The following is a 57,671-nucleotide window of genomic DNA, read 5'->3' as shown; positions in this document are numbered from 1 at the left end:
GACGCCAGCTGTTGCTGCCTTAATTTCCTTTTTGCTTAAACTCCAGATTATCAAAGGAGAACGCCGAGCACACCCCGGTCTGGTCCTCCATATAATCCATGGCTACCCGGTCGCCGGGCTGGGTCAGGGCCAGTTCATTGCTCAGTTCATAGGACACGGTAAAGATATGGTCCTTCTGCTCTTCCAGGATGATTTTGTAAGTGATGGTGTTTTCCATTGTCTCACTGGCAATCCTCAGGACGGTCCCCTTTATGGTGGAGGTGGCCTGGCCTGCGGAAATGTTGCTGTTCACCGTGCCCTGTACCTGGCGGTAGTTGCGCAGGGCGCTGTCAATGGTTTCACCGGTTCCCACATTGGTGTAGTTGGAAACAGATACAAATGCATACTGCTTGATCAGTCCGGCATTATCCTTAAGTGTCATGAAGTAAGTGGCCTGTCCGTCCAGATTGATGATCATGGGGAAGGAGGCACGGTAACCGAACTGCTGCACCTTTCCTTCGGCAGAGCTTTGGGCTGCTGTTTCCGTGGCGCCGCTCATCTGGTAAATGTTGGACTCCTTTGTCACCATGTCCACCAGGATAAAGCCGATGGCTGACTCATCAGAGCCAACGCTGGTCAGTCCTGTGAACAAATAGCAGCGGGCGCCGTTGTAGATGATGATGTCACCCTGGCTGGGGCGGAACTTATCCTGGTTGGAGAAGTTGAAGATTCCGTGGACATAGATACCCTGGTTCTGTATCTGGTCCATGACAAAGCTCTCCGGCTGTACGCGGTCCACCCATTCCGGCAGTGTGTCGATGGTGTAGTGGGTGGTCTCGCCCGTGGTGGCGTTGACGGTCAGCACTCCGGTTGCTTCCGGCAGGTTAAAGAGCCAGCGGTTTTTATAAGTGGAGATGACCCAGTAGGGTACCCCGTCATCGTCCAGCTCAAAGGAATAGTCTGTAAGTCCCTTGAACAGGCCGCCGCCAAACAGGCGGACATGGCGGTTCAGGTCATCCAGGATATATGCATTGGCCTGGTATTTGATCTTGTGGTCCGTCACAAGTTTAACATCGCTGACATCGCTGGCAGACACCACGATATAGCCGGCGGAGCCATCCATGTTCTTAAGCCACTTGAAGAAGCCGGAGTGTTCCAGGGGAACCACCCAGACCAGCTTGCCGTTCACCTTCTGGATGACCGGGACGCCCAGTACTACCTGGCTGCCCAGTCCCGGGTTTTCGCCTACCTTCTTATCCGCAAGCTCCCTGGCAAGGCTTTTGTCCACAATGGGAAGCTGGTCTAAGGCAAGGGGCTGTACCGTGTCGGTAAACTCCGATACGACAGGCGTCCCCAGCTGGTCCCTGTAAGCCTTGTAATTGAACAGGGGCATGGAGAGCACGGTGGCGGCAAAGTACAGGACCCAGAGAATGGCTAAAAGGGTAAAGCCTGCCTTATATCCGCCCACGCTCTTGTCAATGGATAACTGGGGACGGTTGTATTCATTGGTAGTGATGCGCACGCTTCCAAGGGCAACGAAAAAGTTCAGGATTACATAGCAGCTGATGATAAAGCACCAGGAAAATGCACCATCAGGATACATTGGATTCAGGTTCGGGGCCTGGAAGACAATCAACACCAGAAAAACCAGTGTCAGCACCAGGTTCAGCAAAAATTGTGTCTTTTTTCTCATGAATTTCCTCCATCATTTTAACGGCTTTTTAACAAATGTCTTATAGAAGATTATATAACAAGTAGAAATAAATACAAGGGGGAAAAGCTGGGCGGCCAGCCTTTTCGGTACCAATGGACCGGAATGGACAGGGGCAGGGAGGCGGAGAGGACGAAAAAATACTTTGCAAACCCCCATGTCAGTGATAAGATAATAGGGATTAAAAATGTATGGAACGAAGAAAAAACGTGATATTGGAACGTGGAATAAAAGCGCGGTATAAAGGTGTGATAATGATACGGTATAAAACCGCAATATAAAGATGTGATATAAAACCGCGGTATAACCGCGTAATATAAAGGAGTCTGTATGATAGCTGTCCGAACATCCCATAAATACAAGATGATTTTCAGTGACATTGACGGCACCCTGTTAAACAGCAGCCATCAGGTACCGGAGCCGACCCGTAAGAAGATCCTGGAACTGGAAAAGGAAGGCGTCCCCTTTGTCCTGGTCTCGGCCAGGATGCCCGAAGGAATGACCACAATCCAGGACATGATTGGCAACCGGGCGCCCATGGTGTGCTACAGCGGGGCATTAATCCGGGATGCGGACGGGAATACAATGTACAGCTGCCAGATGGATCTGGACCTGGCTGTCAGGATTAAGGACCTGATTGGGAAGGAATTTCCTGAAATCTGCTGCAATACCTATGGGGGCAGCAGATGGGTGGTGGATGATGACAGCAGTCCCTGGGTCAGGAAGGAAGAGGAGATTACAGGACTGAAGGCCATGAACGGGGACATAAGGGAAGTGTTCGCAGCGGACCGGGGCGTGCACAAGTTCCTCCTTATGGGGCAGGAGGAAGCAGTACAGGGGCTGGAGAAACGCCTGAAGGAACATTTCCCGGACCTGTCCATCGCATCTTCATCGCCGGTATATCTGGAAGTGATGGATGGAAGGGTAAGTAAGTCCAGGGGAGTGGGTTTCCTCTGCAGCCATTACGGCGTTGGACTGGACGAGGTGATTGCCTTTGGGGACGGATGCAATGACATGGACATGCTCAGGGCTGTTAAAAACAGCTACGCCATGGCCAATGCGCCTCTTGTGGTACGGCGCAGCGCGGCACATGTGACACTGGATAATGACCACCAGGGACTTTTGGCAGCGCTTGAGGAGGATTTCAGATGAAGCTCAGCAGCAATGCATTGAAATGGATTGCCATGGTTACCATGCTGATTGACCATACAGGGCTTGTGATACTGCAGTACTGGCTGGCGTATGGGGAAAGCGGGGGCGCGCTGGGCGGTTTCCTGTGGACAATCAATCCGGATACCCTTGGCAATGTGGCTTATGGCATGAGGATTCTGGGGCGTGTAGCATTTCCTATATATGGGTTCCTTCTGACAGAGGGATTCCTCCACACCCGGGACTGGAGGAAATACTGCCTGCGCATGATTGTATTTGCAGCTGTGTCGGAAATCCCCTTTTCCCTGGCAGTGTACAATGGGTGGATTGGAGGCAGCCGGAATATATATGTGGAACTGGCGGCAGGGCTTGTGATGCTTCATGGGTTTAAGAAGGCGGAAGCTTATTATGATGCCAGGAGGAATATTTATATGGCGCTGGTGCTGGCGGCCGCCTGCGGGTTTACCTGGCTTATGGATTCAGATTACGGCGCGGGCGGTATGCTGATGATAGCGGCATTCTACCTTCTGAGGAAGGACCGTACGGCCAGGGTGGCGGGAGGCTGCCTGGTGTCCTTTGCAGATACCCTGGGAGCAGGGATGGGGGCAGGCGCGCTGGCAGCGGTCCCCCTGCTCATGTACAGCGGGGAAAAGGGACGCCAGGGGAATAAATATACATTTTACTGGTTTTATCCCCTTCACCTGCTGGTATTGTTCTTAATCCGCCTGCTTGTCCTTAACATTCCAATGATGTGGGGGACGGTAGGGTAAAATCAGTGTAAGTGTTAGTATAAGCGTGCATTTTCCTGTAAACCAGGAGGATGCAGGATAGTGAGGTGGATATGGCTAAGACGAAGTATGACCAGATATATACGGAACTGCGGGGCAGGATTGAGAATGGGGTATATGCCTGTCAGGAAATGCTGCCCTCGGAGAATATGCTGGTCAGGGAATTTGAGTGTTCCAGGAATACCATACGAAGGGCAATCGGACAGATGGCATTGGAAGGATATGTGCAGAGCATCCACGGCAAGGGGGTCCAGATCATATACCAGCCCCAGGAACAGTCGGAGTTCCTTCTTAGCGGGATTGAGAGCCTGAAGGAGGCGGTGGCCAGGAATAAAAAGAGCTACAGAACCCATGTGGCCTGTTTTGCCGAACTTGCGGTGGATGAAAAAATCCAGAAAAGGACCACGTTTCCCATAGGCGCCCAAATTTATTATATCCAGAGGGTGCGCTACATTGACGGGGAGGCGCTGATCATTGACCATAACTATTTCCTGAAGGACGTGGTGAAAAACCTGACCCGGGAGATTGCGGAGGGTTCCATCTATGAGTACATGGAGCAGGAACTGGGGGAGAGTATCGTGACCACCAAGCGGAAGATGACCGTGGAACGCATGAACCAGATTGACGAGACGTATCTGGACATGAAGGGGTACAACTGTATGGCGGTGGTGAGCAGCATGACATACAACGCCCAGGGCGTCATGTTTGAGTTTACCCAGTCGCGGCACAGGCCGGACCGGTTTGTGTTCTATGATTTGGCGCATAGGGGGAAATAAAGTGCGCGCCCTGGGGGAATCCTTCAATATATCCGGGGCAGGATGAAAGCGATGGAAAAGGATAAGGCGGACAGGGATAATTATATATTGGCAGTTTGGCAGGAGAGAGTTTGGATAGATTAAAAAACTCTCTTTTTTGCTATTGACAAACTTGTTTAAACAAGATATAATCCAAATATAAGAAACTTGTTTAAACAAGATAATGGTATGGCGCAGGAAACACATTAAAAAGAAAAGACATTTCAGTCTGAGGAGGTATTTATGGCAGGGAAATTTACCGAGGATTCCAGGAAACTGCTTGCATATGTGGGGGGACGGGAGAACATTGCCGCTGTTTCCCACTGTGTCACACGGATGCGGTTTGTGCTGAACGACCCGTCAAAGGCGGATACCAGTGCCATTGAGGCGCTGCCCTCCGCCAAGGGGACATTTACCCAGGCAGGGCAGTTCCAGGTGATTATCGGAAACGAGGTCAGTACGTTTTACAATGATTTTGTGGCGGTTGCAGGGATAGAGGGCGTATCTAAGGAGGCGGTGAAGAGCGCGGCCAAGCAGAACCAGAACCTGCTTCAGAGGATAATGAGCAGTCTGGCGGAGATATTCGCCCCACTGATTCCGGCCATTATCGTGGGCGGCCTGATTCTGGGATTCCGCAATATCATCGGGGAGATTGCACTGTTTGACGGGGGTACCAGGACCCTGACCCAGATATCCGTGTTCTGGGCTGGCATGAACAGCTTCCTGTGGCTGATTGGAGAGGCCGTGTTCCATTTCCTCCCGGTATGCATTGTGTGGTCCATCACCAAGAAGATGGGGACCACACAGGCCCTGGGAATCGTGCTGGGAATCACCCTTGTCTCGCCCCAGCTCCTGAATGCGTACAGCGTGGCATCCACGGCAGCGGCAGAGATACCCAAGTGGGATTTCGGCTTAATGCAGGTGGATATGATTGGATACCAGGCCCAGGTGCTCCCTGCGGTCCTGGCCGGATTTACCCTGGTGTACCTGGAGCGGTTTTTCAGGAAAATATGTCCGGCAGTGATTTCCATGATAGTGGTCCCCTTCTGTTCCCTGCTCATATCCGTTATTGTCGCCCACGGAATCCTTGGCCCTATCGGATGGAAGATTGGCGGTGTGATATCCGACCTTGTCAACGCAGGGCTGACGTCCTCATTTAAGGGAGTGTTTGCAGGCGTATTCGGCTTTTTCTATGCGCCCCTTGTGATAACAGGACTCCACCATATGAGCAATGCCATTGACCTGCAGCTGATTGCCGACTTTGGCGGCACCACCCTGTGGCCCATGATTGCACTTTCCAACATTGCCCAGGGTTCAGCCGTCCTTGCCATGGTCTGCCTTCAGAAAAATGATGCCAAGGCAAAGGAAATATCGGTTCCGGCCTGCATCTCCTGTTATCTGGGCGTTACGGAGCCAGCCATGTTCGGTGTGAACTTAAAGTACGGATTCCCATTTATCTGTGGTATGACTGGCTCAGCCGTAGCGGCCGTGCTGTCCGTTGTATCCGGCGTAAAGGCCAATGCAATCGGCGTAGGCGGCATACCGGGAATCCTGTCCATTAACCCGCATTATATGGGCATATTTTCAATCGCAATGGCAATCGTGATTGTGATACCGTTTACTCTTACATTCATAATTGGTAAGAGGAAAGGGATTGGCGCTGTAAAAGAAGGGCTTGTCCAGGGGGCGGTGCCTGTCAGCCAGCCAGCTGAATGTGCAGACGGCCAGCCTGCTGCCTGTGCAACTATCCAGTCCGCTTCCTGTACCGCCAGCCAGCTTACCGCCTGCGTAAGCGGTCAGGTCATTCCCATGGAAGAAGTGCCGGACCAGGTATTTGCATCCAAGGCCCTGGGTGACGGCGTTGCCATTATCCCGGAGGATGAGGTATTGAGGGCACCGGCCCCAGGAACCGTGGCGGTCGTCATGGAGGGAAGTCTCCATGCCTGCGGCCTGATGCTTGACAATGGCATGGAAGTACTGCTGCATATAGGACTGGATACGGTGGAGATGAAAGGGGACGGGTTCGAGGCCCTGGTCAAGGCCGGTGACCGGGTGGATGCGGGCGATTGCCTTATCCGCTTTAGCCGGGACAAAATTAAGGCTGCCGGACATCCCGACATGGTCATCATGGTAGTGACCAACCCCGGTACCGCCTCGTCCATTGACTGGAAGTCCGGTATCCATGCCAGGGCGGGCAAAGACCCGGTGGCGCTTCTGGAATGTGTCTGACGGTCACTGGCCCGGCACAGCGGGAAGCAGTGGAACATAAAAGGAAAATGTACATGGACTGTATGTATGAAGGAGGAGCCATCCATGAGAGACTTTAAAAGCAGCACAATTTATCAGATATATACAAAATCCTTCCAGGATACCACGCACAGCGGGCAGGGGGATTTAAGGGGGGTAATCAGCCGCCTGGATTACCTGAAGGAGTTGGGAATTGACTATATATGGCTGACCCCGTTTTTCAAATCCCCCCAGAACGACAATGGCTATGATGTGGCCGACTACCTGTCCGTGGACCCCATGTTCGGCACCATGGAGGATGTGGAGGAACTGATTGGGGAAGCCGGAAGGCGGGATATGGGATGTATGTTTGACATGGTATTTAACCACACATCTACGGAGCATATGTGGTTCAAACGGGCTATGGAGGGTGATCCTGAGTATATGGATTACTACATTTTCCGGGACGGGGAGCCGGACGCCCCGCCCACCAACTGGCAGTCCAAGTTCGGCGGCAGTGCATGGGAATATGTGCCGCACCTGAAAAAGTGGTATCTGCACCTGTTTGATGTGACCCAGGCAGACTTAAACTGGGATAACCCCAGGGTACGCCGGGAACTTAAGGAGGTTATCCGGTTCTGGAAGGATAAAGGCGTCAGGGGATTCCGCTTTGATGTGGTGAACCTTATATCCAAGCCGGAGATATTCGGGGATGACAGTATAGGGGATGGGCGCGGTTTCTATACGGATGGCCCCCATGTCCATGAGTATCTTCAGGAGCTGACAAGGGATACCGGGATTGACGGCATGGTGACGGTTGGGGAAATGTCCTCCACCTCCCTGGACAACTGCATCCGCTACAGCCGTCCTGAGGACAGGGAACTGTCCATGTGCTTTAATTTCCATCACCTGAAGGTGGATTATAAAGACGGGGATAAGTGGAAGCTGATGCAGCCGGACCTGAGGGAACTGAAGCGGTTGTTCATGGAATGGCAGGAAGGCATGCAGGAGGGCGGAGGCTGGAACGCGGTTTTCTGGTGTAACCATGACCAGCCCAGGGCTGTTTCCAGGTTTGGGGATGATGGGAAGTACTGGAAGGAATCCGCTAAGATGCTTGCGACCGCCATCCATATGTTTCGGGGCACCCCCTATGTGTTCCAGGGTGAGGAACTGGGCATGACCAATGCTTACTATGATGACATTTCCCAGTACAGGGATGTGGAGAGCATTAACTACTATAAAATCCTTCAGGACCAGGGGAGCACCAGGGAGGAGGCCATCCATGTGCTTCAGGAACGCTCCAGGGACAATGGCAGGACGCCCATGCAGTGGGACGGTTCAGAACTGGCAGGCTTTTCGGATGTGGCCCCATGGATTGGCATTCCCCGTAACCACACGTATATCAATGTGGAATCGGAGCAGCAGGATGAAGATTCCATCCTCAGCCACTATAAACGTCTTATCGCCCTGCGCAAGGAGTACCCCGTGATTGCTGAAGGTGAGATAGAATTTGTGGACCGCAGCCATCCACAGATTCTGGCATACAGGCGTTTTGACGGCAGCAGCGAGCTGATGGCCTTCCATAACATGGCTGGTGAGGTGATAGGGCTGACGGAACCCTTTGACCGGACGGGATGGAGGCTTTTGGTTAGTAATTATAGGGATGAGGCAGATGTTAAAGATGGAACAGATGCTGCGGATGAGGCGGATATTACGGACGGGGGAGATGCTTTGGGGACGGGAAACAGGGAGCAGGAAGGCGGTTCTCAGGACAGCCGGATGATTACATGTCTCCGCCCTTATGAAAGCGTTGTTTATATGCGTGACAAATAAAAAATATTTTAAGCATCTTGTCTATATCTGTCATAAGCTTTCGAACCTTGAAATACACTTCTCTTTCACAAAGGAATCAGATGCTACGGTAGCAAAAGCATATTCAATTTCAAAGAAGACTGGTCTTGTAATGCGGTTAAGGAATTTCAGGATTTGTATCAGATAAGAATAGGTAAGCGCCAGACATGCCTATAGATATCGGATTATCGCCTGATTTATTATTAAATCAAACTATACTTTTTGATTATCTTTTTAGAAGTTATTATATGCCGGCATAGCCTGTATTTACAGGCTTTCCGGCACTTTTCATATCGGAAGATGTTCTTAAATATTCTCATATCCCCTCATGTTTCTGCGTTCAAAGGTAGTAGAAAGAGTAGTAAAACCTCTATTTACTACTAAGCAATCAGCCGTTCCATTTCTGCTAATGCACTGTCAGAAGTGGCATGAGCGTTATAGTTCAGTGTAGCGTCATGTTGATGTTGGAATGTCCAATGATATACTGTAATGCTTTCTCATGGCACTTGTTGTACTTCTTCACAAGCCCCCTGAACATAATTTCATAATTTGCTGCCACCTTTGGCAAGCCGTTTCGGTTAAGGAAAGGGAATTTCCCGTACCCGTCGATAACGGTAGGCTTTGCCCGCCCTCTGTTTTTCAGCACACGCTTGAACGCTTCATATACGGCTGCGCTCATGCGGATTTTTCCGAATACAATCGTCCTATATGGCTGTGTAAAAAGCAGCTTTAAGCGAACTGTTCCGCTTCATCATCTGCGAAATACTGGTCGCAAACGTGGAGCTGATGTTCTTCCTGTGGCAACAAATCGGAAAAAGTAACTTCGCGTAACTGCTGACGCTTTGTGTCCCTGTGGGCGTTCATAGCTTCCCGATTCAACGCCTGTTTGCAAAAGCCGTTAATACAAAAGCAACACGGCGATACCTCTTTGATACCGCCGTATACTTAAATAGGCTCGCCTTATTTTGTTTGGGTGCATGAAAACCCCGCCGCCTCAACAACGGTTTTTTTATTTCCCGTTGGGTGGCTGTGTCATACTTTCTGTTTCATAATAATCGGTTCTCGTCATACCATATAAATAATAATCGCAATAAGTATTTACCATTTTTCCGCTCCGAATATGCCCCTCTCGCCTAAATCCTGCTTTTTCCAGTGTTTTATATGACGCGATATTTAGAACATGAACATCAGACCATAGCCGTTGTAATTCTGTTTTTTCAAAACAAAAAATCACTACGTTTCTTAAAGCTTCTGCCATAAGACCATTTCCTTGATAAATTGGAGAAAGACGGAAAGCCACTTTTGCCATGCGGTCATTTTCAATGAGATATACCCACATTTCACCTATCACTTTATCGTCCTTTTTATGAACAATCCCCCAATGGAAACTCTTTGTAGGACGCTCCTTTTTTTGAAATAGCAATTCGGGATTTAAGTCACTTTTTCCGGGACGTTTCCCCCAATATTGATATAATGATCTGTCGCCTATCCATTCTTTCAAATCGGCAACATCATCATATTGCAAAGGACGTAATAAAAGCCTGTCCGTTTCAAGTTTCGGTTTATTCTGAACATAATCTTTCAGTTTCATAAAGCCCCCTTAAAAATTGAATACCTGCTCCCAATTAAAGCAGCCGGACGCTTCTGTGCTTCTCGGCCACTCGCTGCACCATGCAGGAATACCGGGTGTTTCTACTCTGTCAAAACTCGGTGTGTACGGCTTTAAATCTAACACGGGAGTATTGTCATTCGCGTCAATAAAAGTAACCCGAATAATTCCCTTGTTAAAATCAATGCTGATAATTTCTGATGTTGTCAAAGCAATAGGGTTAGGGCGGACTGGCGACCTTGTGGCAAAAACGCCCATTACTGTTGGTGCATTTTTATAGGGCTGTTCGGTTTGTAATATATTTCTGTCTGTCTGATTATCACAATCACTAAACCACCATACTACGTTGATATGGCTAAATCCGTTTAATGCCTGCAGTCCGGGAATATACTCCGGCTCTAATTCAATAAATGCTCCGCTGTCATCATTCTTTACCTTTCCAATAGGTTTTAATTGATAATCATTCATGTTGTACCTCCTCGTTTTCTGCTTTGATTTCAGTATAATACCTCACATCATGTGAGATACAAGAGGTAAAATAAAAATGCCCTGCATTTTTGCAGGACATTGCTAACTAAGTTCCAACGGTATTTGGATTTCAGTCAGGTACTTTGCCGGATTACTCTCATTCCACGATCCCCTATGCACAATTTGCCGCATAGGGTTTGACATTCGATATTTACTGTTTTTTTGCAGCCATTCAGCAAAAGCAATATACGCTCCTTTGATATTTGAAAAGTCACCATATACCATTGTGCAAGCCATAACGGGGACAGGCTCGATAATACGGAAACAGAATGGGGCAATATCTTTACATAGCTTACTTACCGGGACGCATAACTCAATATCCACATTTTGTTCCTTGTACTCTGTGTCGTGATAAACAGAAAAAGTATGACTGGATATTTCTATCTTCTGTTCTTTGGCAAAAGCAGAAAGTTCATTCCATAAATCACCCTCGGAGTAGTATGTAGGAACAATTCTTCGTAAAGAAAGCACTTGATACTCCGGGATTACTTTAATGGAAATGTTGTAATGAAGTTCTCCTTTGTTTTCTTTTATTTCGTTTTTAGCAATCGCGATTTTCCGTAGTTTTTCCTGCTCATTCTGTATGGTATCCATAATTTCTAATCGCTTTTGTTCAAGGGTTTCAAGTAGTAAACAATCATTCATTTCGAGTGCAAGCGCAATTTCAGCAATATTAAAACCGATGTCACGCAAATATAATATTCTATTTAGGCGGGGTATTTGAGTTACCGAGTACATTCGGTGCCCCGTCCATTTGCCGACTTCTTCCGGCTTTAACAGCCCTACTTCATCATAATACCGAAGCATACGAATAGATACTTGCGCTATCTTTGAAAACTCACCTATTTTAAACATCTTATCACCATCTGCATATAATTATACTTGAAGTTTCATACACTTCAAGCCGATTTTGCATTTCTGAAAGTTAATGATATGCTCTATTCTTATCAATGCTATGATATGTGTATTCATGTCTAAATAAGAAAGATGAACGGCAAAATGTAATAGGGTGAAAAATATGAAGCAGGACAAAGTGAAGTATAATTCCAACAAGCGGACATATTACGGCATACGGAACATGAGCGACAAGCTGTGCCGGGAACACGGCTTATCCGTTGTCGTTCCGGGTAAAGGCAGCAAGGGTAAAAGCTATGCAGAGTATCAAGCGGAAAAGACGGGGACGAGTTGGAAAGGGAAGATAAAGATTGCCGTTGACGCGCTCATTCCCCAAGTGGCAGGCTTTGAGAAATTATTGCGGCGGTTGGAAATTGTTACCTAAATTTGAATTTAAAAATATTCATAGTGCTATTAACCTAAATAGAGTTAGTATAAAGTTAGATAACCCTGAAATATCCGCACGGATTAATGAATTAAAAGATAATATGGTGAAAGTTTTTAATCTTCCATCTATTTCTCAATCAAAGTGGGAACGGCACGAGAATAATTTTATAATTAAAATTAGCAGCGTTTCGAAAAAATAATAAGACCGGGCGCTGCTTTCCGAGTCCTGTCACGCGGTAGAAAGGTGTTTTTGAGGGAAAAGGTATACCCCCTTGCCCCTACTGCATGAGATGAGGGCATAAAAAGCGGCGTTCCTGTTATCCCGTGTGGGAATAGGTAACGCCGCCTGTCTGGTGGCGTGTTGTGCTTCTCTATTTGATTGCTGATGTGCCATGCCATCATTTACATTTCCGCCAAAACATAGTACAATTGTGAAAGCAAAACCCCTCTGAAGCAGGGGGTGGTGTCCGAAGGAGGAGAATCCGGAATGAAGCATTACGATTATGTATTAGTTGGAAGCGGGCTTTACGCAGGCGTGTTTGCCTGGTATGCGAAAAAGAGCGGGAAGACATGCCTGGTGGTGGAAAAAAGGAACCACATAGGCGGTAATATATATTGTGAGGATGTGGAGGGAATCCATGTGCACAAGTACGGCGCCCACATTTTCCATACCAGTAATAAGAAGGTGTGGGGATTTGTCAACGGTCTGGCTGAGTTCAACCGCTATACCAACAGCCCTGTGGCAAACTTTAAGGGCGAGATGTACAACATGCCTTTTAATATGAATACATTCAGCAGGATGTGGGGAATCTCCACGCCGGATGAGGCAAAGGCCATCATTGAGAAGCAGAAGGCAGAGGTACAGGGAGAACCCCGCAACCTGGAGGAACAGGCCATCAGCCTGGTGGGACGGGAACTGTATGAGAAGCTGGTCAAGGGATATACGGAGAAACAGTGGGGCCGGGACTGTACGGAACTGCCTGCATTCATCATCCGGCGCATACCCGTGCGCTATACCTATGATAATAATTATTTTAATGACTTATACCAGGGCATTCCCATTGGCGGATACAATGCCATCATAGACAGGCTGTTTGAGGGCTGCGATATTGAGACTGGGGTGGATTACCTGGAGCACAGGGAGCATTACGACAGCCTGGGAGGTACCGTGGTCTATACCGGAACCATTGACGCCTACTATGGCTACTGTTTTGGCAAGCTGGAATACCGCAGCCTGCGCTTTGAGTCTGAGGTGCTTGACGAGGAGAACCACCAGGGCGTGGCAGTGGTCAATTATACGGACAGGGAGACGCCGTATACAAGGATGATTGAGCACAAGCATTTTGAATTCGGCACCCAGCCAAAGACCGTGGTCACAAGGGAATACCCGGTCAGCTGGCAGGAGGGCATGGAGCCTTATTATCCGGTCAACGACGGGAAGAACCAGGAGCTGTACCGCCGCTATGAAGAACTGGCCAGGGCGGAGGAACATGTATTGTTTGGCGGCCGTCTGGGAGAATATAAGTATTATGACATGGATAAGGTGATTGAATCAGCCATGAAACGGGCAGAGGAAATCTTTGGGTGAAAGCATTGGAAATGTTGGATGAGGCAGGTATGGACCACGGAATAACGGTACTGGCGGCTGCCTATAACGGCAGGGATTATATTGAAGAGCAGATGGATTCCATCCTGGCCCAGGGCCAGGGGGGAATCCTTCTTGTGGTATCAGACGACGGCTCCACGGACGATACAGGTGAGCTTCTGGACCAGTATGGGCTTAAACACAGGGATTGTGTGCTTGTACTCCACCGGCGCACCGGCTCGGGAGGGGCCGCGGCCCATTTCCTGGGACTCCTTCAAATGATGGCCTCCCTGGCCGCCGGACAGGGGAAGGCTGCCTGGGAGGGAAATTACGATTTGACGCCTGAGGAAGGCGGGAGGCTTATAAGGGCCGCATCCTCAGACTACTTCATGCTCAGCGACCAGGATGATGTGTGGCTGCCCTGCAAGGTGCAGATGCTTCTTGGGAAAATGCAGGAACTGGAAGGAAACCCGCCGGACAGCAGGCTTCCGGTGCTGGTCCATTCCGACCTTAAGGTGGTGGATGAACAGCTCAATGAGATTGCCCCCAGCTTTTTTGGTTATCAGAAGATATCGCCGGAGCGCACCAGGCTTTCACAGCTGCTGGTACAGAATAATGTCACCGGAGGCGCGGTCATGATGAACCGACCCATGCTTGGGTACCTGGAACAGCTGCCCGGTGTCTGCCTGATGCATGACGCCTGGCTGGCCCTTCTTGCCAGCTGTTTTGGAAGGATTGGATGGGTGGGGCAGCCATTGTATCTGTACCGCCAGCACAGGGACAACACCCTGGGGGCGGAAAAAGGGGACAGCCTCAAAGGCGCCGGGGAGCGCATCAGGGACGGCAGCAGGGCAAAGGAAAATTACAGGCTTATGTTTGGACAGGCCGGATGCCTGCTGGCCATGTTCCGCGATAAGCTGGATCCGGAGCAGAGGGAGATACTGGCTGCGTTCACGGAACTTCCGGGAAAGGGCAGGCTTGGCAGGATTGCGCTTATGATGCGTTACGGATTCACGAAAAATTCAGCCCTTCGGACCATTGGGCAGATGTTGTTTATGGGAGATTAAGATATGGATGATTATAGAATGGAAAATGTCAGGCCCACGGTCAGCATCTGCTGCATCACCTACAACCATGCACCCTATATAAGGAGCGCCCTGGACGGGTTCCTGATGCAGAAGACGGATTTCACATACGAAATCCTGATTCACGACGATGCGTCCACGGACGGGACGGCCGATATCATCCGGGAGTACACGGCCAGGTACCCGGATATCATAAAACCGATCCTCAGGGAGGAAAACCAGTATTCCAAGGGGATTTCCAATATCAGTATTTTCAATTTTCCAAGGGCCAGGGGGGAATACATCGCCATGTGCGAGGGGGATGATTACTGGACAGACCCTCATAAACTCCAGAAGCAGGTGGATTATCTCCGGGCCAACCCGGACTGTTCCCTGTGTTTTCACAGCAGCAGGATCATAAGTGTGGACGGTTCCAGGGCAGAGGGGATGATGCGGCCTTACAGGGAGAGCCGGAAGGTGGAGCCGGAGGCCATCGTGGACAAATCCACGGGATATCCCACGGCGTCCCTTGTGTTTCCCGCGCGAATCGTAAAAACCCTGCCCGACTACTACCTGCACTGCCCGGTGGGGGATATCCCCATGCAGCTGATGATGGCATGCGCCGGATACGCTTACTATATGGACGAGCCTATGTGCGTGTACCGGGTGGGCGTGGCAAGCTCCTGGACCAGCCTGATGAAACAGGGGGATTATGAAAATAAACAAAAGCGTTACTATGAGCAGATGAAGGAAATGTATGAGACATTTGACCGCTCCACCTTCGGGCGGTTCCATAATGAGGCCATGAGCGCTGCCAAGCGGATTTATTTCCTTACACAGGTCAACACGAAACACTATGACCAGGTCAGGAAGAAGGAGTACCGGAGATATTACAGGGAGCTGAGTCTCAGGACCAGGTTCTTCATCCGGTTTGAAATCATGGCTCCCGGCCTGTACCGGCTGCTCCAGAGGATGGTGCGGGGGAGCAATTAAGGCAGGTTGATTCAGGGGAATCCAGGGGAACGGAAAGGAAGTTAGGATTTGGCGGAGACAGAGATAAAGAATAAGGTCCTGAAAGGCCTGTTTTGGAAAATTTTAGAAAATGGCGGCGCCCAGGGAATCCAGTTTGTGATTGCCATCATCCTGGCCCGGCTTCTAAGCCCGGCGGAATATGGCCTGGTCAGTATCATCATGATATTCATCACCATTGCCAACGTGGTGGTGCAGAACGGTTTCAGCACGGCGCTGGTGCAGAAAAAGCATTCGGATGACGCGGATTTCTCGTCTGTGTTTTATTTCAGCCTTGTGATTGCGGGCGTGATGTATGCTGCGCTGTACGCGTCAGCGCCCTCCATCGCGGGATTTTACCACAACGATGTGCTGGTGCCCATTGTCAGGGGCCTGGCCGTGGTGCTGTTCCCTGGGGCCGTGATTTCAGTGCAGACCGCCTATGTGTCCAGGAAAATGGAGTTCAAGGGCCTGTTTAAGGCCACCATGGCGGCGGTGGTGATATCCGGCGCGGCCAGTATTTTCATGGCGTACAGGGGAATGGGCGTCTGGGCCATGGTGGGCCAGCAGATTGCCTATTATCTGGCGCTTATGACCACCCTGTTCCTGACGGTCAGCTGGAAACCGCGCCTGGTGTTTGCCATGGGCCGTATCCGTTCCATGTTCTCATTTGGATGGAAGCTGCTGCTGGCAGCCCTTTTAGACACCCTGTTCAACAACCTTTACGGCCTGATTATGGGGAAGATTTATAATGAGGAACTGCTGGGTGCCTATAACCGGGGCGACCAGTTCCCCAAGCTGATTGTCAATAACCTGGGGGCAGCCATACAGGCCGTGCTGCTGCCGGCATTTTCCTCCAGGCAGGGGGATATTGCCCAGGTCAGGAGCATGGTGCGCAGGGCCATCAGGACCAGTTCCTTCCTGGTGCTTCCCATGCTGTTCGGGCTGTTTGCAGTGGCGGATACCATGGTGCTGGCGCTGCTGGGGGAGAAATGGATGATCTGCGTGCCTTATCTTAGGATCATGTGTATTGCATACTCCTTCTGGCCCATCCACATCACCAACCTCCAGGCCATCAACGCGGTGGGGCGCAGCGATATCTTCCTGAAACTGGAGGTCATAAAGAAGACCATCGGTATCCTGGGACTTGTGATCGGGGCCCAGTTCGGCCCGTTCATCCTTGTATCCATCAAGGCTGTCATTGATTTCCTGTGTACCTTCATCAATGCGTGGCCCAACAAGAAGCTGCTGGGATACAGCATATCCAGCCAGTGGATGGATATCATGCCGTCCATGGCCCTTTCTGTGGGAATGTGCGCTGCTGTGTATGCCCTCCAGTTCGTATTGCCCGGCGGTCCATGGATGAAGCTGATCCTTCAGATTGGCGCAGGGGCGCTTATCTATGGGGGAGCGGCCGCCCTGTTCAGGGTGGAGAGCTTTACGTATCTGCTTGGGATGGTGAAGCGGAAGAAATAGTGTCTGGTCAGATCCGGTTTTATCTTTTATCCTGCATAATGCATCTTCTATTTTATTCCCGCTGAGTTGCAATGCCGCCGTTGCAGCGGGAATCTGTTCTTTACACTGGTAGTATTTCCCAAGGATGGTCTGCTTTTCCTCAGTCATCTGTAGTAGGATGGTGCAGATTGAAGACTGGCCGTGGGCCAGGACCATGGGTGCAATGATTTATTAATCAGTATATTGAAATAGTATGAAAAGATATAGCAAATTAGGGGCTATATCTTTTTTAAAAGCAATAATTATAGTATACTAAAAAAAGAATGTCGTTGGGAGGTGTTCATAATAGATGATATTAGCAGACAAAAGAGATTATAAACAAGGATATAGAAAACATTATGTTACATATAAGCGCCTACGAGATGATAATGATGATTTGAATAGTCGAAGATTATTACTGGTTTATAGCGTTGAATGTGGTCTGAAGTATTTACTATTAGATAAATGGCATGAGGAGAACCCCAAAAATATATTGGAAGGAAAAGACGAAAAGAAAAAAAACGTATTGAAAACTCATAATTTGGACAGAATATTGAAAGAATTAGGACAGCAGGGGGTATTTAAATTCCCACAATTATTGACAATACATAATGACAGTATAATAATTGAAAATTATCATCAGTTATATAGATATTGTATCAGAATCAAGGAAAAAGATAAAAGTGTAGAGTCGGTGTATGAGGAAGAATTAAGAAAAATTGCGAATTGGATTGAGGAAGGGATGTGAATTAATGTTATTGTATACCTGGAAAGATGTAGAGAGAAAACTTTTATTAAATAAAAAAGTGTGGGAAGATAAGATTTTAGAAATAGAAACGTATTCTTCTGAAATTATTATATATATAAAAAGCATGGATGTAATAAATGATGTGGACATGTTACTTTGTGAGTTGATGGATCATAAGTATGATCAACAAAATAAAAAAATAAACCTGGAATTTGAAGGCGAATATTTAGACGTTTTTTTTGAGCAGGGAGATATAGTGGAGCATAACGTATCCGGGACTCCTCTTTTTAAAAAGGTTTTATATCAGCAATCAGCTTATTATAATGAGATGTTAAGTGAAGATTTGCCAGGTGTTCCTGTAATTGCATTTCATTCATATAAAGGGGGCGTAGGCCGTACGCTTTCATTATTGGCATTCGTTAAGGCGTGGTCTTCTCTTAAAAATCTAAAAAATTCAAAGCGGCTGCTTATTATTGATTCGGATATAGAGGCGCCGGGGATTACATGGTTGACTACCAAGTCAGAGGAGCCTCTATTTAGTTATTTGGACTTACTGGAGGTGACACAGGGAAAAAATAATGTGGATGAGATTATTTCACTGATTGCTGATAAAGTGGCGGAATTGACTGTAAAGATTGAGACGGAACAAAGTTTAGTTGAGCATATCGTTTTACCGACCTACAGATATATTGAACAATTACTGGATATGTATTCTAGCCCTGAAAGTCTTGCACTTAGCTATAATAAAAAATATATTCTTGCGGAGGTTTTGTCTAAGTTAGGGGAAAAATTAAATGCAGATATGGTTTTAATTGATTTACGCGCAGGTTTAAGTGAATTTTCGGCACCGATATTGTTCGATCCGAGAGTAAAAAAGTATCTGGTAACATCAACTTCTTATCAGTCTGTAAAAGGGACGGAAATCTTGTTACAGCAATTAAACAAGGGGCTTCCTTTGTCGGAGAATACATTGTTGCCAGAGATATTATTGACTATGGTTCCGGAAGGATTGAAACCATCCGATATCATAAGCGACTTAATTGCTGCATATGAAAAGAGTGAAACGGATGAAAATATTTCTTTAACGGATAATTTGGTGACAGAGCTTCCCTTTGCAAGCGAACTTGTGCATTTGGAGTCGTTGCAACATATTATGAAAAATTTAGAGGGGAGGGAATTTTATAAAAGAATTTATTTGATAGTGCAAAATAACTATTTTTCAGATAAAGGAAAAAGTACAGAAGTAGATTTTAACAAACGGAAATCAGTAATAAAAAGTATTCATAGTTTAGCAAAGAACCAGATTACTGCTGAAGGAAATGCAGCATTTGACGTGTTGATGACAGAACCGATTCAGAATTTAATCAGGAAATATAGAAGCAATCTACCTAATACGGTAATTATGGGTGCAAAAGGGTCTGGTAAGACGTTTTTATATCGGGAAATATTGAGAAATAAGTATTGGGAAAATTTTATACTAAGTGTAGATCAAAAAGAGAAGGGGGAGACAGGAAAGAAAACGATAGCGGTTCCCCTACTGGCATCAGCAACGGCAACCGGATTTGGTGAAATCATGCAGGAAGCGGTGCAGAACTATAATCAGTATAACTTAAAAGGAAAAATCAACAGTTCTGTGTATATTGACAATCATGATTTAGTGTTAAATTATGACAGGGGGAATCATGATATTTTAGGCTGGAAAGAAATTTGGAAAGAAATTATTTTACAGTCTTTAAATCATGCATACCAATCGTTTGAAGAATTAGAAAGCGATTTAGAAGAACATAAAATTCAGGTAATATTCCTTATTGATGGATTAGAGGAAATATTTACACAGACAATTTCTTTTCAGACAGAGCAAAACGCGATAGTAGCATTGTGCAGGGATATGATGAATGAAATTAAAGTCAGGTACAAAAATTTTGGGCTGATGGTATTTCTCAGAAAGGACATGGCACGTGATTCAATAACGGTTAATTTTGAACAGTTTAATTCTCTTTATAACTCTGTTGAATTAAAATGGTCAAGTACGGAAGCGTTAAGGCTGGTAGTTTGGCTCGTGAGTCAAGCCGCACCTGAGTTTTATCAGGAGGAAGTTGCAATCGAGTTGGCATCAGGAGAAATAATTGAACGGAACCTTATAAAATTGTGGGGGAGAAAATTAGGTAAAGCCACATCCAATGAAGCCTATTCTTCGAGATGGATTTTGGCGGCATTGTCAGACTTTAATGGGCAGCTTCAGGCGAGAGATATCATCAGATTTTTAGAATATGCAACGAAAGAGGTGGGGAAACGTGTGTATGATGACAGGTATTTAATGCCTGTTGAAATAAAAAAGGCAGTGTCTGACTGCTCAAATGCTAAAATTTCTGAGGTCAAACAAGAAATAAAAGTTCTTGAGCCAATATTTGATAAGCTGGACAGCGCCGCAGAAGAAAAGAAAATTTTGCCTTTCTATAATGACACGTTCAATCTTACTCCTGCAGAAGAAAAAATTATGAAACAAGAAGGATATTTAAAGGTTGAGAATGATAAATATTATTTGCCGGAAATAATCAGACATGCGTTGAAATTCAGATATGAAAAGGGCGCAAGGCCCAAGGTATTGTCTTTATTATTAAAATAGTAGCATGAATTTATTGTTTAGATATTTAGAAACAAGATGTCCTTTACTTCGATAATTACTGACAATATATAGGGCAAAGCAATTGGGGTATGTAATTGAATTACATTATGCCTGTGTTGATTCTCCGGTGATAGCGAAAAAGAGAATTGCAGAATGAGTGAAAATAGCAGGCCACGGAATACCGGACAAAGATGTTGAGAAAAGATTTGGGGAGAGTTTGAGGAATCTTCATAAAATTATCGATTTGTGGGATTTAGCCGCATTATATGATAATACAGATGAGTTTCGTAGGTTTGCAAAGCCCTATAATCTGATACCGGTTCCTAGAAAACGGTGGAGTTAAAAACTGGATGTGATTGGAAAGAAAGACAAAGCAAAGGCCGTAGCACTCTTTAAATTAATTGGTGTGCTGCGGCCTTTTGAATTTATGATTACCTATGTATCTTTGTATCCGGGCCAGTCCACAATACGTACTGTCCTTATGTCCCTACTGCCCGCCGTTCATGGCCGCCACTGCAACCGGGTCCGTGGGATCCCAGTGCTGGTCGGCTGAGATAGGCTGCTCAATGGCAGGCCTGTCATATGGGCCGGGGATGGAGGAATTGTAAACCTCAACCGTGGTACCCAGTGCGCAGTGGTCAAAAATCCACTTGGAATCACCGGATGTGTAACGGATACAGCCTGCGGAACGTACCACGCCCAGGAAGTTATAAGTCTCGGGCTTCAGCGTGTTCACATTGGGGCTGTCGTAAATAATGGAGTGGAGCAGGAAGCTCAAACCTGAACCAAGGCGTGTTGCATACTGTGTATAAACGCCGCTGTTCATCAGCCTCCAGCGGTACTTCTCAGGTGTCTTGAACGTACCTAATGGGGTATCCTCGCCAGTGGAGCAGAGGAATGTCTTAAGCGGGATGATAAAGCCGTTTCCGCCGTCCTGTACATACACGGTGGTGGTGTTCATCTGCTTGTTGATGCGGATAAGGAAGGGACCGTTGGCGCCGATAAGCGGCTCTAAGTCGGTTACAACCTTGCCTGTCTCATCAAAATAATACTTGTAGCCGTCTATGTACTGCCATCCTGTAACCGGGACATTGTTCACAAAGTAGTAGCGGTCCCTGTCATTCCAGCCCCATCCGGTGAAGGGTACGCCGGTCCCGCTGCTGTACACAACAGCCCCGTCAATGGTCTGGATGCCGTCCGGGGCAGCTGCCTCCAGAGGTTTATCCATGTTGTAGGATGCGGCTTCGCCATTCTTACCCCAAAGGGATACGCGGAAGCTCTGCATTACCTTTCCTGTGCCCATGGTGCCTGCTGTCTGTCCGTTGCGCGCCCAGTTAAGTTCTGTGCCGTCGGTCAGGGTAGTCTGGTAATAAACGTCAAAGGTGTTGCCTACAAATCCCGTGAACCGGATCTGGATGGCTTCTACCAGGGCGCCGTCCTCCCATACCGTGGTATGGTCGCCGTTCATGGCCCACTCACTCCATCCGTGTGCGCTGGTGTAGGTCCTGTAAAGTACATTGCCCACGATGTTGTTCAGATAGATACAGAGGGAACGGAATCCTCCTTCGGAAACAACGGTTGTGTCACCAATGACCGGGTCGGTCCAGGTGGTATCGGGACGCAGTACCTGAAGCTGAAGATAAGGCGTGTTGGCAATGATGGCAGCCTGCATGGCTGCTTCCTCAGCTGCCGCCGCCTGTTCGGCCGCTGCCTGGGCTGCCGCCGCATCCGCATCCGCCTGGGCATTGGCTGCCGCATCGTTTCCGGGGAGAGTCTCCGTGGCAGCGCCCTGGGTGGGCTGTGTCTGGCTGCCGCCCGAAGCCTGGTTGTCACCGGAAGCCTGGTTGTCACCGGAAGCCTGGCTGTCACCGGAAGCCTGATTATCGCCAGAAGCCTGTCCGCCGCCAGGTGCAGTCTGTTCTGCCTTGGTGGTGCCGAATGCAGGCCCGTAATTGGAATCATCCTGTGCTGCCAATGCCGTACATGCCTGTCCGATGATGAAGACTCCGGCAAGCAGTGCAGCAGCAGTACGTTTCATGTACTTATGCATTGGAAAAATCCTCCTAAATTTTATAGATACCATACATGTCCTAATTTATCATATTTAAGGGAAAAATTCCAGATGTGATTTACTTTTTAGAAGTGATAATGTAAAATTGTAAACAAAATGACACTAGAAAGACCAAAGAACGTAAGAAACAGGTGGCATAATATGGAATGGAATGAAGAAACAGCCAATATCATATATGCGTCCAATGACGGGTATGCCGGACATCTGGCCGCATCCATGTATTCTCTACTGGATAATAACCGGAATATAAGGAATATGGATATTTATATACTATCTGCCCAGATGTGCCAGGAATATAAGGAAAGGCTTGCTGGCATGGCGGAGGCATTTCACAGGACCCTTCGTGTGGTGGAGCTGGGGGACTTAAAGCAGCGGTTTGACTTTGATATTGATACCAGGGGGTTTGATATCAGCGCCATGGGCAGGCTCTTTGCGCCCCAGGTGCTGCCCGGCACCGTGAAGAAGGCCCTGTACCTGGACTGCGACACCATTGTATGCAAGAGCATAAGGCCCCTTTATGAAACTGAATTAGGGGATGCGCTGGTGGGGATGGTAATGGAACCCACGGTGTATAAGGAGATGAAGGAATCCATCGGTATGGGCAAGGACGACCCGTATTACAATTCAGGGGTACTGCTCATGGCCCTTGACAGGTGGCGCCAGGAGGATGTGCTTCAGAAACTATTGGATTTCTACAAAAGCTGTCACGGCAGGCTCTTTGCATGCGACCAGGATACCATCAACGGCGCCCTGAAAGGAAGAATAAAGACACTTCCGGTGAAATACAATTATTTTACCAATTACCGCTATTTCCGGTATTCCACCCTGTGCTCCATGTGCGCGGCCTACCGGGAGATTGGGGAGGAGGCGTATCTGGAGGCCAGGCGTTCCCCTGCCATCATCCATTATCTGGGGGACGAGCGGCCATGGATTGCCGGGAACCATAATCATTTTAAGAAGCTGTATGAGTATTATCTTGCCAAGACGCCATGGAAGGACACGCCCAAGCAGACCGGGAAAGAACGGTATATGCACATGTGGTGGCTGTTCAACCGCCTGACCTGGCTCTGTCCGCCCTTCAGGCTGTGGGTCAGCCGCAGCATGGGGATGAAGCTGGTGGACAGCCGGAGGAAGCGGAGATAGATGGGGGACAGGCAGATGTCCAGAGGAAGCGGGGATAGATTGGGGACAGGCAGATGCCGGAGAATCTGGAAATAAAGTGGGAACAAGGATTGATATGGACAAAATATGCTGTATTATATTAAACTATAACGATGCCGCCACCGCCATGGCGCTTGCCAATGAGATAAGGGAGTATCCGTGCCTGGATTCCGTCGTGCTGGTGGACAACTGTTCCACGGACGATTCCTGGGAAAGGCTTAAGACACTGCGGCACACGGACAAGATCCATGTGTTGAGGACTGAGGAAAATGGCGGATACGGCATGGGCAACCAGGCCGGCATTAACTATGCGGTGGAATATCTGGAAGCGGATTATATCATCATCGCCAACCCGGATATCCACGTGACGCCCCGGTGCATAGAGCGGGTGAAGCATGCCCTGGATAACACGGAGGACGCGGTGATGGCTTCGGCCCGGGTGGTGGATCCGCAGGGGAAGGATCTGTTCTCCTACTGGACCCTGCTGCCTTTGTGGAAAGACCTGCTGGACACCGGGCTTATTACCAGACGGCTGTTTAAGGCCATGCTGAATACCCCGTCCTACCGCCTTCAGAACGCGGGGGATGAGGACAGCCGCCTGGTGGATGCAGTGCCCGGGTCTTTTTTTATGCTGAAGCCGGGGCTTTTGACACCACAGGATACAGAGGAGCTGTTTGACAGCCATATTTTCCTGTACTATGAGGAAAAGGTGCTGGGCCGGAAGTTTCAGGAGCTGGGGTTAAAGACTGTGCTGGTAACGGACGAATCCTATGTCCATGCGCATTCCGTCACCATTGACAAGAGCCTGAAGCGGATTGTTGATAAGCAGAGGCTGCTTCACCAGAGTAAGATGTACTATTATAAGGAATACCTGCACGCAGGACCTGCCCGGATGGCGGGAGCCGGATTGGTACTGGACATCATACTGGCAGAGGTATGGTTCCTCACGGTTGTGTGCGGGCTGCGGTGGTAAATGGATTGTGCATGGATGGAAAATGACGAACTGTGCTGCATGCATTGGCGCCACCCGGAAAGGAAATGTTTCATGAACCGACAGGAAGATAAAAGGGAGAAGATTCTGGTTACCAGGTCTTCAATGCCTTCGTACGAAGAATATATTGAGATGATTAAGCCCATATGGGACAGCGCATGGATGACCAATATGGGGGATTTCCACAAACAGCTGGAACAGGAGCTGAAGGAATACATGGGAACAGACCGGCTGGTGCTGTTCGTCAACGGACACATGGCCTTAGAGATGGCAATCCAGGCCCTGGAGCTGACCGGAGAAGTGATAACCACTCCGTTTACATTTGCATCCACCACCCATGCGATTGTGCGCAACGGGCTGACGCCTGTGTTCTGCGACATCAACCCGGCGGACTATACCATGGACCCGGACAAAATAGAGGCCCTGATCACAGAACGCACATCGGCCATCATCCCGGTCCATGTGTACGGCAATATCTGTGATGTGGAGCGGATTGGGGCCATTGCCAAAAAGCATGGCCTGAAGGTGATTTATGATGCGGCCCATACCTTTGGGGAGCGTTACAATGGGAAGGGCGTGGCTGAGTTCGGGGACGCCAGCATTTTCAGCTTCCATGCCACCAAGGTGTTTAACTCCATCGAGGGCGGCGCGGTGACGTTTGCTGAGGAATGGATGGACCACAGGCTTAACTGTCTGAAGAATTACGGGATTGTGGACCAGGACCATGTGGTCTGGGTGGGCGGCAATGCCAAGATGAACGAGTTCCAGGCCGCCATGGGCCTGTGCAACCTCCGCCATGTGGATGAGGAGATTGGGAAACGCAGGAAAGTGGTGGAGCGTTATATGGAACATCTGGACGGCATTCCAGGGCTTAAGCTTCCGCGCTGCCAAAAAGGGCTTACGCCGAATTATGCGTATTTCCCTGTTATATTTGACGGCTTTGGGGCTGACAGGAACCAGGTATACGACGCCCTGGCCGCAAATGACATTTATCCCAGGAAATATTTTTATCCCCTGACCAACGGGTTCCAGTGCTACGAAGGGCGGTTCTCGCCTGAGGATACGCCGGTGGCCGCGTATATGGCGGAGCGGGTGCTGACCCTGCCCCTGTATGCCGACCTTTCGATGGAGGATGTGGACCGGATATGCAGGATTCTGAAGGAATGCAACACTAGTCTGGGCAAATAACAGCGCGGTGCTGGAAGAAAATATGACGAGGAGCCGTGATTATGAATATTTTACTTACAAGTGCAGGCAGGAGAGGCTATCTTGCAGGATATTTTAAAGAGGCCCTTAAGACGGCGGGCTGCGGCGGGCTGGTCCATGCGGCTAACAGCGGTGAATGCCCTGCCTTTGCCAGCGCTGACCGTTCGGTGATTACGCCTCTTATCTACGATAAGGGATATATTCCCTTTTTGCTGGAATACTGTAAAAAGGAGGCAATCGGCCTGCTGATACCGCTGTTTGATATCGATGTGCCGGTGCTGGCGGCAAACAGGAGCCTGTTTGCTGAGATGGGGACCGTGGTTGTGACGGCTGAGCCGGAAGCAGCGGATATCTGCAATGATAAATGGAGGACATTTACAGTACTAAGGGAGGCGGGAATCCCTGTGCCTGCTTCCTGGCTGTCCATGGATGAGGCGCTTAAGGCCGTGGGGAATGGGAGCATTTCCTGGCCCGTGATGGTCAAGCCACGCTGGGGTATGGGTTCCCTGTCCGTATACCAAGCGGATGACCCGGAGGAGATGAGGGTGCTTGCAGGCAAATGCCGCAGGGGCATACAGGACTCCTATCTGAGATATGAATCCATGGCAGACCCTGATTCATGCGTCATATTCCAGCAGCGGATCAAGGGGCGGGAATATGGGCTGGATGTGATGAACGACCTGGACGGGAGATACCGTGCCACCGTTGTCAAGGAAAAGATGGCCATGCGTTCCGGCGAGACGGATTCGGCCGGGACCATTGACAATCAGGAACTTGCAGCACTTGGCAGGACGCTTGGCACACTGCTCTGCCACAGGGGGAACCTGGATGTGGATGTGCTGGAGGAAGACGGCTCATATTATGTTCTGGAAATGAACGCCCGCTTTGGGGGCGGATATCCCTTCAGCCATGCGGCAGGCGTGGACCTGCCCCTGGCCCTGGTTCTCTGGGCCATGGGCAGGGAGCCGGGGGATGAGGTGCTGTCCGCCAGGCCCGGCGTCAGGGCGCAGAAGGATATACGGCTTCTGGTATGGTGATATGGATGCCAAAGGCACGGATGGACCCACGGCACAGGCGTAATATAATCTGACAGAGGAATTGATATGGATAAGGTACTGCTGGTGATACCGGCTTACAATGAGGAAAAGAATATAGGGAAGGTAGTGGACCACCTGGTGAGGGATTTCCCTGAGCTGGATTACGTGGTGGTCAACGACGGTTCCAGGGATAGCACCGCCCGGATATGCAGGGAGAACGGCTACAACCTTTTGGACCTGCCGGTGAACCTTGGCCTTGCGGGCTGTTTCCAGGCAGGCATGAAATATGCCTACCAGAAAGGCTACCGCTATGCCATCCAGTTTGACGGGGATGGACAGCACAGGCCGGAGTTCATCGGATCCATGAAGGAGAAGATGGAGCAGGGATTTGATATTGTCATTGGATCCAGGTTCATTTCCGGGAAAAAGGGCTGGTCCATGCGCATGGTGGGCAGCCGTCTGATTGCGGCTGTAATCCGCCTGACCACCGGGGCCAGGATTACGGATCCCACGTCCGGTATGCGCCTGTTTGACCGGAAGATGATAGAGGAGTTTGCCCTGAACCTGAATTACGGCCCGGAGCCGGATACCGTGTCCTTCCTGATTAAACAGGGGGCCAGGGTGGCCGAGGTGCCGGTTACCATTGATGAAAGGCTGGAAGGGGAGAGCTATCTGAAGCCCCTGACCGCCGTAAGCTACATGACCCGTATGCTGCTGTCCATACTGCTGATACAGAATTTTAGAAAGCGTTGAGTATAGATGAAGAAACTGACAAGACATTTACTATATAAGGGAACGGATATTGACCGGCAGAACGTGGTCTGGAATATTGCAGGAAGCTTTGTCTATGCATTTGCCAGCATGGTTCTGTCTTTTCTGGTCATCCGCATGGTGGGGGATGAACAGGGAGGGATTTTCTCCTTTGGGTTCTCCACCCTGGGCCAGCAGATGTTCATTGTGGCGTATTTTGGGCTTAGGCCGTTTCAGATTACGGACAATAAAGGCGAGTTTACCTTTGGGGAATACCTGGAGTACCGTAACATTACCTGTATCCTGGCCCTGATTTTTGGGGCGCTGCTCCTGACCTTCCGGCATGGCGCCGGGCAGTACAGTGCATCCAAGTGCATGATTCTCATCCTGCTTGTCATATACAAGGTAATAGATGGGTATGCTGATGTATATGAGTCGGAATTCCAGCGTCAGGGAAGCCTTTACCTGACCGGGAAATCCAATTTTTTCAGGACTATTCTATCCGTGTCCGCATTTTTGGTGACACTGGCTGCATTTGAACATCTGCTGCTGGCCTGCGTTGTGGCGGTGGCGGCACAGATGCTTGGGGTGGCCCTGTTTAATCTGGATGTAATCCATGCGCTGGTACATGTGGACTGGAATAAGGGGGAGGGGAAGAACAGGGCGCTGTTTAGCAGCACCGTATTCCTGTTTGTTTCCACCTTCCTGGATTTTTACGTGTTTTCCGCTGCCAAGTATGCCATTGATGCGAAAATAAATGATGCTGCTTCCGGATACTTTAACTTGATTTTTATGCCCACCTCTGTTATTTATATGGTAGCCAACTTTATCATCCGCCCCTTTCTTACCAAGCTTACCAATATGTGGCTGGCCCGGGACTTTGACAGCTTTAAGAAGGAACTTTCCAGAATCGGCGTTGTCATCCTGGGACTTACGGTCCTGGCCGTGGGGGCCACGGCAGTGCTTGGCAGATGGGTGCTGTCGGTGATGGAATTCCTGTTAGGCGTCCGGTATGACGGTATGCTGGTGCAATATCACGGCGCGTTCATCGTGATTGTGCTGGGAGGCGGGTTCTATGCCCTGGCTAACCTGATGTACTACTCGCTGGTCATCATGCGTAAGCAGAAGGCTATTTTCATCGTATATCTGAGCGCGGCGGCAGCGGCAGTGTTATTGTCAGGGACGCTGGTTTCAAGCTTCGGTATAAACGGGGCGGCATCCTGCTATCTGCTGCTGATGGTTATGTTGGTGGTGGGATTCGGCCTGTTCATGACAGGTGTTTATCAGAATGAAAAAAAGGAGTATGCTGGTAATGGAGGAAGTGAAGAATAGGACATCAGAGAACACATACCGCCGCAGGGTGGATGTTATCATACCGACCTATAAACCGGGAAAGAAGTTTTCCAGGCTTTTAAAAATGCTGGAACGGCAGACATACCCCATAGGAAGGATCATCGTGATGAACACGGAGAAGGCTTACTGGAACGATAAGGGGTATGAGGGAATTGACAACCTTCAGGTCCATCACCTGCCCAAGGCTGAATTTGACCACGGGGCCACCAGGAACAGGGGCGCGCGTTACAGCAGGGCGGATATCATGATATTCATGACGGACGATGCGGTGCCTGCGGATGACCGGATGATTGAACATCTGGTGGCTGCATTTGATAAGCGCGGTCCACAGGGGGAATCAGTCATCATGGCATATGCACGCCAGCTGCCGGATAAGGACTGTCCCCTGGCAGAGCGGTATACCAGGTCCTTTAATTATCCGGAGGAGAGCTGCATCAAGACAAAGGATGACCTGGGGCGCATGGGCATCAAGACTTTTTTTGCATCCAATGTGTGCTGCGCCTATGACAGGGAGAAATTCTGGTTCCAGGGCGGATTCATCAACAAGACGATTTTTAATGAGGATATGATATTTGCCGGAAAGGCCGTGCTGCAGGATGATTACGCGGTGGCCTACGTGGCCGAGGCAAGGGTCATCCATTCCCACAATTACGGCTGCATGACCCAGTTCCACAGGAATTTTGACCTGGCCGTGTCCCAGACAGACCATCCTGAGGTATTTCAGGGAATCCACTCTGAAAGTGAGGGAATCCGCCTGGTGAAGCAGACCGCCCGCTATCTGGTGAAGCAGCGCCGCCCGTGGCTGGTGCCCGGGATGATTGTGAAGAGCGGTTTTAAGTACATGGGCTACCGACTGGGCAGGTGTTACCGCCTGCTGCCCTCCGGCCTTGCGGCCAAATGCAGTATGAATAAAGAATATTGGAAATAATCGGAAATATTTAGAAATAACCAAAGAAAGCAGGTGGGCCTATGATGCAACCTATATTCAGGGTCATATTGGTTATAGTCTCTTTGCTGACTATGTCTTTTATGATGAGGAAAATACGCCAGGCAAAGGTACAGATTGAAGCCGCCATGTTCTGGGTCATTGTGGCCCTGATCCTGGTTGTGTTCTCCCTGTTCCCCGGCGTGGCTGATGCATGCGCCAGGCTCCTTGGAATCTATTCCACGCCTAATTTCCTGTTCCTGTTCATGATTTTCCTTCTCATGGTCAAAGTCTTTGGCATGACCCTCCAGGTGTCCCAGATGGAGAGTAAGCAGAAGGAACTGGTGCAGAAAATCGCCCTGGCCCAGAAGGAAAGGGAGGAACTGGAGCTTAAGATGCAGGAACTTCTTGGGAGCGAAGGGGCCGGGGAGGATGAGGATGGCAGGTAGGAAAGGTGGAAATGGCATGCCGTGCGGGGGGGATGAGCCGGGCGGAAAGGGCGTGCCGGACAGAACGGATGTGCTGGGGAAGAAGGCTGTGCCGAGCAGGGCGGATAAGCTGGAAAGGAAGGCTGTGCCGGGCATGACGGATAAGCCGGATAAGAAAGCTGTGCCGGGCAGTGCGGATAAGCTGGAAACGAAGGCTGTGCCGGGCATGACGGATAAGCCGGATAAGAAAGCTGTGCCGGGCATGACGGATAAGCCGGATAAGAAAGCTGTGCCGGGCAGGACGGATAAGCTGGATAAGAAAGCTGTGCCGGGCAGGACGGATAAGCCGGAGAAGAAGGCTGTGCCGGGCAGGACGGACGTGCCAGGAAAGAAGGCTGTGCGGGACAGGAAGGACATCCCGGTCAGGAAGCATATGCCAGACAGGAAGCGGCTGGCACTGTGGACTGGGTGCGGCATTGTGCTCCTTATTCTGGCCTCCTGGCATTTCCTGGATGTGCGGGCCGGGGTCCTGGAGACAGGGGACCGGTGGCTGTACGGCTGGTACGCTGCTGTATGCGTCTGGGCCGGGCTGACCGCGTCTGGCCTTGGATATGTTATTTTTGTCCGGGATAAGTGGAAAATGGAACAGATATTCGCAGCCGCCTCCCTGAGCCTGGGAATCCTGTTCCTGTTCATCCTCCCGCCGCTGTCCGCGCCGGACGAGGTGAGCCATTATATCAGCGCATACCAGCTGTCCAGCCATATGATGGGGCGGACGGCTAATGCAGCGGACGGACATGTGCTGACGCGGGTGCAGGATGCATTTATCGAGGACTTATATGATGTGATGGAAGATGACGGAAGCGGTTACCGTGATAAAGCGGGCAGTGAGGGCGGCGAAGACAGCGGTGCCGCAGCCCATCAGGCAGTTGTTCTCGGACAGGAACTGACAGAGGGGACCTACAGGACCATAAGGGAGCGGGGGCTTGGAAGCACCGGAGAAGAGGGGACTGCGGTTTCCTATCAGCCGCCTGTGAGGACAACCCCCCTTGCATATGTTCCCCAGGCCCTGGGTATCACCCTGGCGCGGGTCATGGGCCTTGGCGGTTTGGGGCTTCTCTATCTGGGAAGGCTGTTCAACCTTATGTTCTTTACAGCCATGGGATACCTTACCATCCGCAGGATGCCATTTGGAAAAGAAGTGGCGGCAGGGGTGTTCCTGCTTCCCATGACCCTGCACCTGGCGTCATCCTTTTCCTATGATGTGATGATTATCTCCCTTAGCAGTTATTTTGCCGCGGTCTGCCTGCACCTGGCCTATAAGGCGGAAAAGGTCCATATATGGGATGTGATCCAACTGGCCCTTGTCATGGGGGTGATGGGCCCCTGCAAGATGGTGTATGGGGTCATAGCTGGCTTCTGCCTGCTGATTCCGGTCCGCAAGTTTGGCGGGTGGGGGAAATGGGCCGCGTCCGCCGCAGCCGTGCTGGGCGCCTTTGGCGCCGCCATGGTGCTGGTGAACCGGCAGACCGTGGCCATGTATACGGAGGCGTCAGAGGGCTATATCTCCTGGGCTGAAGAGACAGGATATACATTTGCACAGCTGCTTCACAGCCCGCTTCTGGTCCTTAAGATGTGTTACAACACCCTGATGTGGCAGGGGGAGAAACTGTATTCCGGTATGCTGGGGGAATCCCTGGGCAACATGGACGCTGTGCTTAATACCCCGTATGTGGTCATATTGGGGCTTACCGCCATCCTGCTGATGCTTGCATTCAGGAAACCCGGCGAGAGCATTGTGATGAAAATGGGAAGCCGCATATGGATATGGTTCCTTTGCTTCCTTTGCCTTGGCGCCCTGATGTTTTCCATGCTGTTAGCCTGGACTCCGGTGACCTCCAATGTGATTAACGGTGTACAGGGGAGATATCTGCTGCCGCTGCTGCCCATGTTTTTACTCACGCTTAAGAATGACAAGGTGGTGCGGACGGATTGCGGGGACAGGCCGCTGCTGTATCTCATGATGGTGATGGATATGTATGTTGTCATCCGGATTTTCAGTATCGTGTGCCTGCGTGTGTCTTAGTGTCAAGATGGGCTGGAAAGTGGACAAGGTATTGCCATACAGTGGATAAAGTGATAAAATTGCCAGATGGATGTGGAAAACCCTGTGCTTTTAATGATGGATACCCGCCGTATGCGGACATCAGGCGCTGATGACTGCAAAACAGGGGCAGCGGTGCACTAGGGATATAAGATAAAAGGAGTAGATGACAATGGGAAAGATTAAAGTGACACCCTGTGATATCAAAGGGTTATATGTGATTGAGCCGACTGTGTTTAGGGATGAGAGAGGCTATTTTGTGGAAACCTACAACCAGAATGATTTCAGGGAAGCCGGCCTTGATATGGTATTTGTCCAGGACAACCAGTCCATGTCGGTTAAGGGCGTGTTAAGGGGCCTGCATTTCCAGAAACAGTATCCCCAGGGCAAGCTGGTCCGCGCGGTACGCGGAACCGTGTTCGATGTGGCGGTGGACCTGCGTTCTGATTCTGAGACTTATGGAAAATGGTTCGGCGTGGTCCTGTCCGCTGAGAATAAGAAGCAGTTCTATATTCCGGAAGGATTTGCCCACGGTTTCCTGGTGCTCTCAGATGAGGCGGAGTTCGCATACAAATGCACGGACTTCTATCATCCCGGCGATGAAGGCGGCCTTAAGTGGGATGACCCTGAAGTCGGGGTTGACTGGCCGGTATCAGATGGCATGGAGCTGATTATCTCAGAGAAGGACAGGAAGTGGGGCGGCCTCAAGGATACATTCAACAAATATTAGCAAGGATTCTCCCATCCTCTAAGGTGGTGAGATGAATTGTCAAAAACAAACTTAACGGCAGTAGTGGGCGGAGAGTAATCGGTATCCCCCACTGCCATGAGGTCAACCACGCATCTACGTAGGATGCAGTCGCACTTCGACAATATACCGAGCGTGGATTGAAACAACTGATACAGCGTCTGGTACTGTGTTGAGCAGATTCCTGTGAATCGATAGCAGGTGCCATATTCACGGGAATTTAAACAACGCCCTGGACACGCTTGTGGAGAAAAGGAAATCATATATGAATTATGTACTGTCTCTTGGTAAGGAGATTATTGAGAAGAGAAAGCTGATATGGGATTTGGGCAAGGCTGATTTCCGGAAACGGTTCGTGGGCTCTTATTTTGGGATCGTGTGGATGTTTATCCAGCCGATTGTGACCATTGCCATCTATGCAATCATCTTTGGACCTGCGGGTTTCAGGACGCCCCCGCCAGTGCCCGGGGCTTCCTATGTGGCCTGGCTGGTAGCGGGCATCGTGCCCTGGTTCTTCTACAGCGAGGTGCTGAATACGGTTACCAACTGTCTGCAGGAATATAGTTATCTTGTAAAAAAAGTGGTGTTTAAGGTGGAAATCCTTCCAATCATCAAGCTGATGAGCTGCCTCATGGTCCATGGCTTCTTTGTCCTCATCATGCTGGGGCTGTACCTTGTGACGGGAGTTGCGGTGAGGCTTACCTGGCTTCAGGCATTGTACTATACCTTTGCGGCATCCATGCTGGCCCTGGGAATCGGATTTTTTACCTCTGCGGTCAATGTGTTCTTCAAGGACATGGCACAGATTGTCTCCATCTGTATCCAGTTTGGGATCTGGATGACGCCCATCATGTACCATGAATCCATGTTTACGGACCGTATCCCCTGGATAGGCACTGTTTTAAAGCTGAATCCCTTTTACTATATTGCGGCAGGTTACAGGGACAGTATGCTGACCGGGAACTGGTTCTGGGAAAGGCCCACCCTGACCCTGTATTATTGGGGAGTCACCATTGTTGTATTCCTGGCGGGCCTGAAAATGTTCAAGCGCTTAAGGCCCCATTTCTCTGATGTGCTGTAAAGGAGCTGTTTCGGAGTGTGCCTGAGGCGGATTGTGGAAAGAAGGCTGGCATTGATATGATACGCAAAGTGGAAATTGGCTGGCGCCGCGGTGATGAGGAAGGGAATATACCGGTGGAGGTGCTGTATTCCAGACGCAGCACCCTGGGGCTTGAAATCAAGGCAGACGGGCGTGTCTGCGCCAGGATGCCGGGAGGAATCCCAAACCAGGCAGTGATGGATTTCATAAAAGAACGCCAGGACTGGATTGTGCAGAAATGGTTCCTTATGGAAGAAAAACGGCGCGCCAGGGATGAGAGGCCACAGCCCGACTATGTGTCCCATCCGGAACTGGAAGCAGCTTACAGGAAAAAGGCCAGGACGCAGCTGGAAGCCAGGACGGCTTATTACGCAGGGCTGATGGGCGTGACCTATAACCGCATTGCCATCCGGGCAGCCAAGACCCGGTGGGGCAGCTGCAGCGCCCAGGGAAACCTGAATTTCCATTGGAAACTGATTCTCATGCCGCCTGAGGTACTGGATTATGTGGTGGTCCATGAACTGGCCCACAGGAAAGAGATGAACCACTCTGCCAGGTTCTGGGCAGAGGTGGAGCGGATCCTGCCGGATTATAAGAGGCGCAGGAAGTGGCTGAAGGATTACGGGACACAGGTGTGAGGCTGATGATACAGGTATCATGATTTGGGAATCTTGGAGTGGGAAACATGGTATGGGAAACATAGAGTGGAACATGGTATGGGAATCATGACAAGGAAAGCATAGAGTGAAAATCATGATATGGGAATCATAAAATCAGAATGACAGAATGAGAATGATGAAATATCAAGATAATCCCCAAAGCACTGGGAACAACATGGTGCCTGGGGATTTTTTATTGCCTGTGTGGCTGTTTTGGCCGTCATAAGGTGGCAGATTGTTTCATAGGAAGACTACGAAAACCCGCATGAAATGGGCGCTTTCTCAAATCCTACGAATAAAGCGGAATAATCTGTAACAGCATGGTTTTGTAAAGTTGGGCACCATTTGGGCACCACGAAATACAAAATCAGCAAGCCATTGTCCGGCCAGCTGACGTGCATGGTTTACAACACTTTCCCTAAAACCGCAAGAGGCGGGACGGCCTTTGCGGGCGGGGGCTGGCAGGGGGGACACACACGCGGATGGGGCCGCAGGAAGGGAGCGCCGCTAAAGGGAACGGCGTCACGCTTTAGGCCAGAAAAAAGCCTTGCAGAATGAGACTTTGCGGACGCCAAACCGGGAGGGCCTGATTTAGGCAGCCTGGCTAAATTCCTTCCCCCTTTTTAATTGGATGCCTTATTACTGTTTTCCATTTTTCAGGTGCAACCTTTCGTGGGTCAGATATATAAATCTCATGGTGCAATCGTTCTTTGTCCATATCATTTTCATACCCATTCTCGGCTAAAAACCGGTCCATAATTGCAACAGTCCCAGGTTCATCATCAAATGCTCCCATGTGCATGATCTGAACACACATGCCCTCATCGACAGTAAGTAATTCTGCGGATGAGCAATCCAGCTTTTTCTTTTTGGCCGCCACCTCTTTCGCCCACTCAAAATCTTTTTCTTTCACAAAATCTGGTAGACGGATTACAGAAATCCAGTTAAATGCCGATTTATCAGAATAATCCACACCACTCACACCATCTTGCCACCAAAAACCTTCTAACGGAGGAACAACATATTCAAAAAATCCCTCCATTTGATAATCGCTCTTGTAACTCATCTTTATTGTGTACGCCACCGCATATAATACGCTGATTGCCTGTTGATATGCCCCTCCTTCTTCATTGGGATTGCCGCTACCTCGTACTGCAATATAATTTGCCTTTGGTACAGTTACAATCTCAGGTTTATTCTTGGGCATATAAAACTCTTTCATTTCCTTCTTAAAATCAAATGCCATAATAGTATCCTCCTTGTTAATGCTTGATTTGTTGAGTACGTCTTCTCCAACAAAGGCGGCCAGACCTAACTTAGCTTTTTCCATTCCAGGGCGTGTTTGAAAATTGCTTTCCGTCGGCTGTGCGTCCCACTTCCAAGAGTAATATAAAACTGTTACCCGCCAATCATTACGCCGGTATTACCGTACAATGTAAGACGGAGCAGACCGCAGATGATCAGATGGAGCGGATAATAAACATAGAAAAACCATCTCATACCTTTCCAGGTCCCCTGCTTTCCATTATACATTTTTAGCAGAGGAATGGTGAGCACCACAAACAGTTGCAGGACACCATAGACGGGATTTATAAAAACAGCATAAACAGCAGCATACGCCGATACCCACAGCATCATCATCGTCATTTGCTTTTTGAAGTTTCCGCGGTTCCTTCCAATTTGCACAATCGCCAATACTGCGATACAGCTCCAGTCTGCACAAAATGTAATCACTGTAATCCCTAAAATGAGGACTGTCTTCTGCCACGGCTTAAACCTTTTATTGTCATTTATAGCTAACGCCATCAGTCCCCAGGCCAAAGACCAGATGACACTTGTTTGATTAAACACTGAGGTTTGGAATGGTATGAAAGGAATACCAAATGCAAAATTATAAGCAAAATGCGAGATGACTGCGAAAGCAAACAACCGGATGGCGTATCGTTTGATATCGTGTGTATGGTAATAGCCTTCCGCTATAAAATACCAAAAGACGGGCGCTGCCAACCGGCCAATGATATGCAGGGTGATGATCCGCCAATCCGTTGGATAGTCTGGATAAAGCACACTTGTTAAATGGTCGATGGTCATGGCAATTATAGCAATCATCTTTAGCTGGTTGCCAGTTAGCAGTTTTTGCTTCATTATTTTTCTCCTATCCGCCCAAGGTAACAAATACAACCTGACTTTTTCTATTCTAATATCAGCGTGTGGAAATGTCAAATAATCCATTCCGTTTCATGACCTCATGTGACTGACCATAATTGCATTTCCCGGTTTCCTGAATTACCCCTTGTCATCCGTCCTTTTTAGATGTATGATTACTTTTAGAAAAGAGTTTATGAAAGTGGGCTGACCTATTATGAAGATAAATGAGAAAGCAATGGAAAAGAAACGTCAGAACAAGGCAAGGATTGCCAGCCATATCCTGCACAGAAAGCAGATATCCAAGCCGGAGCTGGCCGTTGAACTGGGACTCAGCATGCCCACCGTGCTTCAGAATGTGAAGGAACTCCAGGAAGCCGGAATCGTGGAGGAGGTGGGGGAATATGAATCCACGGGAGGACGCAAGGCCAAGGCATTGTCTGTCGTGAGGAATATAAGGTATGCGGCCGGGGTTGATATCACGGCCAACCATGTAAGTTTTGTAATCATTGACCTTAAGGGGGATGCGGTGCACAGCGCCAGGGTCCGCAGGCGGTTTGAGAACACGGCGGAATATTATGAGGGCCTGGCAGCGGAACTGGAGCAGTTCCTGGATGCAGGCCGGGTGGACAAAGAGAAGATACTGGGAGTGGGCATTTCCCTGCCGGGCATCATAGACAGGGAAAACAGCCGTCTGATACGTTCCCATATCCTTCAGGTCAGCGACATCAACCTGGAGGTCCTGAGCCGTCTGATCCCTTATCCGGTACATTTTGAAAATGATGCAAACAGCGCAGCGGTTGCGGAACTTCAGGGCACGGACAGGAATGCGGTTTACCTTTCCCTCAGCAACACGGTGGGAGGTTCCATCTATCTGGACAATGATATTTACGGCGGGGACCATTTCCGCAGTGCGGAGTTTGGGCACATGATCATATATCCGGAGGGAAAGCCGTGTTACTGCGGGAAGCGGGGATGCGCGGATCCTTACTGTTCCGCCAGGGTATTGTCCTCCTTTGTGGGGGAGGATGGAGGCCTGGCTGAGTTTTTCCAGCTTGTAAAGGAGAAGGACAGGGATGCCATGGCGGTCTGGGACACATACCTTGAGGACCTGTCCATTGTGATTACCAACCTCAGGATGTGTTTTGACTGCGACATCGTGCTGGGCGGATATGTGGGCGGTTATCTAAGGCCTTACATGTCACAGCTGGGCAGGAAGGTGATGGTTCATAATAAGTTTGATAATGATACCCTTTATCTGAGGAACTGCAGTTATGAAAAAGAGGCGTCTGCGGTGGGGATCGCCATGACATTCATGGATGAGTATTTTCGGACAATGATATAGGACGGATATGGGATGCGGTTCCTGGTAAGGCACAGGGACCGCATTCTCTGTATGGGTTCCATGTGTTCTGTGCAGACTGCACAAAAGGACGGCGGAAAAATCATCATGTTGATGAAAATGCAATTGGTATATTGACAAAAGTATGTTCCAGTGCAATAATGTAATTACTTTAATAAAACATTTTATAAAAGATTATATAGAAAAGAAAAAGGAGAGATGGGATATGTTACAGCAGGTAATGACAGCGCCAGGTAAAATTGAGTTTCGTGAGGTTCCGGTACCGGAAATCAGTGAGGGGGAAGTGCTTATAAAGATTATGAAGATAGGAATCTGCGGTTCTGACATCCATGTGTACCATGGGGAACACCCATTTACAAGCTATCCTGTAACCCAGGGACATGAGGTTTCAGGCGAGGTGGTGAAGGTTGGCCGGGCAGTGGCCGGGTTAGTGCCGGGGCAGAAGGTGACAATCCAGCCACAGGTGGTGTGCGGCGAATGCTACCCATGCCGCCATGGCAAATACAATCTGTGCGAGGAACTGAAGGTGATGGGCTTCCAGACCACGGGTGTGGCTTCCCACTATTTTGCCGTGGATGCCGCAAAGGTTACCCTGCTTCCCGAGGACATGAGCTATGACGAGGGGGCCATGATTGAACCTCTGGCAGTTGCGGTCCATGCCGTGAAGCAGGCCGGGGATGTGAAGGGCGCAAGGATTGCAGTGCTGGGAGCAGGACCCATCGGGATACTGGTGGCACAGACGGCAAAGGGCCTGGGAGCGGAACAGGTGATGATTACGGATGTCAGCGACCTGCGCCTTGAAAAAGCAAAGGAGTGCGGCGTGGATTTCTGCGTGAACACCAGGGATAAGGACTTCGGGGAGGCCATGACAGAGAACTTCGGGCCGGATAAAGCGGACGTCATCTATGACTGTGCAGGCAACAACATTACCATGGGCCAGGCAATCAAGTATGCCCGCAAGGGAAGCACCATTATCCTGGTTGCAGTGTTCGCAGGCCTGGGGCAGATTGATCTGGCCGTGCTCAATGACCATGAACTGGACCTGAATACCAGTATGATGTACCGGAACGAGGATTATCTGGATGCAATCCGCCTTGTGAATGAGAAAAAGGTGGCCCTGTCCCCCCTTATCTCCAAACATTTTGCGTTTAAGGATTATCTGAAGGCATACCAGTACATAGATGGGAACAGGGAAAGCACCATGAAAGTAATTATCAACGTGCAGGAGTAGATATAAGGAGATGTGGGGATATGACGGAGATGGCGTTAAGATGTAAAATGAAACGGGCCGGACAGAATATGGAAACAGGTGTGGATGCAGGCAGCGGTGAGGCTGCAGGATGCGGTGCGGCTGTAGGATGCGATACGGCTGCAGGAACCGGTGTGAAAGCGGACACGGACGTTAAAGTATCCCTAATCAGCAAGATTGCGTATGGCATGGGGGATGTGGGCTGTAATTTCAGCTGGATGTTTGTGGGGAATTTCCTGATGATTTTTTACACCGATGTGTTTGGAATCAGTATGGGGGCTGTGGCGGGACTGATGCTTTTCTCAAGGTTCTGGGACGCTGTGAATGACCCCATCATCGGAAGCCTGACCGACAGGACCCATTCCAGATGGGGCAGATACAGGCCATGGCTTCTGGCGGCCGCGCCCCTGACGGCCATTGTGCTGATACTGACCTTCTGGGCACATCCGGGTTGGAACAGCACGGCCAAGGTTGTTTACATGGCCATTACATACTGTATCCTGGTTCTGGGTTACACCTGCGTCAACATCCCGTACGGGACCCTGTGCGGGGCCATGACCCAGAACATAGAGGAACGTGCGCAGATTAACACCTTCCGGTCCGTGGCAGCCATGATTGCCATCGGTATCATCAATATCATAACCGTGCCATTGATTGAAACGCTGGGCGCTGGCAGCGACAGAAGGGGATATCTCCTGATAGCCGTGATTTACGGAGGTATCTTTGCATTGTGCCATATTTTCTGTTTCGCAAAGACAAAGGAAGTGGTGGCCGTACCTGAGCGGAAGAAGATTTCCCTGAAGGAACAGCTTGGGGCCGTATCTAAGAACCGTCCCTATATCCTGGCCCTGGCAGGCCAGCTGCTGTTCGGGTTCACACTTTATGGAAGGAATGCGGATGCGCTGTATTATTTCACCTATGTGGAGGGCAACAAGGCATTCTTTACCGTGTATTCCATGTGCATCATAATCCCTTCCATTATTGGGGCAGCCTGTTTCCCCATGCTGTTCCACTGGACCAACAACAAGGGAAGGGCGGCATCCATTTTTGCATTCCTGACCGGTATGTCCATGATGGGGCTGGGGATGTTTACGGTAAAGGAATCCCCGGTTCTGTTTTACGGGGTATCGGCCTTGACCCAGTTTTTCTTTTCCGGGTTTAACACAGCCATCTATGCCATCATCCCGGATTGTGTGGAATATGGGGAGTGGAAGACCGGACTGCGCAACGATGGATTCCAGTATGCCTTTATATCACTTGGCAACAAGATGGGCATGGCTCTTGGCACCTCGCTTCTGGCCATGGTCCTGGGGATGTGCGGATATGTGGCCGGGGGACGGCAGAACCCTGCCGTTCTGGCAGTGATTAAGCATTCATTTACCACCATACCGGGCCTGTTCTGGATTATCACTGGTATTGTGCTTTTCTTCTACCGTCTGAACCGCAGGCGCTACAACGAGATTATGAAGGAAATGTATGAAGGAGGAACCTGATTGTGATGGAAAATCAGAAAGATTATGACGTAACCGCCCTTGGGGAGCTTTTAATAGATTTCACACCTGCCGGAACCAGCGCCCAGGGCAATCCCATCCTGGAGCAGAATCCGGGAGGCGCGCCGTGTAATGTGCTGGCCATGCTGGCAAGATTCGGCAGGAACACAGGATTCATCGGTAAGATTGGAAATGATATCCATGGGAGGTTCCTGAGCAGGGCTGTCCGGGATGCGGGAATCGGGAGCCAGGGACTTGTGATGTCGGATGAGGTACACACAACACTTGCATTTGTCAGCATTGATGAGTCGGGGGACAGGAACTTTTCTTTTTACCGCAATCCGGGCGCTGATATGGCACTGACCGAGGAAGAGGTGGACCTGGACATGATCCGCCGTTCCAGGATATTCCACTTCGGCACCCTCTCCATGACCCATGAAGGGGTAAGGAAGGCCACCAGGAGGGCTGCTGCATGTGCAAAGGAAAGCGGATGCCTGATTTCCTTTGACCCTAATCTGCGGCCGCCCTTATGGGAGGACATGGAGGAGGCAAGAAGGCAGATGCTCTATGGTGCATCCCTATGCCATGTCCTGAAGATTGAGGATGAGGAACTGCGTTTCATGACCCGGATAGAGGATGAGAAACAGGCGGTGGGCCATCTGCAGGCCGTTTACGGCATTCCCCTGATCCTTGTGACGGCAGGCGCTGCCGGGAGCACGGCATACTGGGCGGAGGAATCCCTGAAGGCAGAGGCATTCCTTACAGACAGGACCATTGACACCACTGGGGCAGGGGACACCTTTTGCGGATGCTGCCTGAACTATCTTCTGGACCATCCGGTGGATTCCCTGGACCGGGACAGTGTAAGGGAAATGCTGACAATGGCTTCAGCCGCGGCATCCATTGTTACCACCAGGAAAGGGGCGCTTAAGTCCATGCCGGAACCGGGGGAGATTGAGGCAGTGGTGGGACTGAATAAGGTTGAATAAAGATTAGGGATGCCCAGGATTATCATCATCCGCTGTGTGATGATAACCCTGGGCATCCTTTTAAAGTGCGAATATATCCCATACCATTTTGGGAAGGAATGGACTGTGAATATTAAGTTCCTGGTAATGGAATATTCAGCAAATAATAAGATATGGAAGCTTCCGGTCTGTTATAATCAGTGTATTCCATAAAGTGATCATGATGGGAGGAGAGCGTTTATGAAAAAAGGTTACAGGCGTTTTGGGGTGGTATGGATTACCGTATTTTTTCTGATATGTATATCCGGCTGCGGACAGAAGACAGCGGCTGCTGGGAATCTGGGCAATGGGGCAGGAATGGACAGCGGCGCGGCATCAGCGGGGGAATCAGCGGCAGGGTCTGACAGGATGGGTGGCGGCGATGGGATATCGGCAGGGCCTGACAGGATGGGTAGCGGCGATGGAACATCAGCAGAGGATGACAGCGATGGATTAAAGCCGGGACAGGCGCCTGCGGATACCGAAGGGCTGTCCGGGGATACCAGGACGGAACGTTTTGAGATTCTGGATGTGGATGATAAAAGTATGCTGGTCTGCGGTGCAGGCGCCAATGACATGAGCGGACTGTTCCGGGTTGGACACGGTCCTGTCCTGGAAAATGCAGATGGAAAGCCTGCCCTGATATCGGAACTGAAATCCGGCATGATAGTGGAACTGAGCTGGGAAGGTTATGTACTGGAAAGTTATCCAGGGCAGTTCGGTTACCAGAAACTCAGGATAACAGAGGATATGGGAAGCAGGGAACTGGAGTTTTATAAACAGCTGATAAAGAATTTGGCGGAAGTTGACCCTGGACTGAACGACGGGATTACCCAAAGCTATTTTGACCTGACCATGGTGGGTTCCCTGTCCGATGCGGAGAAAGAGGGCCTGGCTTATATGGGCGGAACAAGCTTTGGCGCCTGGGGCGAGCTTGCTACGGAGAAGGACCTGGTGGAGAGCGGGGCACTTGACCCTCAGAAGGGACTGGAGCATGGAATCCTTGTTACCATAGAGGAGACATCCAACAGCGGCAGCCAGCTGACATGCAGCGCAAGAAAATACAGGAGCGGAACCGGGGCCTACTATTTTTCGGATGTAACAGCCACTTATAAGGACGGCGCGTGGACATATAAAATTGGCGCTGAGATGATAAGCTGAAATAAGGGGGCCGGGCCAATATAACAGGCCGGTTGTATAAGAGGGGACAGTAGGCTGGAACACGGTATGACTGACACGAAGAACTATGGACACGAAGAACTATGGAAACGAAGAACTATGGACACGAAGTACATACGGACACGAGGTACATACGGACATAAAGTACATATGGACACAAAGTACATACGGACACACGAAGGAGAGGAAACATGAACCTGAGACAGATCCATCATGTTGCAATCATTGTATCAGATTATAAGAAGTCGAGGAAATTCTATGTTGAGACACTGGGATTTCAAATCATAAGGGAAAATTACAGGCCCTCCAGAGGGGATTACAAACTGGACCTGGAACTGGATGGATGCGAACTGGAACTATTTTCGGCCAGCGGCAATCCGCCCAGGCCAAGTTATCCCGAAGCCTGCGGCCTGAGACATCTGGCATTCAGGGTGGATGACATGGATGCCGTCATAGCGGAACTGAGGGAAAAGGGGATTGAGACAGAACCCGTGCGGGTGGATGAATTTACAGGAAAGCGGATGACATTCTTCCATGACCCGGACGGCCTGCCGCTGGAACTGCATGAGTAAAAAATGCTTGTAGTTCTGCATATCACAGTACCGTCTGTCATGGCACTATCAACACGGCGCCATACCCTGGCGCCATGTATCGCGATATCATGCATCCCAATACCATGCATCCCTATATCATGTATCCCGGCAAGGCACCGGTGATCCTGGCCATTCATGGTAAAAGGCAGTGAACAGGTTCCACACCGGCAGCAGGTACAGATAGAATGCATACAGCATACACGCCATGGGCGCTCCGATGGTTGCCACGGGGACAGCGCCTGCGATTCCCCATGGAACCAGGGCTGCAAGGACAATCACCGTATTTTCAAGAGCCAGGGCCAGGTTTTCCTTGCTGGGATATAATGTGTCGCACATCTGGCAGGTGAGGATGGTTGCCAGGCTCTGGTTGCAGCTTACGGCGCAGGAGAGCACGGAGGTCAGGACCACGGTGCCAAAGGGAGTGAGCACCCTGGCAGAGCGCTGGAGGGCTGACTTTACCCCGGCCAGCAGGCGGGTGTGCGAGAAGATGCCGGAGTAGGAAGAGGATATCAGGACAATGATTCCCACTTTTACCATGGAAGCAATCCCTCCGCCGTTTAGGAGGGAAGCAAGGCGGGTATCCCCATCTGCGCGATAGCCGGTCCAAAGACTTTTTAACAGCTCCAGCGGCGCTGTCCCCTGCAAAACAAGGGCTGCCACCGCTGCCGCGGCAATGCTGGCGCCCATGGCGTATTTGACATCCACATGAAGAAGGGCCAGAAGGAGAATCAAAAGCGCGGGCGCCGCCGTAGCCAGATGCAGGGAGAAGTTGTCCTGAAACAGGGACAGCAGGCTTAAGTCCACCCTGGCCCCGCCGTCGCGGCCTGCCAGTACCACATAAAGGATGCAGCTGGCAGCCATGGGGATGAGGCAGGTCCTGAACATATGCTTTATATTAATATAGATATCAGTCCTGGTCAGGGTACACACCAGCTGGGCGCTGGTGGACATGGGGGAACAGCGGTCACCGAAAAAGCTGCCGGAGAGAATAGCTCCTCCTGTAAGGGCGGGATTCAGACCCGCTGCATTGGATATGAGCATGCAGATGACTCCCATGGTGCTGGCGGTACCAAAGGAAGTGCCTGTGAGGAAGGACATCATGGAGCACAGCAGAAACGTGCACAATACAAAGTACCGCGGATTGATAAGCCCCATGGCATGATACAGGATGAATGGTATGGTCCCGCAGGTGCGCCATATGGATGTAAGGGAACCGATAAGCAGGAAAATGAAAAGGATGTTCTTCACCTTCCCCATCCCCTCTACGAGCATGCCGCAGGTCGCCTTGACAGAATACCCCTTTGACAAAGTGTAAACAGAAAAGCAGGCCAGACCGAACACAAGGGCGTAAAGAATCTGGGCCCCCGTAAAAATGCACAGGCCAAGCCCGGCGAGAAAAAGTCCAAGAGTGATGATTTCCGCTGTCATAAGTAATCTCCCGTATATTTACATAATATGCTGGCGGCATCCCGGACCGGAAAATGAATCAGGAACCTGATCAGGAAGTGCCAAAAGCCGCAATAAGTCCCGCAGCCGCCTTACAGCCGTGGGACTTATTTGATTCTATAGCGGAAATAGATGAAAGTCAATGGGACATTTTACAGGACCCTCATAACCAGCTGGCAGGCAGTCTCGGCCACTCCGGACAAAACCATGACAAGGATTGGACTCATCTTAAACCGTACCAGCAAAATCAATGCGCCTGCAAAGATGCATACGGAACGCAGGTTCAACGCGCTGATGCTGGGGGAGAAGCCTCCCAGGCCCCAGAAGGCCGTCACAAGGATGCTGACGCCTGCGGCGCCTATCATGGCAACCACCGCCGGGCGCAGGGATTTGAGGACGCCCTGGATGATGCTTAAATCACGGTATTTTAGGTAAATGCGTGCCAGCAGGGTTACCAGGATGCAGGATGGAAGAACGCATCCCACCGTAGCGGCCAAGGCACCGGGCGCCCCGGCAATGCGGGTGCCCACAAATGTGGCTGAATTAATGGCAATGGGACCGGGGGTCATCTGGGATATGGTGACCAGGTCGGTAAATTCAGAAAGATTCAGCCAGTGGTGCAGGTCCACCACCTGATTCTGTATCAATGGCATTGCTGCATATCCGCCTCCGAAGCTGAATGCGCCAATCTGGAGGAAGCTTAAAAATAACTGGAAATAAATCATGACGCCTGCACTCCTTTCTTTCTGGCCTTTTCACTGCGGATGGTCCGGACCACGCCAATCAGGGCGCAGAACAGGATGATGAGGATTACATTTACCCCGAAGATATAATTAGCCGCAAAGGCTGCAATCATAATGCATACAGATATCCACTGCCTGTCTTTCACGATTCCGCTTCCCATCTCCCACACCACCTGGGCAATGACAGCTCCCACGCCGGCCTGCATTCCGTTCAACATCCATCCAACCACCAGGTTGGAGCGGAAGGCGGCGTAAAACAGGGAGATGACAGAAAGGATCACAAAAGGCGGGATTACGGTAGCCAGTACGGAGGTGAGTACCCCGGCCATTCCGGCCAGTTTGTAACCAACCACAATGGCGCCGTTAACAGCAATGGCGCCTGGGGAGGACTGGGCGATTGCCACCAGGTCCAGCATTTCCTGCTCGTCAATCCAGTGGTATTCATCCACAAACTTTTTTTTCATCAGGGTGACGATGACATATCCGCCGCCAAAGGTAAAGGTGCTGAGATACAGGGTAGAAATAAAAAGTTTACATAATAAAGCCCGGCTGCTGCCGGACCGTGTGTCCTTCTTTGCTTTAACATTAACAACCATGGAGAAATCTTCCTTTCTGGGAGCGTGCGGAGGGGAAAATGGAAAAATGGAAAGTTGGATTCCCCTTCCTGTTCCCTCTTACTATACAGCTTGCAAATACATATGTAAAATACTATAATTAAATAATAACTATAATAAAAATATTATATATATTTTGTATGGAAGTATTTATTATATAGAAGTATTTATTATTATAGAAGCATTTATTAAAGGAGGATTCCATGACACTGCGCCATTTAAGGATATTTGTTGCCGTGTGCGAAACGGGCAGCATGACAGCGGCGGCGTCCCAGCTGTTTATTGCCCAGCCCTCCATCAGCCTGGCGGTTTCAGAGATGGAAGAATATTATGGGGTAAAGCTGTTTGACCGGATTTCACGCAAGCTCTATCTGACGGAGAATGGACGGAGGGCCTTGCAGTATGCCAGGCATATCATTAATCTGCTGGATGAGATGGAACAGGGCATTAAGGACCTGGATACAGTAGGACAGCTGCGGGTGGGGACCAGTATTACCATTGGAACCTATCTGCTTCCGCATTATATCCGCCAGCTGAAGGAACGGTATCCCTCTGTTAAGGTAGAGGCATTTATCGGGAATTCAGGATGCATTGAACAGCAGATCCTGGATAATGAGATTGATATTGGGATTATAGAAGGGGTGGCCCACAGCAGTTATATATGCAGTGAAAGCTTTCCCGGGGACCGGCTGGCCTTTATCTGCGCCACGGACCACATATTTGCAGGTAAGACCTTAAATGAATTGGGGGAGATAAAAGGCCAGGATTTCATACTTAGGGAAAAGGGAAGTGCGGGCAGGGAGATTTTTGACGGCCTGACGGCATCACAGGAACTGGCCATCACCCCGATGTGGCAGAGCGCCAGCAACCAGGCCATCATCCATGGCGTAAAAGAGGGGCTGGGAATATCCATCCTCCCTTATTTCCTGGTGCAGGAAAGCCTGGAAAAGGGAGAGATGGCTGAGTTTAAGATAAAGGGCCTGACCCTGAACCGGAAGTTCTCGGTCATTTATCACAGGAATAAATTCCTTCCCAAAAGCGCGATGGCACTGATGGATCTGTGCAAAGGAAATGCATGAAGATAATGCATAATGATAATGTATAAGGAAAATGAATGGCGGGTTAACTCAAAAGCCCCCGCAGCTTCTGGCTGTCCTTTATGGTGACGGTACCTCTTCCGAGAGACACCAGGCCTTCCTTTTCAAAATATTTTAACATCCTGGACACTACTTCCCTGGCAGTGCCCAGGTTCTTGGCAATCTGTTCATGGGTGGTGGAAATGGTGCTGCTGTGGGATTTGACCTGTTCATCCGCCAGATATGCGGCCAGCCGCTTGTCAAAGCTGGAGAACAGAAGCTGCCCCATGGACCACATGACATCGGAGAAACGTTCCGCCGTCTGGCGGTAGATATAATTTTCCGCATGGATATTCTTCTCCATCAGCCTGTGGACACAGGCCGCGGTCGTGATGAGAAGTGTGGATTCCTCCATGGATTCTATGAATATATCAAACGTGATTTCCTGCATCATACAGGATGCGGACAAGGTGCACACTTCCTCCGTTCCAAGCCGGAACAGGGTGACCTCGCGTCCTTCCTCGGACTGGATATAGGTGCGTATCTGGCCTGTCAGTACCAGGATGACCCCAAGGCATTCCTCGGTGCGGCTGTGTATGAAGCTGCCGGGGGAATAGCGGCGGATATGGGAGCAGGAGACCAGGTCGGTTTTCTGGCTGTTATCCAGATAGTCCCAGAAGGGATAATTGTCCTCTAATGTTTTGGCAATATCATAGGAATCGTTACTCATGGCAGATGTTACTCCTTTTGCTTTGTATCAGTCATCTGTCATTAGTGTATCCTGTTTTTTATTTTTTGTCAAAGTATGCTTTTGATGTCTTTTGCTCAATCCATGTCCGGCTCCGTGATGCCTGAGGATCCGGATACAGGGCTGTGGCAGGAAGAGGCGCCGCAGGATGCATTTCCCTCACAGGAACCCGCGGCCTTAGCCTTGCATATCATCTGCGTCATGGTTCCCATGGGGCAGTAGACACACCAGGAACGGGGGCGGAACAGGACCATGGTGACCAGACCAAGGATGGTGGAGGTCAGCATGACGCTGTAGAATCCGAATGCAAACTGGGACATCCACAGAGGCACGCCGTAAGTATGATACGCATGGTTCCAGGGAAGGCGGAAGGTCCACAGGACCGTCACTATCTGTTTCAGGCCCGAGGCACCCCTGAACACCAGCCAGGTATTAAACAGCATCTGGCAGAACATGAACAGGAAGAAGACCAGGAAACCGTAACGGAACCCTTTGGATTTCATCCAGCGCGGAACAGGACGGCCTGGCGAAAGGTGAAGCTTGCTCCCAAGTATGGAAAACAGCTGTCCCCTGCCGCAGTAACGGTTGCAGTAGAGTTTGGATCCTGTTACTATGGAGATTGCCAGGGGGACCAGGAAGCAGATCAGGCCCAGCCATGCAAACATGATATTGAAAAAGCCAAGGATCAGATAGGTGAGGGATGCGATCCACAGGTAGTCGTACCAGTGGCGGGTATCTTTTTTTGTATTTTTATTGTTCATGGCGTGCGCCTCCTTTTTCCGGACTGGCGGAAGTGATGGGGGAACTGGATAAATCCTGGGTGTCTGTATGCCGCGGTACAATATCAATAACGGATGCAGGACATTCCCTGGCGCATTTTCCACATCCCACACACAGGTCGTGGCTGACGATGGCATAGGAGCCTTTCCATATATCCAGCGCCTGGCGCGGACATACCTTAAGGCAGCAGCCACAGGCAACACAGGAATCCCTGTGGATATATGCGATGGATTTGGATTGGGGTTTCATAAGATAATACCTCCCGGATTTTTTGACGATGCGTCTGTGTGCTAAGAATACCACAAAAAGGGGAGTGATTCGGTGACCGGGGTCACAGAGACTGGGCAGTCTCCGCGGAGTAAGGTTTATGGCATTATCAAAATGGAAGTTGTCATTTGGGATAATATGTGTTATGCTATGATTCAATCACAGGATGGTAAATCATTTGCCATCCATATCTAATATTTTCATTGGCCGGCAATGTCGCTGGCAGGATCTCAGGACTGGTAATATGGGAGGACAGGATTTATTGCATTTTTAGTGCAGACCCGGTATAATGGAACCAGATATCAATGCTATTTTGGGGAAATGTGCATCTTCCTGTATTGTCTTATGTTATGAATGGAAGAAAGGACGATGTATGGGTCAGAAAGACATTTCCCTGGTCCGCTACTTTGATGACCGGGCGCGTTATGCGGATTTAATCAATGGTTTTATTTTCTGTGGGGAACAGGTGGTTTCAGAAGACGATGTGCAGGAGATGGATTCCAATGTTACCGGTGTATTCGGGAAACTAAGGAATCGGTTCATGGTACAGAAATACCGGGATTGTGTCAGGAAAATCATCTTTGACACGGGTTTTGCGATTGTTGGGATTGAAAATCAGGACAAGGTCCACTACGCCATGCCTGCTCGTATCATGCTAGAAGATGCAGCCGGCTATGACAAGCAGCTGCGGCAAATAAGAAAGCGTCACCGTCGAAAGCGTGACCTAAGGGATGCTGAGTATGTGGGAGGATTTGCAAAGCAGGATAAGGTATATCCGGTTGTTACCATATGTATCTATTTTGGGAAAGAGCCATATGATGGGGCAAAAGAGCTGTTCCATATGATGGATTATGAAACACTGCCTGACCGGTTCCGGGGAATCCTGAACAATTATAAGATTCAGGTGCTGGAACTCAGGAACTTTGAGGACATTGACTGCTTTCGGACTGACTTGAGGGAAGTGTTTGGGTTCATCAAACATTCTAATGACAAGAAAAGCGAATGGGAATTCGCAATTCAAAATGAGGATGCATTCAAGTGTCTGGACGAGGATGCGTTTGATGTGATTGTGTCAGTAACGGGTTCTGCTGAACTGGAGCAGGTAAAGGATATGTACTGTGAGGAAGGAGGAAAAATCAATATGTGTGAGGCAATACGCGGGATGATAGAAGATGGAAGGATTGAGGGGGTTAAACAGGGAATTGGACAAGGGCTTAGCGCGCTTGTGGAGGTATGTAAGGAGTTTGGGCTTCCAAAAGAAGATGTGGTTTCCAAGGCCAAGGAAAAATTTTCCCTGTCTGTGGATGAGATGGAGGATTTGATTGACAGATACTGGGATAATTGATAGGGATTGTAAGAAATCCAAGGATAAATCCTGCAGATGATTGTGGATGCAGGGAAAGGGTATCCTGCGGAACTGATTGAAATAGTCTTGTAGCACGCTATAGCGCCGCCCGGTGTAAACACGCCGGGCGGCGCTGGTCTATTATATTAATCTATTTTAAGTAAGTCATTGTTAACTTTGCTGATATAAGATTCAAGGGAGGCCTTGTCTGCCAACGCTGTGATGACCCCTTGTCTGGAGATACAGAATCCGGCGGCGTAATTGGCAATCTGGATGGCCTTATTCAGGGAATAGCCATACTGAAGATAGGATACCAGAGTACTTATAAAGGCGTCGGAACCGCCGGTCGTGTCAATTGGAATAAATTCTGCTGCATCATAATACTTGGATTCAGCGTCATTCATCAAAAAACAGCCATGGGACCCCAGTGTGATGATGACTGAGTGAAAGCCGTATTGGAGGAAATGTTTTCCCTGTTCTTCAGGACCTGTCAGGTTCCCGCTTAACCTTAGGGCCTCTGTCCTGTTAGGGATGAAGATATCAATCAGGTTTGTCTGCAGTTTGTCCAGCGAGGTTAGAGCTACAGGTTTTACAATCGTTATACAATTATTCATCTTGGCTATCTTCAGGGCCTGGTTGACAGCACTCATGGGTATTTCTGTGGATATGATACAGTACTGGGCTCCTTTAAAAATACTGGCATTATTGTTGACAAACAGGTCGTCCGTCGTGTTGTTGGCACCGTCTAAAGTGGAGATTGTACTCTCGCCGTCTTCCTGCACATATATATATGCCTTTCCTGTAATTTCATTCTGATCCCTGCGTATATAGGCGGTATTGACCCTGTTGCTGTTTAAGGTGGAGTAAATCCTGTCGGCATCCGAATCATTCCCAAGACGTCCAAGGAGTATGGCGTTGTGTTTTAACCTTGCAATACCGACCGCGTAGTTTGTGCCTTTGCCGCCCACTGAGATGGAATAATTATTGGTATGGGAAGCTTCATTGGGTTTGGGGAAATGTTTTACATTCAGTGTGGTATCAATGTTCATGCTGCCCAGCACAATGATATTCTTTTCCCTGCCCAGGGCTGGTTGGGCGATGGTCACATTGTTAATCGGCGGGATGTCCGGTATGAAATTTTTCTCATCCAGGGAGTTGAGTTCACAGTAGTCAACCGCCTTGTTGGCAATAAAACGGCCAAAATCCCTGTAGGGGACAGGTATGATTGAAAATTCCGGAAACTCCGGCTCCTGGTCGGCGCTGCTGTTAATGGCAATCAAAGATATATAATCCGGTATATGGCGCTGGCATGCATCCAAGGTCTTATAAATCATCAGGGCGGTCCGTATGTCAGGGGTAATCAGTGCAGTAATATTATGCAGATTCAGATAATTAATTAATTCGTTGTGATGATAGTTGTATATCAGATCTGCGTTGAAGGTCAGGGATTGTTCATACAGACCCATTTTATAACCTTTTATGATGCCGTCAAGCATGTCCGATGGCTGGGAATGGACCAGGGCAATGGTACGGTGCTCGGCCTGAAAGAGTTCTTTTACTGCATGGGAAGCATATTTGGAATAGTCAATGCAGAAGGCTTTTTCATATGCGCAGTTAATTAAAAAGACCTTCAGGCCATTCTGTTCAAAATTCCCATAATTCACAAGACTTTCTTCATCCAAAGGTTCCCATATGACCGCGTCCACATTCTGGGAACATATAAAATGGATATTCTTTGTTTCTTCTTCCGGCGTCCGGCCATTCTTTAAATATAAAAGATGATATCCCCGTTCCTCCAGTGCTTCGGTTAATCCATCCAGGAATATTGAGTTGGCGGTATTGTACTTAAGAAGGGCAGCCACGGTAAAAGATTTGCGCTGGGTGGATTTTGTGAATCTGGCATATGGCGTATAGTTATATTCTTTTACGATTTTCAGTACCTTTTCTTTTGTTGCGTCATTAATGGAATCATCCTTCCCATTGATGATCTTAGACACGGTTGAAATAGAGACTCCGGCCATGGAGGCAATATCTTTAATATTCATAAGACATCCCTTTCCGTAATTACGACTTAAAATCTATCCATATAGTACCATTATATCACGAAAAATAAAACTGTAAAAAATAAACCAGCCCAAGGGGGAGAAATATGAAAATAAATAATTGACTATAGTATATTGACAAAACAGGAAAGTAATGATATAAAATAGTTAGGAAAATACTTTCGGAAAGTATTATCTTATATAAAATATACAAAATATGTCGATGCGCGCAAATTCGATGAGGGGGTTTTATTTTTACTTTATCTGTAGGAACAAGGTTAACAATTATTAAGTTGGAGAAAGGAAAGGATTATGAAAAAAATTTTGGGGACATCAATGGCATTGATACTTACTTTTGCATTAACTGCCTGCAGCGGGAATCCTGCGCCGAAAGCTGACGCGGGAAAGGGCAGTGAAGTACCGGCAAAGGAAACTACGGCAGAAGCCGTCAAGGGGGACACAATCAGGATTGGTATTACCACGGCCCTGACAGGTCCGTCACCTCTTAATGGTCAGAGGACCAAGGAAGGGGTGACAATGGCCGTGGAAGAAATCAATGCCAATGGCGGCGTTGCAGGAAAGACATTGGAGGCGGTGATTGAGGATGACGGGGCCACAACCAGCGGGACCATGAACTCTGTCAATAAATTATTATCGGAAAATGTTGTTGCACTCATAGGCCCGCATATGAGCAGTAATGTAGTGGCTGTCCAGGAGCAGTTAAAAAACCAGAAGATGCCTTTCCTGTATGGAGGGTCCTCGCCGACACTTCTGGACCTTAACAATGAATATGGCTTCAGGGTAAGGCCATCAGACTCCCTGGCATGTAAAATTGCATGCAAATATTTAACGGACAAGCTTCAGTGCAAGAACATCGGCATGATCTTCGACAATGATAACTGGGCTACCTCGGCCAAGGATGTGGTTGAAGCCACATTGAAGGAACAGGGAGTGGGCTTTATCAGCGAAGGTTATAATACGGGAGATAAGGATATGACCGGACAGCTGACGAAGTTAAAGAACAGTGGGATTGATGCGCTGATCATCTGGGGGCATGATGCGGAAATTGCTATTATTGCAAAACAGATTAAAGAGGTGGGGATTGACACGCCAATCATGGGCAGCGCCGGTTTTGCCATGAGTACGGTTCTTGATTTGATTGACCCATCCGTATCGGAAGGAATCTGCTCGGTAAGTGAGTTCACGCCATATTCGGATGACGAGAGGGTATCTGGCTTTGTAAAGAGATATCACGAAAAATACAACTCAGACCCGGATTTATACAGCGCTGCTTATTATGATGCGGTATATCTGCTGAAGGATGCCATTGAACGTGCTGGCAGCACGGAACCGGATCAGCTGAGGACGGCGTTGGCTGAGACAAAAGGGCTTGCGGGCGTCATGAGTACTATGACGGCATCTGATAAAGGCGAGATGATCCATGAGATGAATATCTGCCAGGTAAAAGATGGAAAGGCATATGTGATTGAGAGGATTTTTGAAGACGGATATGAGCAGTAGGCCATACGCACTGGGCGTCTGATGGACGGACGCCTGGTGCACAACGCAGGGAAGAGGTTGGATATGCAGTCAATATTACAATTGGTTATTAATGGTTGCGCCTCAGGCTTCATTTATTTTCTTGTGGCATTTGAGATAACAATCATATACAATTCATCAGGCCTGATGAACTTTTCCCATGAAAAATTCATCATATTAGGAGCGTATGTATTTGGCGGCCTGTTTGTGAAAATGATGGGCTTTAACCACATTTTTGCAGTTATTTTTACATTGATTTTCATGGCGGTATTTGGAGCGGTTGTGGCCCTGGGGATTTTCAACCCCTTAAGAAACCTTCCGTCCAATGTGTTTGCCATATTCGGAACTGTCTTATTGTCAAAGATACTAACGGAGTTAGTAAGGATTACGTGGGGCGCAGCTCCTTTCAGCATTCCTGGATTCCTGACAGGATATCTTAAATTCGGTTCCCTCTCGATTTCCAATGCAAATATCTGTATCATTGCCATGGCGCTTATTTTTCTCTATCTGCAGAACCTGTTTTACTTCAAGACAAAGCTGGGGAAGGCCATGCGGTGTGTGAACCAGGATAAGAAGGCGGCAGGCTACATGGGAATCAATGTCCAGAAGTGCAATATCATCACCATAGCCATGAGCGCCAGCGTGTGTGCAGTTATCGGCATGCTGATTGTTCCTATTTACAATGTGGATTTATCCATGGCGGGAAATATTGCCACAAAAGGTTTCATTGCATGTGTGGTGGGCGGATTTGGAACCATTCCCGGAGCAATCATAGGAGGACTTTTTCTGGGAATCCTTGAGAATATGTATACATATTTTGGCCCTGCTATCTATAAGGATGCCGTGTCGTTCATTGTATTTATCATCTTCCTGCTGATTCGTCCCAATGGAATATTAGGCAAGGTTAAGATTACCAGGTCGTAAGGAAGGAGATAAGTAAATGGATAGGAAAAAGAATGGCAAAAGGTCTGCTCTTCTGGCTCTTTGCCTGCTGATGGCAATTGGATTGCCGTTTTTAAGCCGTAATAACTATAACCAGATACTGATGAACCAAACGATTGTTTATATCATAGCGGTTCTGGGATTGAATTTTACGATGGGACTGTCAGGACAGTTTGACTTTTCGCCGGCAGCGATTTTTGGACTTGGTTCTTACATGACCGGACTTTTAAGTGTAAAGCTGGGGATTTCCCCATGGCTTGGAACCATTGCCGCGGTCCTGTTCGGCCTGGTGATTGGTGTTATGATTGGATATCCAAGCCTGAGGCTTAAAGGGGTGTATTTTGTTCTGGCCACTTTGGGGTTCCTGGAAGCGACCAGGCTCCTTCTGACCAATATGACATGGCTCACCGAAGGTACAAACGGTGTTGCAGGAATACCGTCCTATCAATTAATCGGAATCAATTTCGGGAATCCCAGGAATTTTTATTATCTGGCATTGTTTTTCATGATAATTGCAATGGTCATTTCCAAACGTGTCATTGATTCAAAATGGGGCAGGATGCTCATTGCCATAAAAGATAATGATGTGGCGGTGGAGGGATGTGGGATTGATAAGGCCTCCATAAAGATTAAGGCATATATACTTGGATCCTGCTTCATGACTTTTGCAGGCGCCATGAACGCCCATATGTTCCAGTTCATCCATCCATCTGACTTTAATTTTGATTTCACGGTTAAATTCATCATGATGCTGATGCTGGGCGGCCTGGGTACGATTCCCGGCTGTGTCATGGGCGGGATTGTTGTCACCATCCTGCCGGAAATGTTAAAGTTCCTGGGGGAATATTATTGGCTGGCATTCAGTACGCTGATGCTGATCATGGTCATGTTCATTCCTTATGGTTTCGTATCTGTCCCTGAGTTTGTAAGGTCAAAAATAAAAAAACACAGGGGAAGGGCGTAGGCTATGAAGGACAGGGAGTTGTTTGAGAGGCTGCTTAAGGAAGTGGAGCTGCCGGATTTTTCCCTTATGGAAATGAGGCAGGATCAACCGCAGCTGACGGATATAAAAGCGGCGTTGGCGGAAGAGCTAAAACATTGTACTGCGATGCGGAAAATCAAAAAGGATGACACGGTGGCAATTGCCATGGGAAGCAGGGAAATCAATGGGCTTGCGGATATTGCGGAGACACTGATCGGTATCCTTAAGGAAAAAGGAGCTGCTCCGTTCATTGTCCCGGCCATGGGAAGTCATGGCGGGGCAACTGCCCAGGGACAGAAAGACGTATTATATCATTTGGGCATAACAGAAGAGCGCCTGGGGGTGCGGATTGCATCTTCCATGGAGACCGAGGAGATAGGCACCAGCAATCAAGGATTTCCGGTATGTATGGATAGTCTGGCATTCCATGCAGATCATATTATTCCGATTGCCAGGATTAAGGCCCATACGGAATTCAGGGGGCCTTATGAAAGCGGTATATTAAAAATGCTGGTCATCGGTCTGGGTAAACAGTATGGGGCGTCTATCTGCCATAAACTGGGTTTCCCTAATATGAGCCGCAATCTGCAGGAGTTCGGAAAGGTCATCCTTGAAAATGCGCCTGTGCTGATGGGAATTGGTGTAATAGAGAATGCCGGACACCGGGTTGCACGTATAGAGGCTATACCCGGAGAGGAGATACTGGAAAAGGAACCAGGGCTTTTAAGATATTCTAAATCCCTTCTCCCAAGAATCCCGTTTGACCATCTGGATGTGCTTTTGGTGCAGGAGATGGGGAAGGAAATCAGCGGAGCGGGAATGGATACAAATATAACAGGGCGTTCCTGCGTGTTGGGAGAGGATTGGCCCCATGCGGAAAAGATATGTGTATGGGACCTGACGGAAAAATCCGGTGGAAATGCAGCGGGTATGGGGAATGCGGATGTGATAACGGAACGGCTTCATAAAAAGATAGACTTTACCCCGGTCTATGTAAACGCGGTCACGTGTCACGATACCCAGGGAATCCGTCTCCCGGTTGTGATGGAAACCGACGAACTGGCTTTGAGGATGTGCCTCTATACATGTATCCGCCGGGATGCAACCAGGAACCCAAGGATTGTGATGATAAAAAACACAGCTGATTT

General features: G+C 49.2%; 49 protein-coding genes and 2 pseudogenes (1 of these 51 cut by a window edge). 36 read left to right on the top strand and 15 right to left on the bottom strand.

Annotated features, from left to right (window positions below; all coding sequences use genetic code 11):
• Positions 1-19 precede the first annotated feature (19 nt).
• Complete coding sequence (locus LK536_RS46130; protein ID WP_025485432.1) at positions 20-1,672, bottom strand: hypothetical protein; 1,653 nt, start codon at positions 1,670-1,672, stop codon at positions 20-22.
• A 348-nt stretch (positions 1,673-2,020) separates the two neighbouring features.
• On the opposite strand from LK536_RS46130, the gene LK536_RS46125 reads away from it, so the two are divergent.
• The 5 genes from LK536_RS46125 to treC all read left to right on the top strand — a co-directional run bounded on the left by LK536_RS46125 (position 2,021) and on the right by treC (position 8,480).
• Complete coding sequence (locus tag LK536_RS46125; RefSeq protein ID WP_227795872.1) at positions 2,021-2,842, top strand: Cof-type HAD-IIB family hydrolase; 822 nt, start codon at positions 2,021-2,023, stop codon at positions 2,840-2,842.
• Positions 2,839-3,609: a TraX family protein gene (locus LK536_RS46120; RefSeq protein WP_227795871.1), complete on the top strand. Its 771-nt coding sequence runs from the start codon at positions 2,839-2,841 to the stop codon at positions 3,607-3,609. The genes LK536_RS46125 and LK536_RS46120 overlap by 4 nt, the downstream gene beginning before the upstream one ends.
• A gap of 50 nt (positions 3,610-3,659) precedes the next feature.
• On the top strand, positions 3,660-4,403 hold the full coding sequence (treR, locus tag LK536_RS46115) for a trehalose operon repressor (protein ID WP_331472162.1): 744 nt from the start codon (positions 3,660-3,662) through the stop codon (positions 4,401-4,403).
• A 261-nt stretch (positions 4,404-4,664) separates the two neighbouring features.
• A complete protein-coding gene (gene treP, locus LK536_RS46110; protein WP_227795870.1) occupies positions 4,665-6,650 on the top strand; it encodes a PTS system trehalose-specific EIIBC component in 1,986 nt (661 codons plus the stop codon).
• Positions 6,651-6,734: 84 nt separating this feature from the next.
• On the top strand, positions 6,735-8,480 hold the full coding sequence (gene treC / locus LK536_RS46105) for an alpha,alpha-phosphotrehalase (protein WP_008719996.1): 1,746 nt from the start codon (positions 6,735-6,737) through the stop codon (positions 8,478-8,480).
• Positions 8,481-8,878: 398 nt separating this feature from the next.
• Here treC and LK536_RS46100 read toward each other — a convergent pair.
• The 4 genes and pseudogenes from LK536_RS46100 to LK536_RS46085 all read right to left on the bottom strand — a co-directional run.
• Positions 8,879-9,186 (bottom strand): annotated as a pseudogene (locus LK536_RS46100) (site-specific integrase); the annotation flags it as partial.
• A 321-nt stretch (positions 9,187-9,507) separates the two neighbouring features.
• Complete coding sequence (locus LK536_RS46095; protein WP_227795869.1) at positions 9,508-10,089, bottom strand: GNAT family N-acetyltransferase; 582 nt, start codon at positions 10,087-10,089, stop codon at positions 9,508-9,510.
• 9 nt (positions 10,090-10,098) lie between these two features.
• Positions 10,099-10,575: an SAM-dependent methyltransferase gene (locus LK536_RS46090; protein WP_008719990.1), complete on the bottom strand. Its 477-nt coding sequence runs from the start codon at positions 10,573-10,575 to the stop codon at positions 10,099-10,101.
• Between the two features lie 102 nt (positions 10,576-10,677).
• Complete coding sequence (locus tag LK536_RS46085) at positions 10,678-11,490, bottom strand: MerR family transcriptional regulator (RefSeq protein WP_227795868.1); 813 nt, start codon at positions 11,488-11,490, stop codon at positions 10,678-10,680.
• Positions 11,491-11,662: 172 nt separating this feature from the next.
• Between LK536_RS46085 and LK536_RS46080 the strand changes: the two are divergent.
• The 7 genes and pseudogenes from LK536_RS46080 to LK536_RS46050 form a co-directional block, all read left to right on the top strand.
• Positions 11,663-11,902: pseudogene (locus tag LK536_RS46080) on the top strand (relaxase/mobilization nuclease domain-containing protein); the annotation flags it as partial.
• Between the two features lie 501 nt (positions 11,903-12,403).
• Positions 12,404-13,504 carry a UDP-galactopyranose mutase gene (gene glf / locus LK536_RS46075; RefSeq protein ID WP_227795867.1) on the top strand — a complete coding sequence of 367 codons (1,101 nt, stop codon included), beginning with the start codon at positions 12,404-12,406 and terminating at the stop codon, positions 13,502-13,504.
• Positions 13,501-14,568, top strand: coding sequence for a glycosyltransferase family 2 protein (locus LK536_RS46070; RefSeq protein WP_331472161.1), 1,068 nt, complete (start codon positions 13,501-13,503; stop codon positions 14,566-14,568). Before glf ends, LK536_RS46070 begins: the two co-directional genes overlap by 4 nt.
• Before the next feature lie 3 nt (positions 14,569-14,571).
• Complete coding sequence (locus tag LK536_RS46065) at positions 14,572-15,558, top strand: glycosyltransferase family 2 protein (RefSeq protein WP_227795866.1); 987 nt, start codon at positions 14,572-14,574, stop codon at positions 15,556-15,558.
• A 48-nt stretch (positions 15,559-15,606) separates the two neighbouring features.
• Positions 15,607-17,049: a lipopolysaccharide biosynthesis protein gene (locus LK536_RS46060; RefSeq protein ID WP_227795865.1), complete on the top strand. Its 1,443-nt coding sequence runs from the start codon at positions 15,607-15,609 to the stop codon at positions 17,047-17,049.
• 328 nt (positions 17,050-17,377) lie between these two features.
• Positions 17,378-17,815 (top strand): hypothetical protein, encoded by a 438-nt coding sequence (locus LK536_RS46055; RefSeq protein ID WP_025485457.1) that lies wholly within the window; start codon positions 17,378-17,380, stop codon positions 17,813-17,815.
• A 4-nt stretch (positions 17,816-17,819) separates the two neighbouring features.
• Positions 17,820-20,441 (top strand): KGGVGR-motif variant AAA ATPase, encoded by a 2,622-nt coding sequence (locus LK536_RS46050; RefSeq protein WP_227795864.1) that lies wholly within the window; start codon positions 17,820-17,822, stop codon positions 20,439-20,441.
• A gap of 487 nt (positions 20,442-20,928) precedes the next feature.
• Here the strand turns inward: LK536_RS46050 and LK536_RS46045 are convergent, their stop codons facing one another.
• Positions 20,929-22,491: a L,D-transpeptidase gene (locus LK536_RS46045; protein ID WP_227795863.1), complete on the bottom strand. Its 1,563-nt coding sequence runs from the start codon at positions 22,489-22,491 to the stop codon at positions 20,929-20,931.
• 162 nt (positions 22,492-22,653) lie between these two features.
• Between LK536_RS46045 and LK536_RS46040 the strand changes: the two genes are divergently transcribed.
• The 12 genes from LK536_RS46040 (at position 22,654) to LK536_RS45985 (ending at position 34,952) form a co-directional block, all read left to right on the top strand.
• A complete protein-coding gene (locus LK536_RS46040; protein ID WP_227795862.1) occupies positions 22,654-23,655 on the top strand; it encodes a glycosyltransferase family 8 protein in 1,002 nt (333 codons plus the stop codon).
• Between the two features lie 94 nt (positions 23,656-23,749).
• The gene (locus tag LK536_RS46035; protein WP_227795861.1) at positions 23,750-24,646 is read left to right on the top strand and encodes a glycosyltransferase family 2 protein; all 897 of its coding nucleotides are present in this window, start codon (positions 23,750-23,752) and stop codon (positions 24,644-24,646) included.
• Between the two features lie 72 nt (positions 24,647-24,718).
• Positions 24,719-25,852, top strand: coding sequence for a DegT/DnrJ/EryC1/StrS family aminotransferase (locus LK536_RS46030; protein ID WP_008719978.1), 1,134 nt, complete (start codon positions 24,719-24,721; stop codon positions 25,850-25,852).
• A gap of 41 nt (positions 25,853-25,893) precedes the next feature.
• Positions 25,894-26,907 (top strand): ATP-grasp domain-containing protein, encoded by a 1,014-nt coding sequence (locus LK536_RS46025; RefSeq protein ID WP_227795860.1) that lies wholly within the window; start codon positions 25,894-25,896, stop codon positions 26,905-26,907.
• 66 nt (positions 26,908-26,973) lie between these two features.
• Positions 26,974-27,660 (top strand): glycosyltransferase family 2 protein, encoded by a 687-nt coding sequence (locus LK536_RS46020; protein ID WP_025485463.1) that lies wholly within the window; start codon positions 26,974-26,976, stop codon positions 27,658-27,660.
• 6 nt (positions 27,661-27,666) lie between these two features.
• Positions 27,667-28,989 (top strand): lipopolysaccharide biosynthesis protein, encoded by a 1,323-nt coding sequence (locus tag LK536_RS46015; protein WP_025485464.1) that lies wholly within the window; start codon positions 27,667-27,669, stop codon positions 28,987-28,989.
• Positions 28,946-29,938, top strand: coding sequence for a glycosyltransferase (locus LK536_RS46010; RefSeq protein ID WP_331472160.1), 993 nt, complete (start codon positions 28,946-28,948; stop codon positions 29,936-29,938). The genes LK536_RS46015 and LK536_RS46010 overlap by 44 nt, the downstream gene beginning before the upstream one ends.
• 41 nt (positions 29,939-29,979) lie before the next feature.
• Positions 29,980-30,384 (top strand): DUF2304 domain-containing protein, encoded by a 405-nt coding sequence (locus tag LK536_RS46005; protein ID WP_008719971.1) that lies wholly within the window; start codon positions 29,980-29,982, stop codon positions 30,382-30,384.
• Complete coding sequence (locus LK536_RS46000; RefSeq protein ID WP_227795859.1) at positions 30,374-32,449, top strand: DUF2142 domain-containing protein; 2,076 nt, start codon at positions 30,374-30,376, stop codon at positions 32,447-32,449. The genes LK536_RS46005 and LK536_RS46000 overlap by 11 nt, the downstream gene beginning before the upstream one ends.
• 190 nt (positions 32,450-32,639) lie before the next feature.
• Entirely contained in the window at positions 32,640-33,197 is a 558-nt protein-coding gene (rfbC, locus tag LK536_RS45995; protein WP_025485467.1) for a dTDP-4-dehydrorhamnose 3,5-epimerase, read from the top strand.
• Between the two features lie 283 nt (positions 33,198-33,480).
• Entirely contained in the window at positions 33,481-34,296 is an 816-nt protein-coding gene (locus LK536_RS45990; RefSeq protein WP_025485468.1) for an ABC transporter permease, read from the top strand.
• A gap of 56 nt (positions 34,297-34,352) precedes the next feature.
• The gene (locus LK536_RS45985) at positions 34,353-34,952 is read left to right on the top strand and encodes a M48 family metallopeptidase (protein WP_227795858.1); all 600 of its coding nucleotides are present in this window, start codon (positions 34,353-34,355) and stop codon (positions 34,950-34,952) included.
• 625 nt (positions 34,953-35,577) lie between these two features.
• Here the strand turns inward: LK536_RS45985 and LK536_RS45980 are convergent.
• Both LK536_RS45980 and LK536_RS45975 read right to left on the bottom strand, forming a co-directional pair.
• Entirely contained in the window at positions 35,578-36,219 is a 642-nt protein-coding gene (locus LK536_RS45980; protein WP_227795857.1) for a GyrI-like domain-containing protein, read from the bottom strand.
• 152 nt (positions 36,220-36,371) lie between these two features.
• On the bottom strand, positions 36,372-37,118 hold the full coding sequence (locus LK536_RS45975) for a TraX family protein (protein ID WP_227795856.1): 747 nt from the start codon (positions 37,116-37,118) through the stop codon (positions 36,372-36,374).
• A gap of 238 nt (positions 37,119-37,356) precedes the next feature.
• On the opposite strand from LK536_RS45975, the gene LK536_RS45970 reads away from it, so the two are divergent.
• The 6 genes from LK536_RS45970 to gloA2 all read left to right on the top strand — a co-directional run bounded on the left by LK536_RS45970 (position 37,357) and on the right by gloA2 (position 43,978).
• Positions 37,357-38,463 (top strand): ROK family transcriptional regulator, encoded by a 1,107-nt coding sequence (locus tag LK536_RS45970; RefSeq protein ID WP_331472159.1) that lies wholly within the window; start codon positions 37,357-37,359, stop codon positions 38,461-38,463.
• A 223-nt stretch (positions 38,464-38,686) separates the two neighbouring features.
• Positions 38,687-39,712, top strand: a complete 1,026-nt coding sequence (locus LK536_RS45965; protein WP_025485474.1) for a zinc-dependent alcohol dehydrogenase — start codon at positions 38,687-38,689, stop codon at positions 39,710-39,712.
• 20 nt (positions 39,713-39,732) lie between these two features.
• The gene (locus tag LK536_RS45960) at positions 39,733-41,223 is read left to right on the top strand and encodes an MFS transporter (RefSeq protein ID WP_227795855.1); all 1,491 of its coding nucleotides are present in this window, start codon (positions 39,733-39,735) and stop codon (positions 41,221-41,223) included.
• Between the two features lie 5 nt (positions 41,224-41,228).
• Positions 41,229-42,209, top strand: a complete 981-nt coding sequence (locus tag LK536_RS45955; RefSeq protein WP_227795854.1) for a carbohydrate kinase family protein — start codon at positions 41,229-41,231, stop codon at positions 42,207-42,209.
• A 219-nt stretch (positions 42,210-42,428) separates the two neighbouring features.
• Entirely contained in the window at positions 42,429-43,388 is a 960-nt protein-coding gene (locus LK536_RS45950) for a hypothetical protein (RefSeq protein WP_227795853.1), read from the top strand.
• Between the two features lie 209 nt (positions 43,389-43,597).
• Entirely contained in the window at positions 43,598-43,978 is a 381-nt protein-coding gene (gene gloA2 / locus LK536_RS45945) for an SMU1112c/YaeR family gloxylase I-like metalloprotein (protein WP_025485481.1), read from the top strand.
• A gap of 117 nt (positions 43,979-44,095) precedes the next feature.
• On the opposite strand, the gene LK536_RS45940 is transcribed toward gloA2, so the two are convergent.
• The 3 genes from LK536_RS45940 to LK536_RS45930 form a co-directional block, all read right to left on the bottom strand.
• On the bottom strand, positions 44,096-45,427 hold the full coding sequence (locus LK536_RS45940) for a Na+/H+ antiporter NhaC family protein (RefSeq protein WP_008719944.1): 1,332 nt from the start codon (positions 45,425-45,427) through the stop codon (positions 44,096-44,098).
• 170 nt (positions 45,428-45,597) lie between these two features.
• Complete coding sequence (locus tag LK536_RS45935; RefSeq protein ID WP_227795852.1) at positions 45,598-46,170, bottom strand: chromate transporter; 573 nt, start codon at positions 46,168-46,170, stop codon at positions 45,598-45,600.
• Complete coding sequence (locus LK536_RS45930) at positions 46,167-46,784, bottom strand: chromate transporter (RefSeq protein ID WP_008719941.1); 618 nt, start codon at positions 46,782-46,784, stop codon at positions 46,167-46,169. Before LK536_RS45930 ends, LK536_RS45935 begins: the two co-directional genes overlap by 4 nt.
• 221 nt (positions 46,785-47,005) lie before the next feature.
• Between LK536_RS45930 and LK536_RS45925 the strand changes: the two genes are divergently transcribed.
• On the top strand, positions 47,006-47,881 hold the full coding sequence (locus LK536_RS45925; protein WP_227795851.1) for a LysR family transcriptional regulator: 876 nt from the start codon (positions 47,006-47,008) through the stop codon (positions 47,879-47,881).
• A 43-nt stretch (positions 47,882-47,924) separates the two neighbouring features.
• Here the strand turns inward: LK536_RS45925 and LK536_RS45920 are convergent, their stop codons facing one another.
• The 3 genes from LK536_RS45920 to LK536_RS45910 all read right to left on the bottom strand — a co-directional run bounded on the left by LK536_RS45920 (position 47,925) and on the right by LK536_RS45910 (position 49,655).
• A complete protein-coding gene (locus tag LK536_RS45920) occupies positions 47,925-48,608 on the bottom strand; it encodes a Crp/Fnr family transcriptional regulator (RefSeq protein WP_227795850.1) in 684 nt (227 codons plus the stop codon).
• 95 nt (positions 48,609-48,703) lie between these two features.
• Positions 48,704-49,387 (bottom strand): 4Fe-4S binding protein, encoded by a 684-nt coding sequence (locus tag LK536_RS45915; protein ID WP_227795849.1) that lies wholly within the window; start codon positions 49,385-49,387, stop codon positions 48,704-48,706.
• A complete protein-coding gene (locus LK536_RS45910) occupies positions 49,377-49,655 on the bottom strand; it encodes an ATP-binding protein (protein ID WP_227795848.1) in 279 nt (92 codons plus the stop codon). The genes LK536_RS45915 and LK536_RS45910 overlap by 11 nt, the downstream gene beginning before the upstream one ends.
• A 391-nt stretch (positions 49,656-50,046) precedes the next feature.
• Here LK536_RS45910 and LK536_RS45905 point away from each other — a divergent pair, with 391 nt between their 5' ends.
• The gene (locus LK536_RS45905) at positions 50,047-51,018 is read left to right on the top strand and encodes a transposase (RefSeq protein WP_227795847.1); all 972 of its coding nucleotides are present in this window, start codon (positions 50,047-50,049) and stop codon (positions 51,016-51,018) included.
• 146 nt (positions 51,019-51,164) lie between these two features.
• On the opposite strand, the gene LK536_RS45900 is transcribed toward LK536_RS45905, so the two are convergent.
• Positions 51,165-53,063: a PfkB family carbohydrate kinase gene (locus LK536_RS45900; RefSeq protein WP_227795846.1), complete on the bottom strand. Its 1,899-nt coding sequence runs from the start codon at positions 53,061-53,063 to the stop codon at positions 51,165-51,167.
• Between the two features lie 309 nt (positions 53,064-53,372).
• On the opposite strand from LK536_RS45900, the gene LK536_RS45895 reads away from it, so the two are divergent.
• The 4 genes in view from LK536_RS45895 to LK536_RS45880 are tightly spaced (at most 21 nt apart) and all read left to right on the top strand, a layout consistent with a single transcriptional unit that may run on beyond the window.
• The gene (locus LK536_RS45895; RefSeq protein ID WP_227795845.1) at positions 53,373-54,581 is read left to right on the top strand and encodes an ABC transporter substrate-binding protein; all 1,209 of its coding nucleotides are present in this window, start codon (positions 53,373-53,375) and stop codon (positions 54,579-54,581) included.
• A gap of 21 nt (positions 54,582-54,602) precedes the next feature.
• Positions 54,603-55,523: an ABC transporter permease subunit gene (locus tag LK536_RS45890; protein WP_506092173.1), complete on the top strand. Its 921-nt coding sequence runs from the start codon at positions 54,603-54,605 to the stop codon at positions 55,521-55,523.
• 16 nt (positions 55,524-55,539) lie between these two features.
• Positions 55,540-56,505, top strand: coding sequence for a branched-chain amino acid ABC transporter permease (locus LK536_RS45885; RefSeq protein WP_008719927.1), 966 nt, complete (start codon positions 55,540-55,542; stop codon positions 56,503-56,505).
• Between the two features lie 3 nt (positions 56,506-56,508).
• Positions 56,509-57,671: the 5' portion of a nickel pincer cofactor-dependent isomerase, group 22 gene (locus tag LK536_RS45880; RefSeq protein ID WP_227795844.1), read on the top strand. Its footprint extends 127 nt past the window's final position; only the first 1,163 of its 1,290 coding nucleotides appear in the window; the start codon lies at positions 56,509-56,511; its stop codon lies beyond the right edge, outside the window.

It is taken from the genome of Clostridium pacaense, assembly GCF_020709765.2.
Taxonomy (GTDB): Bacteria; Bacillota; Clostridia; order Lachnospirales; family Lachnospiraceae; genus Enterocloster; species Enterocloster hominis.
The sequence above is the reverse complement of the archived record's forward strand: the minus strand, read 5'-3'. Positions and strand labels throughout refer to the sequence as shown.

What these genes read in the sequence shown, in the direction of transcription:
- LK536_RS46130 (WP_025485432.1), bottom strand. Translation starts at nt 1,672, where the DNA reads ATGAGAAAAAAGACACAATTTTTGCTGAACCTGGTGCTGACACTGGTT.
- LK536_RS46125 (WP_227795872.1), top strand. Translation starts at nt 2,021, where the DNA reads ATGATAGCTGTCCGAACATCCCATAAATACAAGATGATTTTCAGTGAC.
- LK536_RS46120 (WP_227795871.1), top strand. Translation starts at nt 2,839, where the DNA reads ATGAAGCTCAGCAGCAATGCATTGAAATGGATTGCCATGGTTACCATG.
- treR (WP_331472162.1), top strand. Translation starts at nt 3,660, where the DNA reads ATGCAGGATAGTGAGGTGGATATGGCTAAGACGAAGTATGACCAGATA.
- treP (WP_227795870.1), top strand. Translation starts at nt 4,665, where the DNA reads ATGGCAGGGAAATTTACCGAGGATTCCAGGAAACTGCTTGCATATGTG.
- treC (WP_008719996.1), top strand. Translation starts at nt 6,735, where the DNA reads ATGAGAGACTTTAAAAGCAGCACAATTTATCAGATATATACAAAATCC.
- LK536_RS46095 (WP_227795869.1), bottom strand. Translation starts at nt 10,089, where the DNA reads ATGAAACTGAAAGATTATGTTCAGAATAAACCGAAACTTGAAACGGAC.
- LK536_RS46090 (WP_008719990.1), bottom strand. Translation starts at nt 10,575, where the DNA reads ATGAATGATTATCAATTAAAACCTATTGGAAAGGTAAAGAATGATGAC.
- LK536_RS46085 (WP_227795868.1), bottom strand. Translation starts at nt 11,490, where the DNA reads ATGTTTAAAATAGGTGAGTTTTCAAAGATAGCGCAAGTATCTATTCGT.
- glf (WP_227795867.1), top strand. Translation starts at nt 12,404, where the DNA reads ATGAAGCATTACGATTATGTATTAGTTGGAAGCGGGCTTTACGCAGGC.
- LK536_RS46065 (WP_227795866.1), top strand. Translation starts at nt 14,572, where the DNA reads ATGGATGATTATAGAATGGAAAATGTCAGGCCCACGGTCAGCATCTGC.
- LK536_RS46055 (WP_025485457.1), top strand. Translation starts at nt 17,378, where the DNA reads ATGATATTAGCAGACAAAAGAGATTATAAACAAGGATATAGAAAACAT.
- LK536_RS46050 (WP_227795864.1), top strand. Translation starts at nt 17,820, where the DNA reads ATGTTATTGTATACCTGGAAAGATGTAGAGAGAAAACTTTTATTAAAT.
- LK536_RS46045 (WP_227795863.1), bottom strand. Translation starts at nt 22,491, where the DNA reads ATGCATAAGTACATGAAACGTACTGCTGCTGCACTGCTTGCCGGAGTC.
- LK536_RS46040 (WP_227795862.1), top strand. Translation starts at nt 22,654, where the DNA reads ATGGAATGGAATGAAGAAACAGCCAATATCATATATGCGTCCAATGAC.
- LK536_RS46035 (WP_227795861.1), top strand. Translation starts at nt 23,750, where the DNA reads ATGGACAAAATATGCTGTATTATATTAAACTATAACGATGCCGCCACC.
- LK536_RS46030 (WP_008719978.1), top strand. Translation starts at nt 24,719, where the DNA reads ATGAACCGACAGGAAGATAAAAGGGAGAAGATTCTGGTTACCAGGTCT.
- LK536_RS46025 (WP_227795860.1), top strand. Translation starts at nt 25,894, where the DNA reads ATGAATATTTTACTTACAAGTGCAGGCAGGAGAGGCTATCTTGCAGGA.
- LK536_RS46020 (WP_025485463.1), top strand. Translation starts at nt 26,974, where the DNA reads ATGGATAAGGTACTGCTGGTGATACCGGCTTACAATGAGGAAAAGAAT.
- LK536_RS46015 (WP_025485464.1), top strand. Translation starts at nt 27,667, where the DNA reads ATGAAGAAACTGACAAGACATTTACTATATAAGGGAACGGATATTGAC.
- LK536_RS46010 (WP_331472160.1), top strand. Translation starts at nt 28,946, where the DNA reads ATGAAAAAAAGGAGTATGCTGGTAATGGAGGAAGTGAAGAATAGGACA.
- LK536_RS46005 (WP_008719971.1), top strand. Translation starts at nt 29,980, where the DNA reads ATGATGCAACCTATATTCAGGGTCATATTGGTTATAGTCTCTTTGCTG.
- LK536_RS46000 (WP_227795859.1), top strand. Translation starts at nt 30,374, where the DNA reads ATGGCAGGTAGGAAAGGTGGAAATGGCATGCCGTGCGGGGGGGATGAG.
- rfbC (WP_025485467.1), top strand. Translation starts at nt 32,640, where the DNA reads ATGGGAAAGATTAAAGTGACACCCTGTGATATCAAAGGGTTATATGTG.
- LK536_RS45990 (WP_025485468.1), top strand. Translation starts at nt 33,481, where the DNA reads ATGAATTATGTACTGTCTCTTGGTAAGGAGATTATTGAGAAGAGAAAG.
- LK536_RS45985 (WP_227795858.1), top strand. Translation starts at nt 34,353, where the DNA reads ATGATACGCAAAGTGGAAATTGGCTGGCGCCGCGGTGATGAGGAAGGG.
- LK536_RS45980 (WP_227795857.1), bottom strand. Translation starts at nt 36,219, where the DNA reads ATGGCATTTGATTTTAAGAAGGAAATGAAAGAGTTTTATATGCCCAAG.
- LK536_RS45975 (WP_227795856.1), bottom strand. Translation starts at nt 37,118, where the DNA reads ATGAAGCAAAAACTGCTAACTGGCAACCAGCTAAAGATGATTGCTATA.
- LK536_RS45970 (WP_331472159.1), top strand. Translation starts at nt 37,357, where the DNA reads ATGGAAAAGAAACGTCAGAACAAGGCAAGGATTGCCAGCCATATCCTG.
- LK536_RS45965 (WP_025485474.1), top strand. Translation starts at nt 38,687, where the DNA reads ATGTTACAGCAGGTAATGACAGCGCCAGGTAAAATTGAGTTTCGTGAG.
- LK536_RS45960 (WP_227795855.1), top strand. Translation starts at nt 39,733, where the DNA reads ATGACGGAGATGGCGTTAAGATGTAAAATGAAACGGGCCGGACAGAAT.
- LK536_RS45955 (WP_227795854.1), top strand. Translation starts at nt 41,229, where the DNA reads ATGGAAAATCAGAAAGATTATGACGTAACCGCCCTTGGGGAGCTTTTA.
- LK536_RS45950 (WP_227795853.1), top strand. Translation starts at nt 42,429, where the DNA reads ATGAAAAAAGGTTACAGGCGTTTTGGGGTGGTATGGATTACCGTATTT.
- gloA2 (WP_025485481.1), top strand. Translation starts at nt 43,598, where the DNA reads ATGAACCTGAGACAGATCCATCATGTTGCAATCATTGTATCAGATTAT.
- LK536_RS45940 (WP_008719944.1), bottom strand. Translation starts at nt 45,427, where the DNA reads ATGACAGCGGAAATCATCACTCTTGGACTTTTTCTCGCCGGGCTTGGC.
- LK536_RS45935 (WP_227795852.1), bottom strand. Translation starts at nt 46,170, where the DNA reads ATGATTTATTTCCAGTTATTTTTAAGCTTCCTCCAGATTGGCGCATTC.
- LK536_RS45930 (WP_008719941.1), bottom strand. Translation starts at nt 46,784, where the DNA reads ATGGTTGTTAATGTTAAAGCAAAGAAGGACACACGGTCCGGCAGCAGC.
- LK536_RS45925 (WP_227795851.1), top strand. Translation starts at nt 47,006, where the DNA reads ATGACACTGCGCCATTTAAGGATATTTGTTGCCGTGTGCGAAACGGGC.
- LK536_RS45920 (WP_227795850.1), bottom strand. Translation starts at nt 48,608, where the DNA reads ATGAGTAACGATTCCTATGATATTGCCAAAACATTAGAGGACAATTAT.
- LK536_RS45915 (WP_227795849.1), bottom strand. Translation starts at nt 49,387, where the DNA reads ATGAACAATAAAAATACAAAAAAAGATACCCGCCACTGGTACGACTAC.
- LK536_RS45910 (WP_227795848.1), bottom strand. Translation starts at nt 49,655, where the DNA reads ATGAAACCCCAATCCAAATCCATCGCATATATCCACAGGGATTCCTGT.
- LK536_RS45905 (WP_227795847.1), top strand. Translation starts at nt 50,047, where the DNA reads ATGGGTCAGAAAGACATTTCCCTGGTCCGCTACTTTGATGACCGGGCG.
- LK536_RS45900 (WP_227795846.1), bottom strand. Translation starts at nt 53,063, where the DNA reads ATGAATATTAAAGATATTGCCTCCATGGCCGGAGTCTCTATTTCAACC.
- LK536_RS45895 (WP_227795845.1), top strand. Translation starts at nt 53,373, where the DNA reads ATGAAAAAAATTTTGGGGACATCAATGGCATTGATACTTACTTTTGCA.
- LK536_RS45890 (WP_506092173.1), top strand. Translation starts at nt 54,603, where the DNA reads ATGGACGGACGCCTGGTGCACAACGCAGGGAAGAGGTTGGATATGCAG.
- LK536_RS45885 (WP_008719927.1), top strand. Translation starts at nt 55,540, where the DNA reads ATGGATAGGAAAAAGAATGGCAAAAGGTCTGCTCTTCTGGCTCTTTGC.